Below are 56,772 nucleotides of genomic sequence, written 5' to 3'. Positions count from 1 at the left end.
TTACCGTCTCCTCCGGCGGATAAACGTGGGTGGCAACTACACCTGGTCGGAGCTGCGCGGCAACGCGGATAGCGAATCGTCGAACAGCGCCACGGATGCGATCGCCGCGATCGATCATTTTCCCGAGTATCTCGATCGCTCATGGAACAACCCGGTCAGGCCGATGGAGAGCGACGTCGAGCACCGCGCCAGCATCTGGGTCACCTATGATCTGCCGACCCCGATCGGAAACTTCAACTTGTCGCTGCTGGAGCGGTATCACAGCGGGTATCCGTACTTCGCAGCCGGCACGATTGATCTCCGTGGGATCGAGAACCCCGGGTACATCGATCCGCCCACTTCAGGGACCTACTTCTTCGAGGGTGGGCGCGAATACCGGACCGACGACGTGACCAGGACCGACATCGCCGTCAACTATGGACTCCCGATCGGACGGTTCGAGATCTTCCTGCAGGGAGATGTGTTGAATGTCTTCGACGAAGATGCCATCAACGACCCGGACGGCCTTCGGACCACCGTCTTCACGAGCCGGAACTCCGCGTGCCGTCAGGCGGACGGATCTCGCTGCGCCCGATTCAATCCGATGACCGAAAAGCCGGTCGAAGGAGTGCACTACGTCAAGCACCCGAACTTCGGTCTCGCGGATGACGACAGCGCCTACCAGCTTCCGCTGACCTACAGGTTCTCCGTAGGATTCCGGTTCTGAAGTTTTCGTCCGCTGTGAAGATTCGAAAAGCCCCGGCGACTCGCCGGGGCTTTTTTTGCGACGAAAATGGGGGTCAGGTCGATTCCTCGCGTATTTTCGGGCTCACAAGCTTTCTACGACTCACGGAAAGATGTCACGAAATTTCCTTTCCGAGGGAGAAAAGCGAGCAGTCGGCAACGCGATCGCGTCCCGAGGCTCGCGAGCGTATCGATCCTGCGCCGAGCTCCAGTCTTTAGCCGCGTAAAGCTGTCTTTCCAGCTCCGAGGGCGAAGACCTGATACGCAGTTTCTAACTCACAGGATGACAGGTTCTTTGATCCCCCCGGGTCAGTTCCACAATCCCTCCCTCATATCCTCACATCCTCATATCCTCATATCCTCCTCACAGCGCCGACTGCAACGCTTCCCACGACTTCAGCTCGTGCCCGAGGAAGTGCCGACGCAGGTCGACGATGAACATCCGGGCGTCGAACAGATCGAGCGACGGGATCTCGTTCGCCGCAAACGCCTCGACCGACATCGAAGAGATCGACGACAGGACGTTCGCGACCGCGTTCGGCATCGTGGCCATCCGGACGCCGGCGCACTCAGGGCAGACGAATCCGGCATCCGGCTCGGAGAAACGAAGGGGAGGGACGAGTGGCCGGCCGCAGCCCGCGCACGACTTCAGCGAAGGAAAGAGGCCTCCGATCTTCGTGACCCAGAGCTCCGCCCACGCCACGACTCTGACCGGGTCGGCTCCATGAGCCATCACTTCACAGATGCTGTCGAGCATGCGGAAATACAGCTCACCGTTCTCCTGTGGCTGCGCGAAGGTCATGACCATTTCCGAGACGTAGGAGAGCGCGATGCTGGACCTGAGGTCGCGCTGAACGTCGAACATCGACCTGACCAGCTCCGCAGACTCGATCCGGACGATCTCGTCGTCGTCTCGCTCGCGATAATTCAGAACGATGCGGCTCAGCGGCTCCAGCGATGCTCCGAACCGCGTCTTCGCGCCTCGCACGCCATACGCCCAGCCACGCATCAGCCCCCTTTCTCTCGAGAGGAGAGCGACCAGCTTGTCGCGCTCCTTCTGGGGCCACGTCGTCAGAACGATCGCTTCGGTTTTATGCGATCTCATCCTTCTTCAGTCGCAAGCGTCGAACCTCGAGCTCTCAGAGCTCGACGAGACGACGCGCTTCCAGTTCGAGTGAGCTCATTTCTCCATCGTCGGTTTCGTGATCGTATCCGAGGGCGTGAATCATGCCGTGAAGAAGAAGGTAGCGGATCTCGGTGGCAAGGGAATGCTTCTCATCGGCGGCCTGGCGCCGCGCGCGAGGCAGGCTGATCGCGAGATCGCCCAGCGGACGGAGCGCACCATCGGGTGAGACCTCGTCGGACGGAAAAGTCAGGATGTCGGTCGAGCCCTCGCGGCCTCTCCAGCGATGATTGAGCTCGGCCATCACGGAATCTCCCAGGAGCGAGACGGTCACGTCGGTATGTCGGTCGTCCGGCGTGACACCGAGCTCGATGAGGGCCTTGTAGCAACGGTTGACGAACTTGCGGATCTCGCGGCGGGGAAATCCGGGAACCGAACGGCCCACGACGTCAACCCGCATTGTCCGGGGTGTTCCGTCTCGCTTCCCTCAGATCGTAGGCGTGGACGATTCGTCCGACGAGGGGATGCCTGACGACGTCCTTCGGCGTGAAATGGATGAACTCGATCCCGTCGACACCTTCGAGCGTGGCCCAGGCCTCGCGGAGTCCGCTTCTGCGACCATCAGGAAGATCGATCTGTGTGATGTCGCCGGTGACGACGACTTTGGAGCCGAAGCCCATTCGCGTCAGAAACATCTTCATCTGCTCGGTCGTGGTGTTCTGAGCTTCATCGAGAATGATGAATGCATCGCTGAGAGTCCGCCCGCGCATGAATGCGAGAGGAGCGACCTCGATGACGTTCTTCTCGATGAGCTTGCCGACCCTCTCGAACCCGAGGATGTCGTAGAGGGAGTCGTAGAGCGGACGGAGATACGGGTTGATCTTCTCGGCGAGATCGCCCGGAAGAAAGCCGAGTTTTTCCCCCGCCTCGACGGCGGGCCGGCAGAGGATGATCCGTCGGACCTTCTTCTCGCTGAGCTGAGCGGCGGCGACCGCGACGGCGAGGAAGGTCTTGCCCGTGCCTGCAGGACCGATCGAGAAGGTCATGTCCATCTTCTCGATCGCCTCGAGATACCTGCGCTGCATTACCGTTCTCGGCTTGACGATTCTCGAGACTTCGGGCGAAAGGGCGTCCCCCGCGAGAAATGCCACGACATCCGCCTCCGGGTCTTCGGACAGGACGCGGATCGCGGTCCGAATCGATGACGGGCGGATCGAAATTCCCCGTTGCTCGAGAATCTGAAGGTGATCGATCAGGCGCTCGACCACGGATACCTTCTCCGGCTCTCCGGCGACCTGGACCTCGCCGTTTCGCATGTTGATGCGAACGTCGAACGCGCGCTCGATCGCTCGAACGTTGTCGTCGTTGGTGCCGAACAGGACGGATGCGGTGGTGTCGTTGACGGTTGGGCTCATCGGCTCCTCGCGAGAGCCTGAATGAGCGCATCTCGGTCGCTTCGGTCAAATTGGGAAATCGACTCAAAATTCCGCGTTTGATCAATCATTCTTCGGGGTCCGTTCGTAAAATGAGATGGCGGTGTCTCCCCAGCTCGCCGATCGGCTGAGGCGGAGACCACCTCGCTCGCTCTCGAGAGCATTGCGGGATGGATGCTCGACGGCGACGATGGTCGAACCGTCGATTCCGCTGAATGCTCCCAGGCGCTCGAGAAGCCGGCCCCATCGATCGAAGTCCCAGGGGGGATCGGCATAGACGACGTCCCAGCCAGCGTGATCTCTGAGAAGGACTTTGTAGACGTCTTCCCTCAGGACCTCGATCGGGCTCTCCCATTCCGCCGCCGTCGCCTCCAGCTGGCGGGCAGCGGCACGGTCGCGTTCGACCGCCACGACGCGGGAAGCACCCCGCGACACCGCCTCGAACGACATCACGCCGGTTCCGGCGAAGAGATCGAGAAAAGATCCTCCGGAGGAGATCCGCTCGCCGACGATGTTGAAAAAGGCTTCTCGCGCACGGGCGGTTGTCGGCCTCGTTCCACTCCGCGCGGCCCTGAGCCTGCGCCCTCGCAGCTCGCCTCCCGTGATCCGAACCCCTTTCACTCAGCGACGGTCGAGTAACGACCGGCGAAAGCTTCGTCGAGTTGATCGAGCGTGAGAAATGCGCGGGTGAGCCGTCGCTCGTCTTCCAGCTCGATCATTCCGGAGTCCTGGTGGTATCTCAGAACGGTCCAGACGTTGAGGTCGTGATCCAGCAGCAAGTCACCGGCTGCCGGTGCATACTCCGCAAAGGGACTCGAGAGATCGCGATCCTGCCAGATGATCTGAACGAGCTCGCGAAGAAGGTCGCGCTGGCGCTCGAAGTCGGCGGGGAGCATGACGGAGGGATCGTAAGTCCGTTCAACCGCGGTCCCTTCCGCATCGTAGATGCGTATCGTCTCGCGAAGGTTGGACGCTGTACCGCGGCCGGGGATACGAGGCGCTTCCTTCAGGCGGCTGGTCGACAGGACCGTTTCGTACTCCGTGATCGCCTCGGCTGGAAACATCACCATCTTCCGCGACTGCAGATTGCCGCGAGTCAGCGAGAGCACGACCAGACCGTTACGGAACATGGCGAGATGCTGCACGCCGCCGGGAGAGCGGGAGATGTAGTCGAGATAGGGGGAGGGGAGCGATCCGCTTTCGGTTGCAGGCGAGCTCCTGACCCGCTCGGCCCCCACCAGCTCCGGAAGCATCTCCTCTTCGGTTTGCGATTGTCCGTGTGCGACGGACGCTGCAACCGCGGCGATCAGGCCAATGACTGCAAACCCACCCTTCACTGAGAACTAAGGTAGCGCACGGCCGCGTTTCTGGCAAACACTTCCGCCTCCTCGACCGTGATCTTTCCCGAGGCCACCGCCACACGGGTATCCAGAAGCGCCTTCCCGATGTGCGGCCCGGGCTGGTCACTGATCTCCGCGCCTGTGAACGGGAGAGTGACCGATCGAGCATGAGCCGCCTCGGCGAGCAGCCGCTCAGAGTCCTCCCCGAGCAGCGCCGCCGCGGTGAAAAGCTCTTCCGGAAGCTCGATCGCGAGCCTGAGACTCTGCTCTCTGCTCGCGTGGCGGAGGGAGTCGCGGACGGAGGGAGCCTCCCGGGCGATCCGCGAGAGGAGGTCCCGCCTGGCCGCTGGCAACGGAAGCCCTCCCAGGCCGTGGTAATCGCCGGCGCCTGCAAGGAGACCGGCCACGACCGCCTCGCGGGATTCGCGGCGGATCTCCAGGTCCATCGAGCGGGCGATCGCGCCGGCGATGGGCTGAGGCAGCTCGCCCGCGATTCCCCACGGTTCGCTCAACGCACCGATCGACGCCATCAGTTCGAGAGCACGGTCCGCCGCATTCTCCTGGAGGATCAGTTGAAACTCGGCCCAGAGCCGATGGCTGCTCACATCTGCCCGACCGCCGCGTCGTGTGACCTTTTTTGCGAGCTCGAGCGTCTCCGGCTCGATCTCGAAGCCCAGCCGCGCCGCAAAACGCGCCGCTCTGTCGATCCGGGTCGGATCGTCACGGAAACTCGCCGGATGAAGGATTCGGACCACCCGCGCCCGGACGTCCTCACGCCCTTCGCTGGGATCGATCACCGTACCGGTTCGGAGATTGGCGGCAATTGCGTTGATCGTGAAGTCCCGCCGCGCGAGATCCGCCTCGATTCCTGACTTCGACACGGCGGGAAGAGCTCCTGGCCGGGGATAGGTCTCGCTACGAGTGGTGGTGAGATCGACCGCCGTGTCTTCGAGGTGCACCGTGGCCGTCAGAAAGTTCGGATGGTGTGTGATCGCCCCGTGAAGCTCGTCGGCGAGCAGTTTCGCGATCTCGTCGACGCGTCCCGTGAAAGCGAGATCGAGGTCGAGCGGAGCATCGATGACGACCCCGTGAGCTCGCTCGAGAAACAGATCCCGGACGGTACCCCCGACGAGCCAGCCGTCGACCTCGAGCTTCCGGCTCGCTGCCTCAGCAGCGGTAACGATGGTCGCGGCTCGGAACGGAAGGGATGTGAGGATGTTCATGAGATCACGGCTTCCAGAGCATACGAAAGAAACTGGAATCGATGTTCGGGCCTGAAACGGTCCCTCGAGAGGATCGCTGCTTCGAGCCGCGATCGGACGAGCTCGGGCTTGAAAAGGGCGTTCAGGATCGCATGGACCATCTCGTTCGGATCTCCCGCAGGGACGAGCGTTCCGCTCCGTCCATTCTCGAGCCGCACGGCGTTGATCGGTGTCCGTGACGCGACGACCGGGAGTCCGAAAACCAGCGCGTCGGCAGTGCGACCATCGAAGTCGTCGGGCTCGACTGCGGGATCGATCCACACGCCAAGGGTGGCGAATTCTTCCGGAGTCGGGGAGGTCAGCGCGACCAGCTCGACATCGTCCCGAAAGCGCTGAATCCGATTCGCGAGGCCCGAGACCAGCTCATTGAGCGCCGGACGGGTTTTCCAGCCCACCCGAAGCGAATCACCAGCCGGCGGCCGCGATGACTCGAAGAACGCGGGCTCGACCGCCTCCGGGAGAACGAAGGTTTGCCCGGATCTTGCCCGCGGGAGCCCCTCAGTCAGGAGAAGCGCCTCGGGTGCCCCGCGGCCTCGGAGCCGACTCCACCATCCCGAAGGGCCCGGTTCCGGCGGTCGCGTCGTCATCCTCGGGACGTTTCCTGCCACCGCGCGCGAACCGTAGCCGATGATCACATCAAAGCCGGGGGAAATCGGCGCCGTCATTTCGCTATGCTCGGACACCGACCAGTCGGGAGATCCCTGGAGACCGTCGAGGCGAGCGAGCCGCGCATCGAAAGGCCAGCGAGCAGCGTCGGTGATCGCGAGAACTCTCACTTCGCGATCTTACCCCGCCCGATCGGCCCGGGGTTCCTTCAACATCCGGACGGGATGATCGGGTTAGAATGAGTGCAGGGATGAGTGTGCCGAGAAAGGTAGTCTTCGCGGAGGAGCTCGTTGACACGATCGATGAGATCGCCGGGGTCTGTGAGGGGTTTTCCTTCGTCGGAGAGGACGATGCTACCGGCAATGAACTGATCGGGATGATCGGGCCGGGTCGAACGCCCTCGTTCGTGTCGAGTCTTCGAGCTCTGCTCGTATTGGGCGAAGGAAGCTCGAGCGCCGGCAAGCTCGTGGTCACCGACAGCTCGTTCAGGGCCTCACCCTCGTCCTGGGTGGAAACTCTCTGGTGCCTCGGAGAGGCGAACACCCGGAACCGCGAGCTCAGCCTGAGGGCCGAGATGTTGAACGATGTCGAACGGCTGATGTCGATCGCCGATCTCGAGGACATCTTCCGCGAGGTGGGAACGATCTCGCTCGAGATTCTGGGACTCGACCGGGGCCGACTGCTCATCTATGACGCCAGTGAGGAGCGGTACGTCCCGGTCTGGTCGAATGACGGCGGTGATGAGAGCGACGGATCGCTTCTTCCCGGCGTTCCGGTAGAGGCGCTCGAAGCAGCGCTCGAGGGGAAAGCGGACTGGTCGCTCTCGGAGGATCGTACGGTGCTGGTCGTTCCGCTTCGGAGCGACGAGGATCCGATCGGTGTCTTCGCGGTATGGACGGGGGGAGCTGACGTTTCTCCGGCCAGAGCAGACCGGGTGGCTCGATGGATCGGGATCGTTACTCTGATTCTGTCGAGTGCCTATCACATGACTCGAAGCAACGAGCTCGCTCTGAAGGACGATCTGACGCGGGCGTTCAACAGGCGATTTCTCGAGACGTATCTTTCGCAGGAGCTTCAGCGAGGTACCCGGTACGGCACGATCTTCAGCATCATCTTTCTCGATCTCGACAACCTCAAGGGAGTCAACGACCGGCACGGTCACATGAGTGGTTCGAGAACCCTGCAGGAGGTGGCGAAGCGGATTCTCTCGGCGGTCCGGGGAATCGACCGCGTCGTTCGATTCGGAGGGGACGAGTTCTGCATCATTCTGCCGCAGACCGACGAGGACGCCGCGCAGGCCGTGGCCGAGCGTGTGAGGAATGCGATCGCAGCAGAGCCGCTGAAAGTGGGTGACGGGATCGAAGTCTCGATGACCGCAAGTTTCGGTATCGCGTCGTTTCCACAGCACGGGAGAACAAAGGAGGAACTGCTCCGCCGCGCCGATGACGCGATGTATCGTGTCAAGGCGGCTTCGAAGAACGGAATCGGCGTCGCAGCCATGGAGTAATGAGCGAAGGCCTCGGGATTCAGGGAGCTCTGGACGAAACGACCGTCCCGGACCTGATGCGATCCCTCCTCACGAGCTCGGAGACAGCGATGATGTCGCTCGAGAGCGGCGAACGCCATGACACGATCTTTTTCGAGGATGGCGACATCGTCTACGCGGCCAGCTCCGACCCCGATCTGAGCCTTGCAGCCGTTCTTCTGCGAGGAGGAGAACTTTCGCTTCAGCAGTTTCGCAAAGCATCCGAAGAGATGTCGCCGAGCAAGTCGATGTCGGTCGTGCTGACCGAGCTCGAGTTCATGAACAGGGATGAGCTGATGTTCGCACAACAGCGCCGGACCACGATGATCGTCAAGGATGCAGTCGCCTTTCGCAACGGACGCTACTCGATCGACTTCGTCACCGAGATGCCGCCCGAGATCATCCGCAATCGCGCCGATACGCTGCGTCTCGTTCTCGACGCCGTCGAAGGCATTGAGATGTGGAGTCTGATCGATCGAGGCGTCCAGAGAATCAGAGGCCGGCTGACCCAGGCGGATCGCGCGGACATGAAGCTGTTCACCCTCGACGTAACTGAAAAGGAGAGCCACATCTACTCCATGCTCGTCGAGCCGCTGACCGTCGATGAGCTCTGCCAGCGCAGTTACATGTCGAATTTCGAGACCTGCCGCACGGTCTGGGCGCTCTTCACTGGAGGTCTGATCACCGAGAGTGCAGCCGGAGCTCTCAGCGAGAAACGGCGGCTCAACGAAGAAGAGTTCGAGCTTGAAGCCCTCGTCGAAAAATACAACTCGATCTATCAGGTGCTCTTTCAGATCGTATTTCGCGAGATCGGCGATTACACGTGGGATTTCGTCGACCGTGTGGTGCGCCACCTCGCACCGGACCGGATGCCGTTCGTCAGCGGGATCTCGATGACCAACGAGGCGAGGGTCGACTTCGATCAGCTGTACAACAACCTCGTCGCGTCGGGCCTCGAGAACCGTCGGGAAACCGCAAATGACGTCCTGAACCAGCTTCTCTACGGATGGATCGTCGAAACCAGACAGGAGTTCGGCTCCAGGCTCCAGGGCGAGATCGATCGCGTGGTGGCGCCGCTGCTGAAAACATGAAACGGTATGCCCTCACTCTCTTCTGCCTGATCGTCCTGCCGGCCTGTTCATCAGCCGTTCGGACTCCGGAAGACGCCGAGTGGTTGGAGCTGACCCAGACGTACTCGCGTATCGAAGCGACGCGGAACGCATTCCAGACCGACAGCGGATCCAGACGCGATCGCATCGCCTCGGCAGTCAGCCTGCAACGCCAGCTCGAACCGGTGTGGATCCCGTTCATGAGCGCGCTCGAGAATTATTACCGGACCACTGGAGACCCCCGTGCCGCGGCGATCTGGGTGAGAGAAAAGCTTCTTCTCGGCGATGGCTACGCGAACCTCCTCGCGCGGTACGATCGTGCCATCGAGGTCTACTTGAGCGGTCTCGAGCTCGATCCCGGCAATCCCGCGTTGATCGACAGAATCGAGCGGGCATGGGAAAGGGCCTTTGCGCAACCTTCGGCGTTCAACTCCGTTACGGCGGGCATGAGGGAGTCCGAGGTCGTCGAACGGCTCGGTTACCCGAGGGTCGACTGGATGCGCCAGGTGGTGAGAAGCGGAAAAATTTACCAGGTCTGGATCTATCCAAGGAGTGACGGGAGCGCGGCGGCGGTTTACTTCGAGGACGGAAGGGTGTATCACAAGAACTGGCAAGCGGCTCCGGCAGACGGGGGTGGAGGGAGATGACTGGGATGGCGGAAGAACCGATTCATGCTGATTCGTCGCATTACGAGATCTCGCTGACTGCAGGACAGGCGTTCATGGCGGTGCTGCTGCTGCTCGGGTCGATCGTCGCCTCGTTCGTATTCGGAGCGATTGTCGGAACCGCCCGGGGCGAAGAACGCGCGGCCGGTCGAACGGCTCAACCGCTCAGTTCGATCGAAGAGCTCGACCGTTCGCCCATCGAGCCTGGCGCCAAGGAAGACCACTCGGCGCCATCGTCCGCGGAACCAGCGACCAGAGTCGACGAGCCGTCCTCGATCGTGGAGGACGAATCTCCCCGCCCGACCGTCCGGACTCTGCCGACGTCATCACCCGCCGGCGCTTCACCGGACAGAGAGCTCTCGGCAAGCCCTCATGACGCCCAGATTCTCTCGACCACCGAATCGGCTCCCGCCGAGGCTCTCGCCGCGAGACTTATCGAAGCGGGTTTCTCATCGGCATATGTGGCCAGGGTGCCCCGGGACGATTCGACTCTCTACCGGGTGCGCGTGCGATTCGAAGATGAGAAATCCGCCCGCGACGCCGTCGAGCGCCTTTCGGCATTCGCGCCCGGTGAAGTCTGGGTTCTCCGGGCTGACTGACACGCAGCCGGGAGTCCGGCTCGAGGAGCTTCGACCGGTTAACCCGGTTTATTCATGAGATGTCGTCGCGAGGAGGTGGAAAGTGGTGTGGATACGAGGCGCGCGACGAGTTCGGCGACGCAGGCATACTTGCAGTATGTCGAGGAGCCGAATCGAGCGCAACGCTGTAGCCACGCTGCTTTCCGCCTCCGCAGTAGACGTCTCATGAATTAATCCGGGTAAGATCGGGCCATGGAAAAGAGTATTCAGGAAGAGTACGGGCCCGGTGTCATCTGCTTCGGCTGCGGCCCGTCGAACCCGAAGGGGCTCCGCATCCGAAGCTTTCCCGCGGGGGAAGGGCTCGTCGCGCAATGGACCCCGGAGGACCATCACCAGGCCTTTCCCGGCGTGATCAACGGAGGAATCATCGGAGCACTGCTCGATTGCCACAGCAACTGGACTGCTGCCTGGCACATCATGCAGAGGGACGGCGAATCGAAGCCTCCGGTGACCGTGACCGGGGATTTCCACGTGCGGTTGCGGCGACCGACGCCGATGAAGGAGCTGACGATCCGATCGAGCATTGCGGAGTCGGAGGAGGATCGAATCGTGGTCGATGCGTCGATCGAGGTCGACGGAACCACGACAGCAACCTGCCGCGGAACCTTCGTCCGCGTGCGCGAAGGCCACCCCGCGTGGCACCGATGGTAGGCATCCCGGACGATCGGTGCGAACGGAAAAGCGGCCGGACCGTCTTATGATTGACGGATGAAGTTGACGGCGAAGCGAGCGAGCAGGCAGATCGCGGAACCGATCGAGCAGATCGCTGCCGATCTGCAGAATCCCAGGCGAGGCTTGCGGGCTCAGGTCTGGCTGGTCTTCACTCTGCTCGGCTTCATCATGGCTCTGACCGGAGCCTGGTTGTCCGGAGAAGTGCTTCGCGACAGCTTCCGGAGCTACATCGGTGAGTCGCTGAACCGGCTTTCCGGTGAGATTGCCGACAGCCTCGACCAGGATCTTCACGCCAGGTATAGTGATTTGAAAATCATCGCCACGGTCCCGGAGCTCGTCGATGAAGAGACTCCTGCGGTCGCGGTTCGAGACGTGCTCGAGCGAGTCAAGAGCAGCTTTCCGATGTACGCCTGGATCGGACTGGTGAACCCGGACGGCGAGGTGCTCGCCGGAACCGAGGGGTTGAGCGAGGGCCGTGACGCGAGCAACCGGCCCTGGTTCAGGGAGGGGCGCGAGGAGGTGTATTTCGGCGACCTTCACGAGCCGGTTCTGCTGAAGGGATTCCTGCCCGAACGGACGAGTGGCGGTCGCCCGGCCAGATACGTCGACATTTCGCTTCCGGTGGAAGGCGGGCGCGTCCTCGCCGCTCTCATCCGGCTCGACTGGGCCGAGGATGTCGCGGAACGGATCGTCAGCGCTCGACACGATCGCGGTTCGGTAGAGATCATGATCATCGACCGGAACGCCTCGGTGGTGATCGGGGACGATTCGATGATCGACCTTGAAGTTCCGGAAACGATTCGGTCGCGCGTCCGCGAAGAGGGAGGTGGACACGCCCTGATCGATTGGGAGGATGGCCGCTTCCTCACGGCTTTTGCGTCCGCTGACGGGTTCATCGATTTTCCCGGGTTCGACTGGCTCGTATTGGTGCGGCAGCCGGAAGAGATCGCCTTCGCGCCCGTATCCGAGCATCGATTCAACGTTTTCGGCTGGGGGATCGCCCTGACGCTGCTGTTCGGCCTGGTCGGCTGGTTCGCCGCGAATTACGTCACCCGGCCGCTGCGGGACCTGAGCAGGGGCGCCCGGCTGGTCGAAGCGGGACTCCAGAAGAGCGTCCCGGTATTTCCCGATCGGCACGACGAGATCGGCCAGCTCTCAGTTGCGCTGCACCAGACCATCTCCCAGCTGGTGGAAAAAGACGAACGTCTTCTCCAGCTCAACGTCGAGCTCGAACGGCGAGTTCAGCTCCGGACTGCCGAGCTGCTCACCGCCAACGAGTCGCTCGAGGCATTCAACTCCATGGTCTCCCACGATCTGAGGGGCCCGCTGGCCGGAATGATCGGTTATCTCGGACTTCTGAAGATGGACCTCTGGGACGAAATCGGTGAGGATGGCCGGAAAATGCTCGCCGAGGTCATCGAAAGCGCCGACCGGATGAACGAGCTGATTACCGATCACCTCAAGCTGAGCCGCGCGTCGATCGGAGCCCTGGAGAAGTCGGAGGTGGACATCAGTAAGATGTCGGAGGAAATCCTCAGCCGCCTGCAAGCCCGAGAGCCGTCGCGGAGAGTCGAGTGGCACGTCGAGCCTGGAATCACGCTCTATTCCGATGAGTCCCTCATGGAGATCGCCATGGAGAATCTCCTCGGTAACGCGTGGAAATACTCGAGCCGCACCGATCAGGCGGAGATCGAGGTGGGCGTGATCGAGGAAGAGGGAGAGAAAGTCGTATTCGTCCGCGACAACGGGGCGGGCTTCGACATGAGCAAAGCTTCCGGTCTCTTCACGCCGTTCAAGCGGCTCCACTCCAAAACGGCTTTCCACGGTACGGGCGTTGGGCTCTCGACCGTCCGTCGCATCATGGAGCGGCACGGTGGGCGCATCTGGGCCGAAGCGGCGCCGGACAAAGGAGCGACCTTCTATTTCGCAATTCGCGAGAGGGAGGAAGGAGAGCAGAGGCGCGCCTGAGCGAAGAGGCCGCCCGATCATCGGTTGCATCGAGCTAGAGGACGATCCGCGGCTCGTCGGTTCTCACGCTCCGCGGCTCAGCATGACGGGTTGCCGTCGGCGCCCCCACTTCCCGGGAGGTCCGTCGAACACACCGTCGCAGGGGGTACCGCAGGAGAGGCACCTGCCCGTCGGATCGAGGTTCCAGGCAGACAGCTCGTACCAGTCGCGACCGATCAGCATCTCTCCGCAGCTCCTGCAGTAGGTGCTTCCGCCCGCCGGGTCGTGCACGTTTCCGGTGTATACGTACTCGAGCCCATTCGCGAGAGCGATCTCCCGCGCTCGTGTCAGCGTGGCGGGGGGTGTCGGCGGCTTGTCCTTCATTCTGTAGTCGGGATGGAACGCGGTGAAGTGGAGCGGCACCGTCGTCCCGAGATTGTCGGAAATCCACTTCGACATCTCCTCGATTTCGCGAGGACTGTCGTTCTCGCCTGGAATCAGCAGAGTCGTGATCTCGAACCATACATCGGTTTCATGACGCAGATAGACGAGGGTGTCGAGAACGTGAGAGAGGCTCGCGGAGCAGATTTCCTTGTAGAACCGTTCGGTGAAGGCCTTCAGATCGACGTTCGCGGCGTCGATGTATTTGTAGAGCTCCCGGCGCGGCTCGTCGCAGATGTACCCGGCGGTGACGGCCACTGCCCGGATCCCCTCCTCGCGGCAGGCGAGCGCGGTGTCGATTGCGTACTCCATGAAGATCACCGGATCGTTGTACGTGAATGCGATGCTGCTGCATCCGAGGCGCTTCGCCGCTTTTGCGAGGTCCTCCGGGGTGGCGGAGTCCATCAACCTGTCCATCTCCCGCGACTTGCTCATGTCCCAGTTCTGACAGAAGCTGCAGGCGAGATTGCAGCCGGCCGTTCCGAACGAGAGAATCGATGTCCCGGGGAGGAAGTGATTCAACGGCTTCTTCTCGATCGGATCGATGCAGAACCCGCTCGACCGTCCGTACGAGGTGAGGACGACCTGATCCTCTTCGCGCATCCGGACGAAACACATTCCCCGCTGCCCTTCGCGCAGCTTGCACGCTCGAGGGCAGACGTCGCACTGGATCCGTTCGTCTTCCAGCACGTGCCAGTACTTCGTCCTCACGACCGAGGGTTGCGCAGGATCGAGAGGTTGTGCAGTCCGGTGCATTGTCTGGTGATAACAACATCGCGTCCCGTGTGATTGCGCACATCTGACGACGCGGTGCAACTCACATGTTGCTGGGTGCTTGATAAACTCTCGGGCGCGCCCGGACAGGATGACCGGGCCGTCAGACCGACCGTAGGAGGTGAGCGAATGAACCAGCCCACTTTGGACGCGGAGATCGCGGGGGCGCGAGCATACGAAGCCCTGCACGTACCCGCCCTCTTCAGGCAATGGTGTCCTCGAGTGCTCGATGCTGCCGGCGTCGAAAGCGGTGATCGAGTCCTCGACGTGGCGTGCGGTACCGGCGTCCTGGCCAGAGAGGCGGCGGATCGCGTCGGCGACGCCGGATCTGTCGCGGGAATCGACCCGGGGCGCGGAATGCTCGCGATCGCGAAGGAGGCGGCACCGCACATCGAGTGGGAGGAGGGGGCAGCCGAGTCCCTTCCTTATAGTGACCGCTCGTTCGATGCGGTGGTGAGTCAGTTCGGCCTCATGTTCTTCTCCGATCGTTCACAGGCTTTGCGCGAGATGCGTCGCGTGCTGAAACCGGACGGGAGATTGGCTGTGGCCGTCTGGGACAGCCTGGAGAATTCCGAGGCCTATCCGGAGGAGGTGGAGTTGCTCCAACGTCTTGCGGGCAAGGCGGCAGCTGACGCATTGCGGGCTCCATTCGTGCTCGGCGACAAGGCCGATCTGTTCGCCATGTTCGAGAGCTCGGGACTGGAGTCGGTTGACGTTGCGACTCACACCGGGACGGCGCGCTTTCCGGGGATTCGAACGATGGTCGAAGCCGATCTTCGAGGGTGGCTCCCCGTGATGGGAGTCGTGCTGGAAGAAGAGCTCATCGAAAGGATCCTCGACGAGGCGGAGGATGTCCTCGCGGAGTACGTCACCCCCGACGGAGAGGTAGTGTTCGACTCGCCCGCGCACATCGTTACGGGCATGGCTGGCGCCGCCTGAGGAAAACATAGTAGAAAAACGGACGTAAACGATCAGAGGAGGTTCTATGACACGAAAACGACCGCTCGATCTGGTGCCCGCGTTGCTTATCGGCGCGGCATCATTGCATCGACCATCATTGCAGTGCTGACCGCCGACGCCGGGTGGCTGGTCATGGCGGCCCCGCTGCTCCTCGCGCTCGCGGTTGTGGGTGCCGACATGGTGTCGGGCCCGGGAAAAAGAGAGGCGTTGGTCCCGTCGCGGGGCGCGTTGCTACTGGCGATCACCTTCGTGTTGGCCGGTTTCATTGTGGCTCTGCGGGATCCGGCTCTGGTCAAAGTCCTCATTCCGGTGATCGGTGCCGGCAGCTGGGTGACGATTCTGCTGCGCTCCGAAGACGGACGCAGGACGTGCCGGTGGATCTGACGTCAGAGCATCAGGAGTTGGTGGAAGGGCCGGAGACCCCCTTACTGACCCGACCGGTTGAACGGCGGCCCGGCCCAGGGTCCTGAAGGGAGTCAATCCTCCTGCGGCATCGCACCGCGCACGGCCGATATCACGTCCTCGTCGCTCGGCCACGGTTTGCTCATCAGCTTCGCGAGCAGACCGCCCTTCCGGGACAACACCAGACGTCCATTCACGAACACCTCGAACTGGCCGATGCGGCCCTTCTGAAGCTCCACCGGATGACTCAGATCATCTTCGATTCTCGCAGCGAAACTCGCCGCTTTGGTCCTTGTAGTAGCTCATGTGTCGCAGTAAACGATCCTGATGGCCATGCAGGCGATTATAGCGGCGGTCGGCGGCCCAGCGGCCCAGTCAGCGAGCGGAGTCTCCGGAGGTTCTCCAGATCCGACTCGACCGGCACTGTCTTGGGTGTCTCGATCACCTTCGGTATTTCTCGGAACCTCGAATCATTGAGAATCTGACCAAACGGATCGAGGCCGATCTTCCCCTCGCCGATGTGCTCATGCCGGTCGACCCGGGAACCGAGCTCTCTCTTCGAATCGTTGAGATGAAATGCCTCCACCCGATCGAGTCCGATCTGCTCGGCCATCTCGTCGACGATTGCAGACCACCCGCCGGGAGTCGAGAAATCGTAACCGGCAGCGAATATGTGGCACGTGTCAACGCAGACCCCCACGCGCGACGGATCGTCCACCAGCCGGAGAATCCGGCCGATTTCCTCAAACGTGCAGCAGAGCGATGACCCCTGTCCGGCGGAGGTCTCGAGAAGAGTTTTCGTCCCGAGCTCCGGCAGCCGGCGGTGCACCTCGTCGAGAGCGCGCGCGATTCGGTCGATTCCTTTCGTGACCCCGGCCCCCATGTGCGCCCCGGGGTGGATGACGAGCGATTCGGCTCCGAGCTTCGCCGCGCGTCGCAGCTCGTCCTCGAGGCCGGCGATCGAGCGCTCCAGGATGCCCTCGTCGGTCGCCGCCAGGTTGATCAGATACGCGGCGTGAATCATCAGAGGCGCGCCGCTGGCCCGTCTTCTCTCGCGAAAAGTCGCGCACTCTTCCTCGCCAAGCGGCGACGCGGCCCAGCGATTGTTGTTCTTCGAGAAGAACGCGACGGCGGACGCGCCGATCTCGTCGGCCCGGTCGAAGACGTTGCAGACGCCGCCCCGCGCGGAGACATGCGCTCCGATCAGATCATGATCATTTTGACTGGTCCGGGACACGTCCTGATCGAACGAACCGAGACTTCGTTTATTTCTGATCCGGCAGCTCGATGCGCTCGAAACGGCTCTGGTTGCGGGAGGATCGACGCGCCGCATCCAGAACCAATTGCTGGACGAGGCCATCGTGGAACGTGGCGGCCGGCTCGAGCGCGGATCGGTCTCCGTCGTCGATCGCGCGCGCCAGCGCCTTTCCGAGCCAGTAGGTCCCGCTTCCGAAGCTCCCGCCGGGAGAATCGCCCGCTCCCTCGCCGACGCGCTCGACTTCCACCTGCTTCCAGTCCTCTCCGGTGCGCGCGAAGAAGAGCTCGTCCTGGATCAGCCGCAGCGCTCCTTCCAGACCGTGAATCGTGATCGTCGTCGGCTCATCGACGCCTGAGACGACCGACATCGTCAGAGCCGCCGTGACGCCCCTCTCGATGCTGAGCGTCAACGAAGCGAAATCGTCGGAGGTCACCTCTTTTCGCTGCCCCTTTCCGTCCGGGCGCGATTCGATGAACGTCTTCAGCGTTGCGCTCACCCCGTTCACCTCACCGACGAGATGGCGGCACGCATCGATGAGATGAGAACCGATCGCCCCGAGCACTCCGCCCCCCTTGCTCTCATCGGACCACCAGTTCCACCGGCGTTCAGGGTCGTTGCGCGACGGACTGCTGTACGTACAGTCGATCCAGTGAATCTCCCCGAGATCCGGGACCATTTCAAGCGCTCGACGCGTGGAGGGAAGAAAGCGAAGCTCATGATCGATCAGAGAGATCCGATCGGGATGTCTGCGGCTGACCTCCAGAAGCTGGCGAGCCTCATCGCCGTTCAACGCCGTCGGCTTCTCGCTCACCACGTGAAGCCCCGCTTCGAGAGCCGCGGAGGCCATTTCGAGGTGCTGGAATGGAGGCGTGACGATCGTCACGACATCGATGTCGGATTCGAGAAGCTCGCGCCAGTCTTCATGGACTTCCGGAATGCCGGCCTCTTCGGCCTCGGAGCGAGTCTTCTCCGGCGAGCGTCCGTAAAGGGCACGAACATCGAGGCCCGCTTCCCTGAAGCGCGGAACCTGGACACGCGTGCCCCATCCCGTCCCGATGATTCCGACTTTCGCCATCAGTTGATGACCCAGGCCCCATAGCCGACGACCTCGCTTCGCGGACCGGCCGTATCGCCGGAGTTTCTCAGATCGAGCTCATGGATGGTCAGCTCGTCTTCCTTTGCGGCCAGCAGCGCTCCCCGCAGCGGGTATCGACCGCATGCGTCCCGGTCCCGGATCGCCTCGAAGTCGAAGCTCCGGATCGCTTCGGCCGTTCTCGCGTCGGCGCGGCGCGCATCGTCGTAGGGGAGGTAATGGCTCAGGTCGGTCGAGATCAGCACCAGCGTTCCGTCGCGGTTCCATTCGGACCGGATGATCTCGGCGGTCTGCTCCGCCCGTGCGGTTCCGACGGCGACGGGGAGGAGCAGCGGAACGGACTCGAAGATCCGCTGCAGGAAGGGAAGCTGGACTTCGAGGCTGTGCTCCCGCTGGTGGGGGAGGTCCGATACGATCACGTGATCCAGTTCAGAGAGTCGGTCTCGTCCTTCTGCATCGAGCTCGACTGTCCCGAGAGGCGTCATGAAACCGTCCGATGCCGGAACTGCATGGCCGTCGAAGGGGACGAAGTGGCTCGGCCCGAGAAGAAGAACCCGATTGATTCTGCCGATGTGCGACTCGAGAAGCCGGTAGGCCTCTGCCGCCACCGATCCGGAGTAGACGTAGCCGGCATGCGGCACGATCAGCGCCCGAGGAAGTTTCTCCTCTCTCCGTGGGCGCGCTTCGCGAAGCATCCGGTCGACGTCTCGTCCCAGCACTTCTGGTTCGGCCGGATAAAAGCTTCCGGCGACTGCGGCCCTTCGAATCATCACTCGTTTCGCGATACAGGATCGATGCCGAAGCTGGAGGCAGGCAGGTCTGTTTTCCGGGCGGAGGTATCATCTCCGCAGGACACGGCTTCGACGATGAGCGACACACAGCAGGCGCGCGAATGGATGGTCGAGTCGCAGATCGCGGCCCGCGGAGTGAGAGATCCGGCGGTGCTCGAGGCAATGCGCGTCGTGCCGCGCGAAGAGTTCGTCCTGCCGGAGCTTCGAAAGTACGCTCACGACGACCGGCCGCTGCCGATCGCGGCGGGCCAGACCATCTCGCAGCCGTTCATCGTGGCGAGCATGGTCCAGTCCCTTCAGTTGAAGCCGGACGACCGAGTCCTCGAGATCGGCGTCGGCTCCGGCTACGCCGCCGCGGTCATCGCCGAGATCGTCGAGGAAGTCTTCGGCGTCGAACGTCATGAAGAGCTCGCGATCGAGGCGCGCGAGCGGCTCCGGAGACTCGGGTACGACAATGTGGAGATCCGCCATGGAGACGGGACGACGGGGTGGGAAGAGAAGGCTCCGTTCGATGCGATCATCGTGGCGGCTGCCGGACCGAAGGTTCCGGAAAGCCTCAGGGCTCAACTCACGCTCGGCGGGCGAATGGTCATACCGATCGGTTCGAGCCCCAATGAACAGAGCCTGGTGCGGATCACACGAACGCGGGATGGTTTCAGTGAGGAGCGGCTCGAGGCCGTCCGTTTCGTCCCTCTCGTCGGCAGGGAAGGATGGCCCGATCGCGGCTGAGACCGGGCTCTCAGCCCGCTCCGGTGGCTTTCAATGCGAACGGGACGATGACGAAAATCTGAATCGCATCGAAAACACCGTGGGCGATGATGCACGGCAGCAGCCGCCGCGTAAGATAAAAAGTCGCGCCGATCACGAGCGAGATCACTGTGATGCCGATCAGCAGCATCGGCTGGCCGTATCCGGCATGCGCGAGCGCGAAGATTGCCGTCGATACGATCAGCCCGAAGCGCTTCTGCAGCCATCCCCGGAAGAAAAACTCCTCGACAGTCATCGCGCTGAAGACGATCAGGAGCTTTTGCCAGATCGTCAGATTCGCCAGGTAGATGATCATCGGAGCGGGCTTCAGGTCCTCCGGAAGTAGACCCGCTTCCTGCGCGATGACGCCCGCAATCAGCGCAATCGTAATCGTCAGAAGCCATCCACCGACCCCCGCCGCAATGCCGATCCCGATCGATTGAGGAAGCTCGTCCGTATGAAGATTCAGGTACTGGCGAACGGGCTCGCGTCCTGCCAGTAGCCACCAGCCGAAAAGAAACGCCAGCAGGATCACGTGCATCGTGAAGACCGACCAGAACTGCATCGACTCGAGATTCGGTGTCGCGCCGGCCTCGGCTGCGCCGATCACCGAGGAGCTCACGAGGAACAGAAACAGCCCGAACCAGCCGTACGCCGTCCATCGCGCTCGCTCGGAAGGGAAGCGGTCCGAGCTGAGGATGCCGTAGCGCTGATCGAGCAGGATCAGAATCACGACGAAGATGACCGTCACGACGATCGACGTTGTGATGACGGATGTCAGCGCTCAGCTCTCCTGAATGGTCTCGGCATGCGTCACCTCGACCAGATTATCGTAAAACGTCGCGGCTCTTCCGATGTCGGTGAGCTTCTGCGACGTCGTTGCGTTTGCGTTCGCACTCCCCTCGGTCGACTCGAGCCACCAGATCGAGGGCGCGCTCACGACGCCCGGCCGGACCCTATCGGTGATCTCTGCTTCCGCCATGAAGGTTCCGCGGTCGTTCCTGACCGTCACCTTCATCCCATGTTCAATCCCTCGATCGGCGGCATCACGCGCGTTGATCTGCAGCGTCGGTCGCCCCGCGAGCTTCTTCAGCGGCTCCACATTCGCGAACGTGCTGTTGAGAAAGGTGTGAGCCGGAGGCGAGATGAGGGTCAGCGGATAACGCGCCGCAAGCTCGGGGGCGGACTCCTCCGACTCGTGAGGCGGAACCCAGGAGGGCAACGGATCGAGACCGAGCGCTTCGAGCATGCTCGATCGGATCTCGATCTTCCCCGAACGCGTGGGAACGACAGTTCCGGCAGGAAAGGGGAGATGCGGTGCCGGAAGGTTCAGCCTGAGGCTGCCGGACTCCTTCAGCTTCTCGAGCGTGATTCCTTCGAGCGTGGGATGTCCCGATCCGAGAGCCTGCCGCATCAGCTCTTCGTCGGAGTCCTGCAGCGCCGGGTGATCGAGATTCATCGTTGCGGCGAGACGCCGGAAGATCTCGGTGTTCGGTAGCGCCTCCCCGATCGGGGCGATCGACTGAGCGCTGTAATTGACGTAGAGGTGACCGTAGCTCTTGTGGAGATCGGTGTGCTCGAGTTGCGTCGTTGCCGGAAGCACAACGTCGGCGTACCTCGCGGTATCCGTCATGAAGTGCTCGAGCACGACCACGAAGAGGTCATCGCGCGCAAACCCCTTCCGTACGCTCGACTGATCGGGCGCGACGGCAACGGGGTTCGAGTTGTAGACGACGATCGCACGAATCGGTGGATCCGGGCGCCCGAGCAGATCATCTCCGATCGTCGACATGTTGATCGTTCGTGTGCCCGGAGGGATGAGGTCCGGTCGCTCGAGGGCGGTTTCGTCGAAGTGGAACGTCCCGCTCGACGAGAGCTGGAATCCTCCGCCGATATCGTTCCATGCGCCGGTGACCGCGGGAAGGATCGAGATCGCCCGGACGGCGTTGCCACCGCCTGCGTGTCGCTGCATCCCGTAGTTCAGCCGGATGAACGAAGGACGGGTCGTCGCATAGAGGTTCGCGAGCCGTTCGATCTCCCGCGAGTCGATCCGACAGATGCCCGCGACCCGCTCGGGGGAGTACTCGGCAATTGCACGCTCCCGCAGACTTTCCCATCCGAGTGTCGTTCGCTCGAGGTAATCGAAGTCTGCCAGTCCGTCTCGAAAAATCACGTGCATCATGGCGAGCGCCAGCGCTGCGTCGGTTCCCGGTCGAATCTGAATGTGCTCATCCGACGCGTCCGCGGTCCTTGTCCGGATGGGGTCGATCGTGATGACGCGGGCTCCCGCGTCCCGCGCTGCCCGGACCCAAGGCCACAGATGCGGATTGGACGTCAGCGTGTTCGTCCCCCAGAGGAGGATCAGTTTCGCCTGATCGATGGTTTCCGGATCGGTTCCCATCCGGGTGCCGTACGTCGCGTTCAGCGCCTCGGTTCCCGCCGTGGCGCAGATGGTTCGATCGAGGAGGGACGCGCCGATGATGTGGAAGAATCGCCGGTCCATCGACTGGCTCTGCAGTAGTCCCATCGTTCCTGCGTAGGAATAGGGGAGGATCGCCTGTGGGCCGTCATCGGAATGAATGATCCGGTCGAGGCGGTCGGCGACGAGCCCGAGCGCCTCGTCCCAGCTGACCTGGCGAAACTTTCCGTCGCCTTTGCCCCCCGTGCGAACCATCGGATGGTGAAGACGGTCGCGGTGGTAGGTACGCTCGGGATAGCGGTTGACCTTCGAGCAGAGAAAGCCCTGGGTCATCGGATGGTCGGGATCGCCCTTGACTCGGACGGCCCGCCCATTGACCACTTCGACCAGCATCGAGCAGGTATCGGGACAGTCATGGGGGCAGGCGGCCCGGACGACGGTTGTCTCCTCAGGCGCGGCGCTCATGGCGGATCAAGCCCTCTCCAGCACGATTGCCGAACCCTGTGCCCCGGCGGCGCAGACCGACACCAGCCCGTATCGCTTGTTCTGCAGCTTGAGCTCGTTCGCCACGGTCGTCACGATCCGGGCCCCGGTCGCCGCGAATGGGTGACCGATGGCGATCGAGCCGCCCGTCAGGTTGATCTTCTCCGGATCGACCTCTCCCACCGCCTCGTTTCTTCCGAGACGATTCACGGCAAATTCCTCGGAGACGAGCCACTGAATGTTCGAAAGTACCTGGGCAGCAAACGCCTCGTGCATCTCGATCACGTCCATGTGGTCGAGTTTCAGGCCGGCGCGATCGAGTGCCTGCGGGACCGCAAACGCGGGGCCCTGAAGCAGTTGCTCGAACGGATCGAGCGCTGCATACGCGTAGCTCCTCACGAATGCGAGCGGCTCCAGACCGAGCTCCTCCGCCTTCTTCTCCGACATCAGCAGAACCGCCGCGGCCCCGTCGGTGAGCGCAGACGAATTGCCGGCCGTGAGCGTTCCATACTTTTTGTCGAATACGGGCTTCAGCTCGGAGAGCTTCTCGAGTGTCGTGTCGGAGCGAATCAGATTGTCGCGCTCCACTACGGTCTTGTAGTCATCCGGAACGATCACGGTCATGACCTCGTCGGCGAACCGCCCGCTCTCGAAGGCGGCGGCCGCTCGGACATGGCTCTGAAGCGCAAAGCGGTCCTGGGCCTCCCGCGAGATCTTGTTCTCCTTCGCCATGACCTCGGCGGACTGGCCCATCGTCAGGCCCGTGGTCGATTCGGCGATCGCCGGGATGTCCGGCGCGAGGTGTTGCGGTCGCAGACGCGAGAAGGCCTTCAATTTTCCGAGAGGACTCTTCTGGCGGGACGCGGCGACGAGAGTCTCGGCGAACTTTTTCGAGAAGAGGATCGGAACAGTCGAGAGCGATTCGGAACCGCCGGCGATCACGATGTCGTTGTAGCCGCGGTGGATCGAATCGGCCGCACTCGTGACCGCCTGATTTCCCGATGCGCAGGCCTGTGAGACGGTGTGAGCCGGAATCCGGCGGGAGAGTCCCGTTCCCAGGACGATCTCCCTGGCGATGTTCGCTGCCTTGATCGAAGGGATCACGGTACCGAAGACCAGATGGTCGATCGTCTCGGGATCGATCTCGCTTCGCTGGACGAGCTCGGAGACCACGATCTTGCCGAGCTCGAGAGCATCGACGTTCGAATAGGCGGTCCCCGCTTTCGCGAAAGGTGTTCGCAGACCTCGTACGATGGCGACGCGGGACGTGGTTTCATTCATCGGTTCACCCCGGGCAGAATCTATCAGGGATTCGCGATCGAAGGTAACGAAACGAGCCAGGTCCGGGCATGGATGCCCCAGTTGAAAGGGCGACGACGCTTCCGAGGCCGGTCGACTTGCGCTGCGGTGAGGGATGCTCCGTCAGCTGCCGAGGACGATCACGGATGGATCAGTCGTAGGCTTTACTTCGATGCCGAATCGCTCCGATGTCGACCACGTTTCTGGTCATCGATCTCGTACAGGATGCGATATGTTCCGACACGGACTCGTCATCCATACTGATGGCCTTTGAGCTTCGTCGAACCAGAGGGTCGCGGTTCGGTAGCAAGCGAACGAATTTTCTCGCGCACTCTGTCGATCGTGTGGGACGGAAGTGTTCTCCATCTCCTTGATTGCGCTGCGGCGAATCGTCAGCCGGTACTCAGCCACGGCTGAGCTTGCCCTCAGCGATGAGGCGCTTCTCGACCTCCTCGAACGGAAGACTCTCTTCACCCTTGCGCTGCTCGAGTATCAGAGCATCGAAAAAGTCTTCCCAGAACTCGCCGTAGCGATCGAGGTCGATCTGAACGGCGACCTTACGCCCCTCTTCGTCGGTGACGTAGCGAATCCCTTCCATGTCTGACTCCTCGAACAATGATCGCACAACGGGTGCTTCCGTGGGGTGCAGCGTCGACTCATTGTGGTTGTCGAGTCCTCGCGAAGGCGGCGCAGGGATGCGCCGCAGTTCGTAGGATCCGGCGGTTTCAAACGGGTCGAAAGGCGGCGGAGGGGTGCGCCGCACTCCATAGAGCACCCGATCTTTGTCCATTTTCACCCGCCGGACCAGCGCCGAGACGTCACCCGGGCGTCCGGATGAAGCGGGGCCATGCTCGTGAGTGAACCGGTCGTCCCGGAGTGGGAAATTGGTGTCAGAATGCCGAAGGTACAGAGGGTACAGAGGGGTACAGAGGGCCACACCTTCGTTTTTCGGTTCAGTCGCGCGAACCTGACGGCCGAGGCGATCCACGGGAGAGCCGAATTACGTGCAGGATCGTCGCTTGTTGCTCGTGAGAGCGGTCGAAAAGTGGCATCGCGACAGCCGGGCGACTAAATACGGCGTCGAGAATGCCCTGACTAGGCACACCTCGACCCTGGCGAGGCGATTCAGAACGGCTATCGGATGAGAACCTCGGGCGGCGGAAGGGGTGGTGCGTGCGCGCGGAGGGTCGTGATGCAGGAATCGATCAGGTGCGCGAGGCCCATCTGATGAGCTCGGCTGATCCGAGGTAGATCTGGCCTTTGAGATGACTCAGATCCATTCGTCGGATCCGTCTGAAGAGAGGGAGAAAGAATGATCCATCCCGATGGCCACCGGTTTACAATCGTCTTCATGACACAGTTCAAGATCATTGTCGAAAAGCATGATGACGGCTATGTCGCCTACCCTGTCGGACTCAAAGGCGTGGTTGTTGGCCAGGGGGATAGCTACGACGAAGCGCTCTCGGACGTGAAGTCAGCGATCCGATTCCACGTCGAGACGTTCGGCAAAGATGTCCTCGATACGGGTGACTCTCCGGTCCTCGAGGCGTTTGTCGCCGAAGCCGAACTCGCCATCTGATGGCGAAGTTTCCGGTCGATGCTCCGAAGACAAAAATTCTTCGAGCACTGAGAGAGCTCGGCTTCGAGGTCGTTCGCGAGGGTGCCCACATCTCCATGGAGCGTGAGAATGCCGACGGTAGCAAGACCCCGCTGACTCTTCCAAATCATCCGAAGATGAAGGCGTCAACGCTGCGGACAATCTGCACGCAGGCGGGCATCACGCGCGACGACTTTCTTCGTGCTTACGCGAACGCCTGAGCCCCGACAAACGCCCGCGCCGTCATGTCGCGCGCAGTCGACCGGTTGCCCAGGGAAGCGCATAGAGGTCTACCATCGGATTTTGAGTGGCGGCGGAAGGTGATGACGCGTCCTCTATGGAGTGCGTCGCCCTCCCGAGCCGCCTTTACCACCGTTCCCCTCTGATCCGAAAGCGGCGCAGGGATGCGCCGCAGTTCATAGGATCCGAGGGTTTCAAACGGGTCGAAAAGCGGCGCAGGGGTGCGCTGCACCCCATAGAGCACCCGATCTTTGTCCTTTTCCACCCGGCGGACGAGCGTCCCGAAGTTGAAAATTGGTGTCAGAATGCCGAAGTGCCGAGGGAAGCCGGGTAGCTCGCCTTGATGGAGGATGTTGATTTGAACAGACCGCTGGTCATGATGATCGTTCTTTTCGCGCTCGCTTCGACGGGCTCGGGCGATCAGCTCCCGCAAGCTCGAATGCTGACGACGAACGACGAGATGGATTTCCATCCGGTCTGGTCCCCCAAATCGCGACTGGTCGCGTATGACGCGATCGTCGAAGGCGAGAAGTGGATACGAACGGTGGAATTCGACGGCTCGGCCGACGAAAAAATGACTCGTGGCGATCATCCCCAATGGGACCCCGATGGCAGCCGGATCTTCTTCGAAGCCGATCGCACCCCCGACAAAGAGGGAACCGACCTCTACGTGATCGAAGTCGACTCGAGGCGCGAGTATCGAATCACGAACGAACGGGGAGACGATGGCGGCGCCGTCCCCTCGCCGGACGGGAAGTGGATCGCATACCTGGCGCAGAGAAACGACGTAAGGGGGCTTCGCATCCTCAATCTCAGGACGGGCGTGACCCGGATCGCTCACGGGATCCGGTCGAGTCATTCCGCGCCTTCGTGGACCGCCGACTCCACGGCAATCGCCTTCATCGCGAGCCCCGCCGAGAGCTCCGACATCTTCATGTGGAACATCGCCGAATCTCAGGTCGTCCCACTTCTCTCGAGCTCCGCCGACGAGTCTTCTCCTCATTGGCTTCCTTCCGGGGAGCTGCTGTTCCTCCATTCCAACGGAGCGCTGAAGTCGCTGCGAGTGATCAACTTTTCGACTGGCCGTGTAAGGCTGCTCGCGGAAACGACGGAATCGATCGACTGGATTGCGCCTTCCCCGGACGGATCCCGCGTCGCCTTCACCGTAGGGAGCGATGACGAGAACCGCATTCGGATCGTCCAGGTCGCCGGTGGTGAGATGATCGAAGTCGTCGATCCGCCCGGGCGGAACGTTGCGCCGAGCTGGTCGCGAGACGGTTCTCATCTCGCATTTGCGTCGAATCGCGATGGTGACTTCGAGATCTACGTCCTGGGGGTTCCAACTTCCTGAATCGCCGTATTTGTTTCGGAACGGTGTCACCGGCGTTGTTGGCAGATGGTTTGGATAAGGAAAGAGTGTGAGTGTCGAGCCCCAGTCCGGAACACCCCGGGATCGCCGTCGAAGAAAGCGGATCCTGACGAAGAAGAACGTTCTCGTCACGCTGGCGGTGATTTTCGTCGCATTCATCGGAGCGTCGATCTATTTTGAGATCAACCCACCCGATGAAGGACTCTTCGAGCGACGAAAAGTCGAGAAGGTTCCGGAGATCGAGCCCCAGCCGATTCGGCCGGTGACCGAATCGGTTCCGAAGGAGGAGGGAGCCGACCCGATGCTCCTCGATGCCGCCCGGCGTGAGCAGTACCTCGGTACGGGCATGTACGATCCGCTGAATCCCGATACACCGGTCACGATGACGACTACCGATGACTCGACGTTCTCGGTGGAAGACGAAGATCTTCCGCTTCTCGAACGGAACAGCGACCGGCGTACCTCACGGATCTCGATCACCGGTACTCCCGATGGAGTTCGGATCGAGAAGAAGCCCGATCAGTAAAATCGGCCTCCTGGCCGTTGTTCTCCCGGCGCAGGTCATGCAGAGACGCCGGGGGGGTGGGTAGGGCGCAAGTCCCCACTAAATAGCTTTTTGGAGAGTGAGATGGCAGAAGGCGTTCCCGCCGGAGAGGCGGAGACTCGCGACCCCGGCAATTCGAGGAAGGGCGCGAGGAAGAAATCTTCCAAAAAAGGCTCCCGCAGCAAAACCGTCAGAAAGCCGGCTCGCAGCACGAGGAAAAAGCCGGCGGCGCGAAAAAAGAAGGCTCCTTCAAAAAAGAGCAGCCCTGACAAAACTTCGAAGAAGAGCGCCGGTAAAAGTGCGAAGAAGAAGAGCTCGGTCAAGTCGGCGAGGCGCTATTCGGTTCCGAAAGCGACCGGCGAGGGTCGACAGCCGGAAAATCTCGATCAGCTTCAGCTTCTCGAGGTGCTGACGGCATTTCGCGATGGCGATTTCTCGGTCCGCATGCCTGCCGACAAGGTCGGGGTACCGGGGAAAATCTGTGACGTTCTAAACGACGTCATCGCGGTTGCGGAGCGCTCGACCGACACTCTCGAGACGCTGAGTCTTGCGGCCGACAGCTCGGCGCTGCTGAGACAGCAGATTCGAATCGAGGGTGCCGTCGGCCGCTGGTCGTCGGTTGCCGACTCGACGTCGCGGATCGTCAGGGATCTGATCGCACCGATGGTCGAGGTTTCCAAGGTCATGGACTCGGTCGCTCGCGGAGACCTCTCCCGGGAGATGGCGACCGAGATCGAAGGGCGCGTTCTCAAAGGAGAGTTTCTCCGCACCGCAATGACCGTCAATTCGATGGTCGGACAGCTTCGCGAGTTCGCTTCGGAAGTGACTCGAGTCGCGAGGGAAGTCGGCACCGAAGGCCGGCTTGGCGGCCAGGCGGAGGTACCGAACGTAGACGGCATCTGGAAGGATCTCACCGACAACGTGAACCTGATGGCCTCGAATCTGACCGATCAGGTCAGAGACATTGCCAAGGTCACCACGGCGGTCGCCAACGGCGAGCTCGACAAGACCGTCACGGTGGAAGTCAAAGGAGAGCTTCTCGAGCTCAAGAACACGATCAACCGGATGGTCGGACAGCTCGGTTCGTTCGCCGACGAGGTGACGCGGGTCGCGCGCGAGGTCGGCACCGAGGGGAAGCTCGGAGGGCAGGCGAAAGTCAAGGGTGTGGCCGGAACCTGGAAGGATCTGACCGAGAACGTCAACTCGATGGCGACGAACCTGACCGATCAGGTGCGCAACATCGCCGAGGTGACCACGGCGGTCGCTCAGGGAAACCTCTCGAAGAAGATCACGGTCGAGGTCCAGGGCGAGATCGCGGAGCTGAAGAACACGATCAACGGTATGGTCGACCGCCTCAGCTCGTTTGCGGCCGAGGTCACGCGTGTATCCCGCGAAGTCGGAACCGAAGGGAAGCTCGGTGGTCAGGCAAAAGTCGAGGGCGTGGCCGGAACCTGGAAGGATCTGACCGAGAGCGTCAACACCATGGCGACGAACCTGACCGATCAGGTCCGCAACATCGCCGACGTTACTACCGCCGTCGCACGCGGCGACCTGTCGAAAAAGATCACAGTGGAAGTTCGCGGTGAGATCGCAGCTCTTAAAAAGACGATCAACACGATGGTGGATCAGCTCAGCTCGTTCGCGGACGAGGTGACTCGCGTGGCGCGAGAGGTCGGAACCGAAGGCCGGCTCGGCGGTCAGGCGAAGGTCAAAGGTGTCGCCGGGACGTGGAAAGATCTGACCGAGGGCGTGAACTCGATGGCGTCGAACCTCACGTCGCAGGTGCGGAACATCGCGGAGGTGACGACGGCAGTCGCGAAGGGGGATCTGTCGAAAAAGATCACGGTCGAGGTCCGGGGAGAGATCAACGATCTGAAGAAAACGATCAACACGATGGTCGACCAGCTCAGCTCGTTTGCGGCCGAGGTGACCAGAGTCGCGAAAGAAGTGGGAACTCAGGGAAAACTCGGCGGCCAGGCGCAGGTGCCGGGGGTAGCAGGTACGTGGAAAGGTCTGACCGAGAGCGTCAACTCGATGGCCGACAACCTCACGTCGCAGGTTCGGAACATTGCGGAGGTGACGACAGCAGTCGCGAAGGGCGACCTGTCGAAGAAGATCACCGTCGACGTCGACGGCGAGCTTCTCGAGCTGAAACAGACAATCAACACGATGGTGGATCAGCTCAGCTCGTTTGCCGATCAGGTGACGCGGGTCGCCCGGGAGGTCGGTACCGAAGGAAAGCTGGGCGGTCAGGCGAAGGTCAAAGGCGTCGCGGGTACCTGGAAGGATCTGACCGAGAACGTCAATTCGATGGCGGAGAATCTGACCTCGCAGGTCCGCAACATTGCCGACGTCACGACCGCGGTCGCACGCGGCGATCTGTCGAAGAAGATCTCGGTCGATGCACGGGGCGAGATTGCCGAGCTGAAGCAGACGATCAACACGATGGTGGATCAGCTCAGCTCGTTCGCGGACGAGGTGACGCGCGTCGCGCGCGAAGTCGGCACGGAGGGGAAACTCGGTGGGCAGGCGCAGGTCAAGGGCGTTGCCGGAACCTGGAAGGATCTGACCGAGAACGTCAATTCGATGGCGTCGAACCTGACCAACCAGGTGCGCAACATCGCCGATGTCACGACGGCGGTCGCGCGCGGGGATCTGTCGAAGAAGATCACGGTCGAGGTCAGCGGCGAGATTGCCGAGCTGAAGCAGACGATCAACACGATGGTGGATCAGCTCAGCTCGTTCGCGGATCAGGTCACGCGTGTTGCGCGTGAAGTGGGAACCGAAGGCAAACTCGGTGGCCAGGCCCAGGTCAAGGGTGTCGCGGGAACCTGGAGAGATCTGACCGAGAGCGTCAACTCGATGGGCTCGAATCTGACGAATCAGGTTCGCAACATTGCCGAGGTCACGACGGCGGTCGCGCGTGGGGACCTTTCCAAGAAGATCACGGTCGATGCGCGAGGCGAGATCGCGGAGCTGAAGCAAACGATCAACACGATGGTGGATCAGCTCAGCTCGTTCGCTGCCGAGGTGACGCGCGTCGCGCGCGAGGTAGGCACGGAGGGCAAACTCGGGGGACAGGCGCAGGTCAAAGGAGTTGCAGGAACCTGGCGGGACCTCACGGACAACGTGAACTCGATGGCGTCGAACCTGACCAACCAGGTGCGCAACATTGCCAAGGTGACCACCGCGGTCGCGAATGGCGATCTGTCGAAAAAGATCAGCGTCGAGGTTCGCGGGGAGATTGCCGAGCTGAAAGAGACGATCAACACGATGGTGGATCAACTGAACTCGTTCGCGGCGGAAGTTACCCGAGTGGCGCGGGAGGTCGGAACGGAAGGCAAGCTCGGAGGGCAGGCGCGGGTCGAAGGTGTGGCCGGTACGTGGAAGGATCTCACTCAGAACGTGAACTCGATGGCGTCGAACCTGACCAATCAGGTTCGCGGCATCGCCGGGGTGGTCACGGCCGTCGCCCAGGGAGATCTCAGCAGGAAGCTGACGCTCGAGTCGAGCGGCGAGATCGGCGAGCTCACCAACACCATCAACTCGATGACCGACACCCTGGCGACGTTCTCACAGCAGGTCACCACCGTCGCACGTGAAGTCGGTGTCGAGGGGAAGCTCGGAGGCCAGGCCAAGGTGCCCGGAGCTTCCGGAACGTGGCGGAGTCTGGTCGACAACGTCAACATGCTGGCGGACAACCTCACGATTCAGGTCCGGGCGATCGCCGAGGTTGCGCGAGCCGTCACCAAGGGCGATCTCACGCGCTCGATCGACGTCGAGGCTGAAGGAGAAGTCGCCGCGCTCAAGGACGACGTCAACGAAATGATCGTCAATCTCCGCGAGACGACCAGAGAAAACGAGGAGCAGGACTGGCTCAAGTCGAATGTCGCCCGATTCACGCGGATGATGCAGGGCCAGAAGAACCTGATCACGCTCGCGAAAACGATTCTCAGCGAGCTTGTGCCGGTGGTCAAGGCGCAGCACGGTGTCTTCTATCTGATGCAGGAGACGCGAGGGGAAGATCCGCACCTGGAGCTCGCGGCTTCATACGCGTTCAAGGAAAGGAAGAATCTCTCGCGGCATTACGATCTCGGCGAGGGCCTGGTGGGGCAGGCGGCGGTCGAGAAGCAGCGAATCCTGATCACACAGGTGCCGCACGACTATGTCCGAATCAGTTCGGCGCTGGGCGAGGCCATCCCGCTGAATCTCGTTCTTCTTCCGATCGTTTTCGAAGGAACCGTCATGGGGGTGATCGAGCTCGCTTCGTTCGAACGATTCAGCGAGAACGATCTCGCGTTTCTCGATCAGCTCGCGGATGGTGTCGGTGTCGTGCTCAACGCCATCGCGGCGAACATGCGAACCGAGGAGCTGCTCGCACAGTCGCAGTCGCTCGCCGAAGAGCTGCAGGTCCAGCAGGAGGAGCTGACCGAGACCAACCAGCGGCTCGAGGAACAGGCGAAGTCCCTGCAGGCATCGGAGGAGCTTCTCAAGACTCAGCAGGAAGAGCTTCAGCAGACGAACGAGGAGCTCGAAGAGAAGGCCCATCTGCTGCAGCAGCAGAACGAGGAAGTCGAACGGAAAAACCGGGAGGTCGAGGAAGGGCGACGGCAGCTCGAGGAAAAGGCACGCCAGCTCGCACTCACCTCGAAGTACAAGTCGGAGTTTCTCGCGAACATGTCCCACGAGCTGAGAACTCCACTGAACAGCCTGCTGATCCTCGCCCGGCTGCTCAAAGAGAACAAGGACGGCAATCTGACCGAAAAGCAGATGGAATTCGCGAGCACGATTCATTCGTCCGGAATCGACCTGCTCGCGCTGATCAACGACATTCTCGACCTTTCCAAGATCGAGTCCGGGATGATGCAGGTCGAGGTGGTTCAGGTCGATCTCGCCGAGCTTTCCGAATATGTCCGTCGGACTTTCGGTCAGCTTGCAGAAGAGAAGAATCTGAGCCTCGCGGTTCAGGTAGAGAAGTCGGCCCCCGACCGGTTGCTGACCGACAGGACCCGGCTGCAGCAGGTGCTCAAGAACCTTCTGTCGAACGCGTTCAAGTTCACGGACAAGGGAGAGGTTCAGCTCATCATCGAGGGCGTGGACGACGATACCCGTCGCCACCTCAATTCGCGCACGCTCATCGAAGCTTCCAAAGTCGTGGCGTTCCACGTCGTCGACTCCGGAATCGGAATTCCGGACGACAAGCAGCGCCTGATTTTCGAAGCTTTTCAGCAGGCGGACGCGAGTACCACGCGGAAGTTCGGGGGTACCGGACTCGGTCTTTCGATCAGTCGTGAGATCGCATCCCTGCTCGGTGGCGAGCTTCGAGTCGAGAGTACGCCCGGAAAGGGAAGCCGATTCACGCTCTTCATGCCGGTCGACTACGCCGGCGACCAGCAGGCCGACATCCGAGGGAGTGAAGACCGACCCACCAGAATTCTGCCGGCTCCCGCTGCCCAGACGCGGCCGGTCCGTACGATCGAAGATGATCGCGAAGGGTTGGACGAGCGAACCCGATCGCTGCTCATCGTCGAGGACGACGCGAAGTTCGCCGCCATCGTCCGGGATCTCGCGCGCGAGAGAGGTTTCAAAACGATCGTGACGCAGATCGGGGGCGACGCCGTGAACCTGGCGAAGCGCTTCAAGCCGGATGCAATCACCCTCGATCTCTCGCTTCCGGACGTCGACGGCTGGACGGTTCTCGATCGGCTCAAACACGATGCCGAGACCCGTCACATTCCGGTTCACATCATCTCGAGCCAGGACCTGACCGATCCGCGCGGAGTGAAATTCGGAGCGTTCGCGAGATTGCAGAAGCCGGTCACCAGCGAGGCTCTGGACGACGCATTCGCGAAGATCAACGAATTCATCGATCGGTCCACTCGGAGGCTGCTGATCATCGAAGATGACGAGACCCAGCGCGATTCGATCGTCGAGCTGATCAACGACAAGGATGTGGAAATCGAAGCCGTCGGTTCCGGTGAGGAAGCGCTGCAAAAACTCGACGAAGGGCCGATCGACTGCATCGTTCTCGACCTCGGCTTGCCCGACATGAGCGGAATGGACTTCGTCAACCGTATGAAGGAGGCGGGCCACGACGTTCCGATCATCGTCTACACCGGCCGTGACCTTTCGAAGAAAGAGGAGTCCGAGCTCAAGAGAATCGCCGACGCGATCATCGTCAAGGACGTCCGCTCCCCCGACAGGCTTCTCGACGAGACGGCGCTCTTTCTCCATCGGGTCGAAGCAAACCTTCCCGAGGAAAAGAGAAAGGTTCTCGAGAAGCTGCATCAGAGAGATCCCGTGCTGACCGGGCGAAAGGCTCTGATCGTCGATGACGACATTCGGAACATCTTTGCCATCACGAGTCTGCTCGAGCAGCAGGAGATGGAGGTCGTCTACGCGGAGAACGGTAAGGAGGGCATCCGGAAACTCGAAGAAGACGAGGACATCGACATTGTCCTGATGGACGTAATGATGCCGGAGATGGACGGTCTCGAGGCGACACAGAGGATTCGGGAGAATCCGAAGCTGAAGAACCTGCCGATCATCGCGCTGACCGCAAAGGCGATGAAGGGAGATCGCGAGCGATGCCTCCAGGCGGGCGCTTCCGACTACATCACGAAGCCGATCGAAGGCCAGCAGCTCATCTCGCTGTTGAGAGTCTGGTTGTACAAGTGAGACCCGAGCCGTGAATCCTGACGTGACCGAACCGAAGGAGAGCGAGGAAGCCCCGATCCCGGCGAGGCGGAAGGAGGACCAGCCCGAGGAGCTGGAGCAGATCGAGCTGGATCTGCTTCTGAACGGCATCTATCGCAAGTACGGTTACGATTTCCGCGATTACGCGAGGGCCTCGCTGAAACGACGTGTGCTCAAGCGCGTAAAGCTTGAAGGCCTCGACGGAATCTCGGAGCTGCTCGGGAAAGTGCTTCGCGATGACGAGTGCATGGCGCGACTTCTCGGCGACCTCACGATTCACGTCACGTCGATGTTTCGCGACCCGTCCTTCTTTACAGCTGTCAGAGCCAGCATCATTCCCATTCTTCGAACCTACCCTTACGTCCGAATCTGGGATGCCGGCTGCTCCTCGGGAGAGGAGGCCTACTCGCTGGCAATCATGCTGGAGGAGGAGGGGCTGTACGATCGCGCCCAGATCTATGCAACCGACATCAGCGAGGAGGTGCTTGCCCGGGCCAAGGAGGGGATCTTCCCCTTGTCGACGATGCGGGAAAACACGCAGAACTATCTCGCCGCAGGAGGCACCGGCTCCTTTTCCGATTACTACCGCGCACGGTACGAGAATGCGCTGTTCCGACCCGATCTCCGCCGCCACATAGTCTTTGCTCAGCACAACCTCGTGACCGACTCGAAGTTCAACGAGTTCAATCTCATCCTCTGCCGCAACGTGATGATCTATTTCAATCAGCGGTTGCAGAGCCGGGTTCTGAAGCTCTTTCACGAGAGTCTCGAGCAGTTCGGCATTCTGGGTATCGGCAAAAAGGAGACGATGAGGTTCGATCCGATCGCGAAACACTTCGAGATTCTCGATGAGAATGAGCGGCTCTACAGGAGAATGTCTTGAGCGACCGGCTGATCGTGATCGGCGCGTCACTCGGGGGACTCGAAGCCATGCGGATCGTCCTGCGACCGCTGCCGCGGAACTATCCGCACCCGATCGTTGCAATTCAGCACAGGCACCGAACATCCCGAGGTGCCACCCTCTCTGCCGCTCTCGAGCGGACGCTTTCGCTGAACGTCGTGGACGCGGAGGACAAACAGGAGCTGAGGGGAGGATGGGTCGTTCTCGCGCCGGCCGACTACCACCTTCTGGTCGAGCGGGGACGGGTGGCGCTCTCCCTCGATGAGCCAGTCCAGTACTCCCGCCCGTCGATCGACGTGACTTTCGAGTCTGCCGCATCGAGCTACGGGGATGAGGCCGTCGGAGTGCTGCTCACCGGCTCGAATGCCGATGGCGCTCGCGGCTGCGGAGCGATTGCGCGCCGGGGTGGCATCGTCATCGTGCAGGACCCCGAGGAGGCGGAGGCGCCCACGATGCCGCGCGCTGCGCTCATGGAAGTGCCCGAAGCGCGAGTCATGACGCTCCGGAAGATCGGAGAGCTCCTCGCCGGAGAGCTCAGGGAGAGCGGAAGGTGAGCGACAAGGCCAGAGTCCTGATCGTCGATGACGAGGAGAAGAATCTCGTCGCCCTGGAAGCCGTGCTCGAAGGTGAGGCGGACGAGATCGTGCGCGCCCACTCCGGAAACGAAGCTCTGAAGCGCCTCCTCGAAAACGATTTCGCCGTGATCCTTCTGGACGTCCAGATGCCCGAGATGGATGGATTCGAGACGGCGCGGCTCATCCGCCAGCGAGAGCGAAGCCGGACGACTCCGATCATTTTCGTGACCGCCGTCAGCCGAACCGAAGAGAACGTCTTCCGCGGTTACTCCCTCGGCGCGGTCGATTACCTTTTCAAGCCCGTAGTTGCCGAGATCCTGAAAAGCAAGGTCTCGATCTTCGTCGAGCTGTTCCGAAGTCGTAATGAGATTGCGAGGCAGGCGCATGACCTCTGGAAGCTGAATCAGAGAATGGAACGGGTGGTCAACGGTGCCGCCGACGGAATCGTCAGCACCGATTCCGAAGGCAGGATCACGCTCGCGAATCCCGCGGCCGCCGAGATGCTCGGACGCTCGGTGAACGAGCTCGTGGGAGCCGGCGTCGAGGAGGTCTTCGACGCCTGTCGCCGTGACGGCGAAGGGCTGGACCACGATTGCGGACTCACCGAGGCCATTCTGACGAGTCAGTTTCTCACCGGCGACGATTTTGTCTTCGTTCGCCCGGACGGGACCGAGATCCCCATCGAGCTGACGGCCTCCCCTTTGCCGGGTCCCGAACAAAAGCGTGAGGGAGGATGTGTCGTTCTCTTTCGGGACGTTACGGAACGACGGGCGATGGAGATGGCGGAAGAACATGCCCGGCGATTCCGCGAAGCCGAGAACGCCAATCGCGCCAAGGATGAGTTTCTCGCGGTGCTCTCGCACGAGTTGCGTACACCGATGACCGCGATCCTCGGATGGAGCAAGATGCTCAAGACCGAAGAGCTGGATGAGGAGAACTTCCAGTTCGCCATCGATTCGATCTCGCGCAGCGCCTCACTTCAGGCCCAGCTCATCGAGGACATCCTCGACGTCTCGCGAATCGTGACCGGAAAGCTTTTCGTCGACGAGGTCGACTTCGATCTCGCCGAGATCGTCGCCCAGGCGGTCGAGACCGTACGCCACCGTGCCGACGAGAAGGAGATCTTGATCACTCTCGATCTTCCGGAAGTCAAGCCGAAGATCAAAGGTGATCCGGCGAGAATGCAGCAGGTCATCTGGAACCTGCTTTCCAACTCGATCAAGTTCACGCCGCGCGGAGGCAGCATCCGTGCATCGGTCAGCGCCCCCGCCACCGGCGAAGTCGTCGTTCGAATCGAGGACACCGGGCAAGGCATCGATAAGGAGCTCCTTCCGTTCATCTTCGATCGCTTCCGGCAGGCGGAAGCGTCGTCGACGCGGGCTCATGGAGGGCTCGGTCTCGGACTCGGAATCGTGCGGTATCTGGTCGAAGCCCACGGTGGCTCGGTCGCTGCCGAGAGCGAGGGACCAGGCAAGGGGTCAACCTTCAGCGTGACTTTACCGATCGCCGATGAGTCTGACGCGCGGTCCCGAAGCGAGGGCTCCGATGACGACAGCGGAGTGACGCCGCTGCACGGTCATCGGATTCTCGTCGTCGACGATGACGCTTCGATTCGAAGACTCCTCGCCACGATTCTGAGACAATCAGGAGCCGAGGTCGAGATTGCGGAAACGGTCCCGGAAGCAATGGAGAAACTGAAGCAGATCAAACCCGAGCTGGTCGTGTGCGATATCGCGATGCCCGAACAGGATGGATTCGACCTGCTTCGGAACATCCGCAAGGCGGATGGAGAAATCCCCGTGATCGCGCTCACCGCATTTGCCTCGGTCGATGACCGGGAACGCATCCATGAAGCTGGATTTGCCGGGCATCTTCACAAACCGATCAATTCGACCGCTCTGGTCGCTTCCGTCGGCCGCGCCCTGAAGGTTCGAGCATGAGAAACGGCTTGGGAACCGTGTTCCTGGCGGAACGGAGCCGGTCGTGCGGCTGTCGCGCAGGTTGAACTGGAAGGCTTCGACCAACGACTACACCGCGGTCGTCGATCGAATCAGAACCTCCGGAGAACCCTTCCTCGATCTGACGATCTCGAATCCGAGCCGCGCCGGTTTCACGCCACGAGCCGACATCAACGACGCCCTCTCGGCCGTCGACCTCAGCGTCTGGACACCGTCACCGCTCGGTCTGGTTCGCGCCCGCGAAGCAGTGGCCGCTCACTTCACGCAAAACGACGTCGAGTGTGACGCCGAGGATGTGGTCATCACAGCGTCGACGAGCGACGCGTACATGCTCCTCTTCAAGGTGCTCGGTGATCCGGAAGACAATCTCGTCACTCATGCTCCATCCTATCCGTTGCTGGATCACCTGGCCGCGCTCGAATCGCTCGAGCTGCGCCATGCCCGATCGTTCCATTCGAAAGGCCGCTGGCGGACGAACGCAGAAGAGATCACGAGCCTTGTGGATGAACGGACCGCCGCGATCGTACTCGTATCGCCGAACAATCCGACGGGTGAAGTATTCGGCCGTGAGACGATCATGGCGATCGCCCGGGAGCTCGAACAGAAGGGGTGCGAGGTCCCGATCATCGTCGATCAGGTGTTCGCCGATTATCCGCTCGAAGAAGACGCTCGTCATCTGATGCCGGAGGAGATCCCGAACGTTCCCGTGGTGGTGCTGGGAGGTTTGTCCAAGACGGCGGCTCTGCCTCAGTTGAAGCTCGGATGGATGCGACTCCTCGGAACTTCGCGAGACCGGGAAGCTCTTCGCTCGGCGCTCGAGATCGTCTCGGATGCATACCTCAGCGTTGCGGATCCAGTTCAGCTCGCCCTCCCGTCGATCTTTGCGAGCACCAGCGACGTACGGGTCGAGATTCGCAGGAGATGCCGGAGGAATCTCGAGGCACTTCGCGGGCGGTTCGAAGGAGTCGAGTCGATCGAAGTCCCCCTCGTTGGGGGTGGATGGACCGCGCCGGTGCGCTTGCCACTTCTCGACGATGGCGATCCTGCGATCCGGCTCGCCCGGAGTCACCGCGTCATCGTCCAGCCAGGATGGCTCTATGATTTCCCGGCTTCGGGATGGATCGTTCTGTCGCTGGTGACGCCCCCGGCGCTCTTCGACGAGGCGATCGCCCGAATCGGATGAGCAGGAGCGGAAGAAGTGGACATCGCGCGAGCCCTGGTGCTTCTTTCGAATGGTCGACGCCCTGTCGCCCGTATGGAGCGGGCTCGACATTAGTTGGCTTCCGATTTCTGTCCCCCGGCTGAAGCCGGGGGCTAGGTTCTTTCGCCCGCTGGCGCGGCTCGTCGAAGATGGAGAGAGTCTCGCGAGATTCAACGTCATGCGAATGGTCGACTCCCTGTCGCCCGCTGGCGCGGGCTTTAAAGATTCCGATCCATCTACTGTTGAGTTTCGAGCCCAGCGGGCGACAGAATTCAGGCGATGGTCAGAGCGTCTCAGGCTCGCACACATCGGACGCAGCCCACGAAGCCGCCGAAGGCGGCGACAGGTCTTAGCCCCCGGCTTCAGCCGGGGGACAGAAGCGGCGCCACCAAAATGGTCGAGCCCGCGGGCGACAGAATGAAGGCGCGGACTACATTCCCGATTCGGTCGGGAGCCCCGCGGCCCGCCAGGCATCGAAGCCACCGAGCAGAGCGGCGGCGTTGTCCAGGCCGGCCTGTTTCATCATGAGCACCGCACCGGCGCTCGATTGTTCATGCGTTCACGTACAGTACGTGACGATCATCCGGTCGCGCGGCAGCTCGTTCATTCTCACGGACATCTCCGTGAGCGGAATGCTGATCGAGCCCGGAATGTGCGCTGCAATGAAAGATTGCGGAGATCGGACATCGACGACGAGCGCCTGGCCCTGATTCATCAGGTCCGTCAATTCTTCGATACTGACACGCTCGACATCGTCGATCGTCATCTCCGCGGACTCAGGGTTCGGCACCGCCGGACTGGACGATGGCAGCGGACGTTCAGCCGTTCCCCGGACCTCGGGCTCCGGTGGGTCGTCGTTGCAGGCGACTGCGGCGACGAGTGCCGCCCCGAGAAGGAGTCTCGTCACCATCCGCATGACACCCCCTCGTTCTGTTCGTCGAGCCAGCTCAGCAGCGGCCGGAAGTAGTCGACGATTGCCGTCGCATCGATGTCCCGCTGGCCGGTCAAAGCCTCGAGTGCGTCCGGCCAGGGCCGGCTGGAGCCCATTGCGAGCATTTCATCGAGCCGCCGTCCGACTTCCTTGTTCCCGTAGATCGTGCATTTGTTCAGCGGTCCCTCGTGCCCCGCGATCTCGCACATCGATCGGTGGAACTGAAACTGGAGTATGCGTGCGAGGAAGTATCGGGTGTAGGGAGTGTTGCCCGGAATGTGGTACTTCGCGCCCGGGTCGAAAGCGTTGGCAGGTCGCGGACCGGGCGGCTCGATCCCCTGATACTTCGTCCGGAGATCCCACCATCCCTCGTTGTACTCCTCGGGTTGAATCTCGCCGGCAAAGACCTTCCAGCGCCACTGGTCGACAAGAAGGCCGAAGGGGAGGAAGGCGATCTTGTCGAGAGCGTCCCTGAGCAGCAGAGCGATCTCGTCCGACTCCGGCTCCTCCTCGAGCAGCCCGATCTGTACCAGGTACGAAGGGGTTACCGAGAGAGCGATCGCGTCTCCAACCGCCTCGTGGAATCCGTCGTTCGCACTGTCGCGATAGAGGATGCCTTTTTCGTTGTAAGCGCGCTGGTAGAAGTTGTGCCCGAGCTCATGGTGGATCGTCTGGAAGTCTTCGGCGTTGACGTCGATGCACATCTTGATTCGAAGATCCTCGATGTTGTCGACATCCCAGGCGCTCGCGTGGCAGACGACCTCCCGGTCCTCCGGTTTCACGAACAGTGACCGTTCCCAGAACGACTGCGGCAGCGGATCGAATCCGAGAGACGTGAAGAACCGCTCGCCGATGCGAACCATCTCGATCTCGTCGATTCCCTTCTCTTTCAGGAGTGCGGTCAGGTCGTAGCCGGGATCGGCGTCACCCGGGGCGACGACCGGAAAGATGTTCGCCCACTCCTGAGCCCACATGTTCCCGAGCAGATCGGCGCGGATCGGTTCATCGAGCGGAACGATCGTGTCGCCGTACTGCGCATTGAGGCGGTTGCGGACGTAGCAGTGAAGGGAATCGTAGAGGGGCTTCACCTGACCCCACAGCCGGTCGAGCTCTGCCGCAAACTCATCGGGATCCATGTCGTACTTCGATCGCCACATCGCTCCGGTGTCCTGGAAGCCGAGCTCCCGGGCGCCCTCGTTGGAGAGCTCCACGAAGCGTTCGTACAGCGGCTTCATGGGAGGCGAGATCGTCCGCCACCCCTCCCAGACCTGCTCGAGGCGGGCTGGATCGCGATTTTCCGCCATGATGTCGCTCATCTGCTCCAGATCGAGGCACTCCTCGCCGGGTGGGCAGAACTTCCCCTTTCCGTACAACGCTTCCATCTCGGAGGCGATCTCGGCGAGCTCGGCGGTTTTCTCCGGATCGCTCGGAGCGGGCATCGTCAGCGCGAGCTTGAGCATGTCGAGCCTGCGTCGCTCGTCGGGCGAGAGCACGAGGTCATCGAATTCCGCCGCCTTCCCGGCGAGCTCGACCACCGCGGCGATGACTTCTCCCTGGGCTCGAGCGGCCAGGTACTGGGTGTCGTCGGTGATGAAGTTCGATTGCACCCAGGCCGCGCGGGCTCCGTATTCGTAGAGGTCGGTGAGCCTTTCCTCGGCGTCCGCAAGGAACGCGCGAGCGTCTGCAGCAGTTGGGGCTGCCTCCACGACGGTCATCGGAGCGTCGGTCCGGGGAGCCGGGCTCGTGGTGGCGCAGCCCACCGCGAGACCGGCCGAAATCAGTGTCAACAAGAGTCTGGTTCGCATAAACCTGCCTTTCGCGCGAAGTATAACGATTGTTCCTGGCCAGCGTGGTGACCGACCGGCCACGGTTGGCCGAGGGCCTTCAAGGGGCGTTCCCAATCGAGTCGACGGCGCGGAATCCGAGCCCCCGCGATCCGCGCGAAAATCACAAGATCCGGCATCCCCGTTGCACTACAAATAACTTCTACAGCAGCAACAAAGACCAAGGAGGATTCAAATGGCAGAACGCGACATGAAACGCGACATGAATCGTGACCCGATCAGTGGAGAGCCGGGATCGCATCCGGTCGGAACCGGAGTCGGCGGTGTCGGAGGCGCTGCGGCCGGAGCAGCCGTCGGAGCCGCATTCGGACCGATCGGCGCCCTCATCGGCGGTGCTGTAGGTGCAGTCGCGGGTGGCGCGGCCGGCCACGCGGCTGGCGAAGCGATCGATCCGACCTTAGAGGCAGAGTACTGGGAGTCGGAGTACCGAACCCGCGAGTACACGCCCGATGATGCCGACTGGAACGACTACCATCCCGCCTACAAATACGGCTGGGAGGCTCGGACGAAGCATCGGGACCGCGACTGGACCGATCGCTTCGAGAACGAGCTGAAGGAGAACTGGAAGGGTGCGAAGTCGAGCTCCCGTCTCGAATGGGATCAGGCCAGGCACGCCGTCAGAGATGCCTGGGACCGGACCGATCGGACGTACCGCACCTACGATACGACCGACTCATACTGGAACGACAAGTACCAGACCGCGGATTACTACGACAACGGCCTGGACTTCGAGCGCGACTACAAGCCGGCCTACCGGTACGGCACTCAGGCGCGGTATCAGTACACCGGCCGCAGCTGGGACTCCGATCTCGAGAATGAGCTCGGCCGCGACTGGGAGCGTCGCCGGGGTGATTCAAGGATGAGCTGGGATAAGGCAAAGAATGCGGTTCGCGACGGCTGGCATCACGTCGAGCGCGCGATTCCGGGAGATTTCGACCGCGACGGTCGCTGAGACCAGTCGAGGTCGTTACGAGCAGTCCTCACCAGGGCGCACCTTCGGGTGCGCCCTTCTAGGTTGGAGGTTGGAGGTTGGAAGACTCCGTCAGACAAAGCGAAGCGCCGAGTCTGCGAGGACGACCCGCGCTGATTTCGACGTCCGGCATGAGGTTTGACGGACGCGTCGTCTGACTCCAGCGGTCGAGTTATTTCCGGATCCACCAGGCGTCGGCATCGGGCTCCGTTGACGCCTCCGCGGGTTCCGCCAGGTCCTCGAGCATCGCCGTGACTCGCGGCGTGCACGTCCCGCCGCAGAGCCCGGTGGTCGCCGTGGTCTTCCGCGCGATCTCTTCGATGCTGCACGCGCCCGACTCGATGGCGAGAGCGATCGTGCCGTACTTGATGTTGTTGCATCGGCAGATGGTCATCAGGCGCCTGACGCCGGGATGGATCTCGTCGTACATACCGCCCGATCCAACACTCCTCCCCTCCGGGCATTCCCCAGGCCCCTCGATCCGTTTCAGTATGATGAGACCCGATTCGGAGGCGCGCGATGAAACAGAAGGAAGACGATCTCATCTACGACTGGAACGTATCCGGCGAAAAGCCCGCACGGCCACACGACCGCCCGATCCAGTTCGACGACGAGACTCTTCGCGACGGGCTCCAGTCCCCATCGGTCCGCGACCCTTCGATCGACGAGAAGATCCGGATACTGCACCTCATGGATGCTCTCGGGATCGACACCGCGGATATCGGCCTGCCGGGCGCCGGGCCTCACGTTCAGAAAACCGTTCTCCGGCTCGCCGAGGAGATTCGCGATTCAAAGCTGAACATTGCCGCCAACTGTGCGGCAAGAACCCACGAAAACGACATCCGCCCGGTCGCCGAGATCTCGCAGAAGGTCGGGATACCGATCGAGGTATGCACATTCATCGGATCGTCCCCGATCCGGCAGTTCGCCGAGGACTGGGACGTCGACTGGCTGGTCGAGCAGACCGAGAAGGCGGTGAAGTTCGCGGTGAGCGAGAACCTGCCGGTCATGATGGTCACCGAGGACACGATCCGGGCCAGACCGGAAGACGTCGAAAAGCTCTATCGGACGGCGATCGATGCGGGCGCGTCGCGGGTCTGCGTCTGCGACACCGTCGGTCATGCGACGCCGTGGGGCGCCCGCAACCTCGTCCGCTTCGTCCGCGAGCTGGTCGACGGAATCGACCCGGAAGTCGGCGTCGACTGGCACGGACACAGCGACCGGGGACTCGGCGTCATCAACACGATCGCTGCGATTGAGGCCGGTGCCGATCGAGCTCACGGATGTGCGCTCGGCATCGGAGAACGCGTCGGGAACACGCAGCTCGATCTCCTGATGGTGAATCTCAGTCTCATGGGATGGATCGACAATGACCTCCGCGCGCTCCCGGATTACGTCCGGACGGTTTCCGATGCGACCGGCATCCCGCTGACCGACCAGTACCCGGTCTTCGGGAGGGATGCCTTCCGGACGGGCACAGGAGTTCACGCCGCTGCGATCATCAAGGCCCGCAAAAAGGGGAGCGACTGGCTGGCCGATAGGGTCTACTCCGGCGTACCGGCCGAACAGTTCGGTCTGAAGCAGATCATCGAGGTGGGTCCGATGTGCGGACTCTCCAACGTGATCTACTGGATGGACGAGCACGGTTACGAGCAGGACGAGGCGCTTGCAAAGCAGATCTTCGCTCGGGCGAAGAGCTCAGCCCGGGTGTTGACCGACGAAGAACTTCACTCCACCGTTGCAGAATGGAAAGAAAACGCGGCCTCGGTGTGATTGAAGGGATGCGGTCAAGGGCCCGAGTGGCGGAACTGGTAGACGCAGCAGACTCAAAATCTGCCGCCCCTCGCGGGTGTGCCGGTTCGACTCCGGCCTCGGGCACCAACTCTGAATAGTTCCCCCTCAATGAACATCCACCTCTCCTCACGGCTCGACGACTCGGCCGAAGCGACGATCCTGAGTAGAGGCGCCAGCCTTTCCGACCTGCCGAGGGTCACCCTGATGATTCGCTGGGTCGTGGCGCTCTCGTCGATATTCATACTCGCAGCGCTCCTCTCCCGGCGGACGCCGGTCGACTGGGGTCCCGTCTTCTACTGCGGCGCGGCCCTTCTCCTGATCGAGATCGCGCTGACGCTGAGAACGGCACCCGCTTCCCAGTTCCACCTCGGTTTCACGTTTCTCATCATCTATTTTCAGCTTGCCGGGGGAGTTGCAGCGGCCGTCATGCACGGATCCGTCCGGATCATCGAGTGGATCGTCGCGATGGCACGAGGCACACGCCGGCAGACTCCGCTGAGCGCGCTCTTCGACGTCGGGCTCCACGTGCTGGCCACGCTCGGCGCCGCTTTCATCGTCCAGCTCGCCCTCGGGGTGCCGAGGATGTGGTTCTCGACCTCGCTCCGGCCTCTGCTCGGGATGGCGATCTTCACCGGGGCGTACCTCGTCTGCCACGCCGCCCTGGTCTCGATGGCCGTCTACTCCAGATTCGGGTTCAACGACGTTCGGACGCATCTCTGGCCGACGACGCTTCTCTGGCTCGGCATCAGCCTCGGCGTTGGTCTTCCTTTCGCGGTATTGACCTGGTTCCTCGCCCAGACGCTCGGAGAAGAACGGGCGATCATCGTGATCTTCATTCTGATTGCGATCGTCTCGGCTTTCGCGAGGCTCAACGCGGGGCTCCGGAACATCAATCAGACGCTTCGCACCATGAACCGGATCGGGAACGCGGTGAACTCGACGCTGAATCTCAGCGAGCTGGTCTCGGTCATCGCGAAGGAGAGCGTCGAGGTCCTCGAGTGGGATCGGTTCTTTTTCGCGGTGCGAAGCGATGAGGACGAGACGATGGAGATCACTTTCGTCGACCAGTCGGGGCAGGAAACGGCGCACCGAACCGTCCCGCTCGGCATCGGACTCACAGGAAGAGCGATCTCCACCGGGCAGCTGACGCATTACGAGATGGACAGCGAATCGCGATCGTACGATCAGGTGGGGGACTTCGAGGGCGGTGTCGGAAGATCCGTTCCGAGATCGATCCTGGTCGCACCGATGAAGTTCGGGGACCAGGTTCTCGGAGCTATCGGCGTCCAGAGCTACAAGCGGGGAACGTATGGATCGCGCCAGTTCGACGTCGTTTCGACGATCGCGACGCAGACGGCGATCGCGCTCCGGAACGCGCAGCTGTTCGAGAGCGAGGAGCGCGCAAATCGAGAGCGCGACGAGTTCGTCAGCCTCGTCACCCACGAGATCAAGAGCCCGCTGACCTCGATCGGCGGCTACACCGATCTGGCCGTGGAATCCATTAAGGAAGGTGCGCCCGAGGACGCCATCTCTTCACTTCAGGTCGTCAGGGATGAATCGGGAAAGGTTCTGCGACTCGTCGAAGACATGCTCGATGCCTCGAAGATGGATTCCGGAAGATTCTCCCTCGAGGCGGGCCAGTTCGATCTCGGCTCAGTCGTGAAGAAATCGGTCGAGCGCCTCGGTGCCAGAACCGAAGATCACGTCTTCGAGCTCAACGTTCAGGAACCGCTGCCGATGATCTGGGGCGACGAGATGCGGATGGAGCAGGTGATCGAGAACCTCCTTTCAAACGCCTGCAAGTACTCGCCGGAGGGGATGAAGGTCATTGTCACGCTGGCGCGGCGCGCCGATCACCTCGAGCTCCTCGTTTCGGATCAGGGAATCGGCATCAGCCCGGACAAAATCGACCGCGTGTTCGAACGGTTTTATCGGGTCCAGGAGAATGGCCAGGTTGCAAAGGGAACCGGCCTCGGTCTCTACATTACGCGCGAGATCGTCACGATGCACGGCGGCACGATCGAAGTCGAATCCGAGCCGGGCGTCGGAAGCACTTTCATCGTCCGACTCCCCCTGGCCGATCCGAAAGCCGACTGACTTCCGAGCTGACTCGGCTTCGAGCCACACCTTCGTTTTTTGGACGGGGGGGTTGACCCCCGACGAAGAACCTGAGCGGTATCACCCGGTGCGGCCCAGCCGGAGCGGCTGGAACAACGTATCTACGAATTGTGTATACATTTCCGGAGGAACCGAATCGTATGGCAGACATCGCCAAGGTGTTTCAGTCGGGAGGGAGTCAGGCGGTCCGACTTCCGAAACAGTACCGCTTCGACGAGGACGAGGTGCTGATCTACCGGGAGGGCAATCGCGTGGTCCTCGAGTCGCTCAAAGCGGAGTGGAGTCAACAGTTTCTCAGTCTCGCGGGCACGGCCGCCGATTTTCCATATCCGGATGAGCCTCCTTCTGTCGAGCCGGGTCCTGATCTCGGTCGGTAATGCGCTACCTTCTCGACACGAACGTCTGCGTCGATTACCTCAATGCGCGCTACCCGAAGGTGATTGAAAGGTTGCGGGAGGTGCTGCCGAGTGACGTCGCGGTGAGCGTCATCGCCGTCGCCGAGCTTCGGTATGGTGCTGAAAAGAGCAACCGCCCGCAGGAGAACCATAAGCGTCTGGACCTGCTTCTGGAAGACTTGGCCTCCCTCGAGTTCGATCTCGATTCCGCTTCTGAATATGGACAGGTTCGCTCGGAACTGGAGCGAGCGGGCACGCCCATCGGTCCCAACGACATGCTGATCGCAGCGCAGGCCCGCGCACACGATCTCATACTGGTGACAGACAATCGAGACGAGTTCGAGCGCATTGATCGGCTGAGAGTCGAAAGCTGGCGTACCTGAGACGCAGTAGCCTCGCTTGTGGCTCAACGAGACAGTCGCATCGAACCAGGCGACTGAAAGGAGCAGAGATGAAGCCGCGAATCAGCCTGATCACGCTCGGTGTCCGCGACCTGGAGACCGCCGTTCGCTTCTATGAAGACGGGCTCGGATTTCCACGAATGGAAAGCCCGCCGGAAGTGGCGTTCTTCACCCTCAATGGAACATGGCTCGGTCTCTATTCGCGCGAATCGCTCGCCGAGGACGCGACCGTGTCGCCCGAAGGCGAGGGGTTCGGGGGGTTCACTCTTTCGCACAACGTCGAAACGGAAGAGGAAGTCGAAGCCGTGCTTGCGGAAGCGATCGCGGCCGGCGCGTCGCTGGTCAAGCCGGCAGAGAGAGCATTCTGGGGCGGTTATTCGGGCTATTTCCGCGATCCCGATGGCCATCTCTGGGAGATTGCACACAATCCCGCCTTCTGGGTTGGCCCGAAGGACGGATAGAACACGCCTTGCGGGGGGCTGGAGCCCCCCGCGAGTCGGCTCTGGAGAGCCGACCCCCACTGGAGAGCCGACCCCCACGGAGTTGCCCGGGTATGTTCTCGGCGGACGGTGAGCGGAGCGAAAACCTGCTGAGGCGCCATCTGCTACCCTGTCACTACAAATGTCAGCCCAAAGCCTGGCTGGGAGGAACCGACGGCCCTCGGACGAATGATGGCGAGACGGCTCGAGGCAACCGATGGAATCAATGAAGAGCTGGTCGCGCGGATCAGGAACGTGATCGGCGGGAACGCCTCCGTGACCGAGAGGCGAATGTTCGGCGGACTTTCGTTTCTCCTGCACGGCAATGTCTTCTGCGGGGTCATCGGAAACGAGTTGATGGTCCGGGTCGGGATGGAACAATACGAGCCGACTCTCTCGCTCTCCCACGTGAGGGCGATCAAGCTCACCGGGAGACCACTCAGGGGGTATGTCCGCGTTTCGAGCTCCGCCATCGCGACCGCGGGCGATCTGGCGGGATGGGTCCGGCGCGGCCTCGGATACGCCGGCACGCTTCGGCGAGCAGAGCGCTGATTAGGGATTAGGGATCAGGGATCAGGGATCAGGTTGAAAGGCAGGGTTCAGGGGATCAGGGCGAAAGCTCGGACGCGTCCGACGTGTCAGACCTGTCAGGGCGAATCGGACCTCTGGTTCTCTCGCGGCTCCGCGGCCCCACTCGTGCCCTGCCTTTCCTAATCTAACCCCTGATCCCTGATCCCTGATCCCTAATCCCTCGATAAAGTCCCAGCTCGGACATCGGAACGACGACGAATTCGCGCTCGGAGAAACGGGGATGCGGAATGACGAGGTTCCTTTCGAAGATTCTGGCCGCGCCGTACTGGATGATGTCGACGTCGATCCTGCGAGGCTCGTTGCGGACGATCCGCCGCCGCCCGCGCGTCTTCTCGTGACTGTGAATCAGCTCGAGCAGTTGGTGGGGCCCGAGGGTGGTAAAACCAGCGACCACCATGTTCAGGAACGGGCCGGCACCTTCGGGGGAGTCGACCGGCGCGGTCTCGTGAATCGGGGAACGCCGCACGATATCGACGTGACGCCGCAGCGCGCGGATGGCGAGCTCGAGCTCGTAGCGCCGGTCGCCGACGTTACTGCCGAGCGCGAGAACCACGCGAACGGGACGGGAGCGCTCAGTCGAGGTCGCTTTTGCTGATTGCATCGGTGAGCTCGTTGCGGTCCGTGCGTTCCCGAGGAAAGTGCCGGCTAAGCTGTTCGCCGATCTCGTCGATCGCATTCACGAGTCCGCGCGTGAAGTCGCCAGTCTTGAAATGCTCCTCCAGATGGGCGGCGACTGACTGCCAGAATTCGTCGCCGACGCGTTCATGGATGCCCCGATCTCCGAGCACGACGAACTGCTGCTGTTCGGCGCAGATGAAGATCAGGACTCCTGTGCGGTCCCGCGTTTTCGTCATGCCGATCCGTTCGAAGGTGCGCTCCCCGAAAGCGCGGAGGTCGCGGCCTCTGGCAGATCGTTCGATGTGAACGCGGACTTCCCCCGAGCAGGCCTTCTCGGCTCGACCGATCGCGTCGATGACCGCCTGTTCGTCGATCCGGTCGATGAGCTCTCGATGTTTCATCGTTTCACCAGCTTCCCGTTGCTCCGCCGCCGCCGAACCCGCCTCCACCGCCTGAAAAGCCTCCGAAGCCGCCCCCTCCTCCCGAGAATCCGCCCCCGCCCCACGTCACGCCGCTCGACGGAAAGATGATCGGTGTGAAGCAGCCGCCCCGGCGGCGATGCGGCCGGATGAAGGCGAAGAAGAAAAAGAAAATGAGAACGAAGAAGATGAGGTCGGTGAATTTCAGACCGCCGCGCGGTTCCTCCATCGAGCCGACCGGCTCCTCGTTGGTCTCGATCTGCCGCATCAGCCGGTTGGTTCCGGCCACGAGTCCCTCGTACCATCGATTCTCCCGGAAATGCGGTCCCATCGTTTCCCGGATGACCCGCCCGGAGAAGGCGTCGGTGATCGACCCTTCGAGGCCGTATCCCACCTCGATCCGGGCGGTTCGATCCTCCGGGAAGAGGAAGAGGACCAGACCGTTGTCGTATTTGTCCTGGCCAACGCCCCACTCGTGGGCAGCGCGGACGGTGAACTCCTCGACGGGGTAACCGTCGAGTGTCGGGATGATGTAGACGATCAGCTGGGCGCCGGAGCGCTCCTCGAAAGCCCGGAGTGTCGCGTTGAGGGCGGACCTCTGCTCGGCAGTGAGAAGTCCCGACTGGTCGGTGACCCACTGCGTCGGCGCAGGGGGAACGGGCCGCCTGGCCTGCCCGAGCAGCGGAATCGCCACGAGCAGAACGAGCAGGAAGGCGACGCCTTTTCGGCAGGGAGTCATCGTCTGGAGAAAAACCGCGGACTGAAGGGACGGGCGGGAGCGGGCTTCAGCGGCCCGCCCCTCCGGGTGCCGTCAGTTCGATCCACTGAAGTCGAATTCGACTTCCGGCGGTACGTCCGATCCTTCGGTGGACTCGAAATACTGCTTCTGGTCGAAGCCGAACAGGCCGGCGAAAATCTTCGCGGGAAACCGTCGGGAAGCCGTATTGAAGGCGCGGGCCTGTTCGTTGTAGCGCATTCTCTCGACGGCGATCCTGTTCTCCGTTCCCTCGAGCTGAACCTGAAGATCGAGGAAGTTCTGGTTGGCTCGAAGCTCGGGATAGCGCTCGACGACGACGAGCAGCCGTGAAAGCGCGGAACCGAGCGCCGCCTGTGCCTGACTGAACTGCTCGAAAGCCTGAGGATTCTCGGTCGGATCGCCGGCCCCGGCAGTCGCCTGCCCGACCCTCGAGCGTGCCTCGATGACGTTCTGCAGCGTCTCTCTCTCGAAGTCGGCAGCACCCTGAACCGTTCGGATGAGATTCGGGATGAGATCCGCCCGTCTCTGGTACTGGCTTTCCACCTGAGCCCAGGCCTCGTTGACGTTCTCGTCGAGTGTGACCAGGCGGTTGTAGGTCGTGAACGCCACCATCGCCAGAACGAGGATGACGATCAGCACAACGGCCGCGCAGCCGATGAAGCCGAATCTCTTCATTTCACTACCTCAGAATTCTTCGTCGTCAGCGTCGGTGGCGTCACCATCGGCTTCGTCATCGTCGGCATCGTCATCATCATCATTATCGTCGATATCGTCGTCATCGGAAACTTCGTCGTCGGAGTCGTCGTCCGCTTCCTCTTCGAGCTCCTCGTGATCGTCGAGCTCCACTTCCTTCTTGTTCTTCTTCTTCTTTTTCTTCGCCTTCTTCGGTTTCGGTTTAGCGGGCGCCCTGGTGGCTCTCGCGCGCTTCGGTTTCACGGCGGTGTCGGCTTCACGCGGGTCGGCGCCGCACTTCGGACAGGCAGGTTCCGGTTTGTTGAAGTCGTAGAACTTCGTCTGGCAGCTGTAGCAGGTATGCTTGTTTCCGAGCTCTGGCATGGTTGGTCCTCTCGAGTCGATTCGGCGCGGACGTTAGCACTCGCGCGGGGAGGCGTCAATCGGGCCCTGCGGGTTGCGGCTCCCGTGCCTGACGCGCGGGCGAAACCATGAACTTTCTCGGACATTTCTATACAGCTGCCTCGGATCGGTCGCTCATGGTCGGGAGCTTTCTCGGAGATTTTCTCAAGGGACCGGTCGAGGATCACCGAGCGATTTACCAGCCGGGACTTCGCCTCCATCGTGCCGTCGATGCGATCGGTGACCGGACGGAATCGTTCCGGGAGAACTGCCGGCGGCTCCGACCTTCGTGCGACCGGTATGCGACGGTGGTTGCCGATATCGTGGGCGATCATCTCCTTGCATCCGGGTGGGACGAGTTCTCCGAGCTTCCACTCGAGACGTTCGTGACCGGGTGCCACGCGGCCATCGCGTCCGGTCTCGACGAATTTCCGTCGGTTGCCCGCTCGGTGGCGATTCGCATGATCGAGGAAGGCTGGCTCGAATCCTACGCCAGGCTCGACGGGCTCGCGCTCTCGCTCGAACGTTTTCGAAGACGGATCCGTCCACCTCTCGACGTCGATCGGATCGTCCGGACCGTCGAGCAGGAGCGTCTCGCGATGATGAGCTCGTTCCGGGGCTTCCTCCTCGCCGTCGAGACGCATCCGAGGATCGCCGGGCTGAGGTCTCAGCGGCCGATTGGGTGATACTCTCCAGCCATGGCGCGTGATCCGCGAACGGTGACGATTCCGAGAGCCGTCACGTTGTTGATGCTGCTTCTGACGACTGGCGCGATTCTTCTCGTCACGCTCCAGATTGCCGGCAAAACCTATCGGAAGGTCGACCCACGACCATTTCACGATGTCATGGTTCTGACCGAGAAGCTCCAGGAGGGGGACCTTCCCTTTTCCGTTCTCGTTGCTCTGGCGATGCCGGTTCTGCTGAACGTACTTCTCTTCGTTCCCTGGGGTTTTTTCCTCTTCATCCTGCTCGACAACGGGGATCGGTACGCGATCGAGTCTTTCGTCTACATCGCGCTTCTCGCAACCGCCTTCAGCGGTGCCATCGAGGCGATCCAGTATTTCCAGCCAACTCGGGTGACCGACGTCAATGATGTGATCTGGAACGTAGTAGGCGCGATTCTTGGAGCGCTCGCCGGGCAGATACGCCGCAGAGTTCGTTTCAACTTCGTCTGAAGAAAAAAAGGAGATCCGAGTAAATTGATTTTGATCGTCGAGGATGACCCTCAGGTTTCCCGGCTCATTGAGCTGGTGCTGAAGAGAATGGGTCGGAAATCGAAGACGGTGTCCGGAGGTGACGCCGCCCTGAAGCAGGCGCACGCCGAGCATCCGTCACTCGTGATCGCCGACCTCGGAGTGAAGGGGTTGCCGGGTGACGCCCTCTGCTCGCGCCTCAAATCGGACGAGCAGACGCGCGGGATTCCGGTGATCATCCTGTCGGGAGATCGCGACATCCGGGAGAAAGCAGACAGTTGCGGCGCGGACGCCTACCTCGGCAAACCTTTTGAATTCGAGGAGCTGACCAAACTGGTCGAAAAATATGCTGACGACGACAAAGCCGATTGAATCTCCTGAAGAACCGAGTCCGAGGAATCGGCTGACGGCGGTTCTCGGCGCCGAGGGATTCAGCCGAAAGCCGGACGATGACGAATGGGCTGCGCTCGGCGACGAGGTGTGGCACCGTCGCGAACGGGTCCTGTTTGCCGAGGGCGAAACCGTCTTCATCTTTCTCCACACCGAGGCAGTTTCGGAAAAGGTCATCGATCAGGCGATGGGAGGAGTCGGAAACCTGTTCATCGCCCGAGCCAGAGACCGCAAAGCGGGAATGATCTTCCAGACGACGACGGTGTACGTCGTGATCGTCGGTGAGTCGGGAGCGCCTCACCGCAGCGAGCTGAACGGTTTCGTGACCGAGGCGAAAGGCGCCGTGATCGTACCGGTCGTCATGATGCCGGAGATCAATACGGTGGTCTATCCCGACGTCGAGCTCGAGAGAAAGCTCGGCGCAGTGAGAGTTCGAGTCGAATATCTTCGCTATCTCCTCGGCGAGAGAGGTGATCGAGTCGACGTTCACAAGGGGACGATCGCCACATTCTGGGTCTCGGTTGCCTTCGTCGGCCTCCTGTTCATCGCCGGCGTTCTGACGATGATTCTGTGACCTCCGCCCGCGCTGGGCGTCGTATAAACTGAGGGTCATGACGGCAGAAGCGAATCCCGGGGGGAAGAAGGGGAGGGGAAGGCGGATCCGCTCTTTCTATCTGACGCGTCTCGCGCTGCTGGCCGTCTTCATCGCACTCGGCATTCCGGCGGGATATCTCTTCGCCCGGATGATCGAGAGGCCGCTGGTCGAGAAACTCTACGATTATCGTCCCGACATCATTACCCGGATCGTTGATCGGAACGGCGAGCGCGTCGCCGAGTACTCGCTTCAGAAGCGGATCGTCATCGAATCCTCCGAGATGTCGCCTCATCTGAAGAACGCCATTGTCGCGATCGAGGACAAGCGCTTTTACGAACATGGCGGAATCGATCCGATCGCGGTGCTGCGGGCGGTCAAGACCGACCTCATCCTGCGGGAAAAGGCACAGGGAGCCTCCACGATCACCCAGCAGCTCGCCAAGCAGATCTTCCTCACACCTGAGAAGAGCTGGACGCGAAAGTTCAACGAAGCCTTTCTCGCGGTCGAGATGGAGAAGACATTCACCAAGGACCAGATCCTCGAGATGTACGCGAACCAGATCTTCCTCGGCGAAGGTGCCTATGGTGTCGAGGCTGCTTCGCGTGTCTACTTCGGAAAGAACGCCAGCGATCTCGACATCGCGGAGGCTGCGCTGATCGCGGCGCTGATTCAGAGACCATCCGACTACTCTCCGATCTCCAACGGCGATCGCGTCATTTCGCGGCGCAACTACATTCTGGACAGGATGGCCGAACAGGGATACATCAGCGAGCAGGAGCGGAAGCAGGCCCGTGCGAAGCCGATCATTCTCCGCGACTGGGAGGAGGATGCGCCCGGAGCGGGTGGCTATTTCACCGAGGAGGTCCGCCAGTACCTTCAGGAGAATTACGGCACCGCGGGGCTCTATCGCGGAGGACTCGTCGTCGAGACGACGCTCGATCTGGCGCTGCAGGAAGAAACGGAGCGAGCGCTACGGAAGAATCTGAGAAGGCTCGATCGAATCAGAGGATTCCGCAAACCGGAGCGAAACATCATCGACGAGGGCGGCGATCCGGCGACGTGGTCCGATCCCCGCTGGCGGGAAGAGCTCGAGGCGGGTGAAGCCTACCCGGCCGTGGTCCTTCAATCCGAGACCGGTGCGATCGAGGCGCGGCTCGCCGGCGAAACGATCACCCTCGATGCCGACTCGACCCGTTGGACCCGCAGAGATGTTGCGCGGGAGCTGCGCGAAGGCGACGTGATCTGGGTTCGCTTCGAAGAGGGAGAAGAGGAACCGAGAAAGTGGTATCTCGATCAGTATCCGGCGCTCCAGGGGGCGGTCGTCGTCCTCGACGTTCCAACGGGTGAGGTGCGGGCGCTGGTGGGCGGCTACGACTTCAGGAACTCGAAGTTCAACCGGGCGGTACAGTCCGCGCGGCAGGTCGGCTCGGCGTTCAAGCCCTTCGTCTACGGAGCGGCGTTCGAGAAAGGATACACGCCTGCCGACACGGTTTTCGACGCCGCCACCGAGTTCGAGCTCGACGGCAATCGAGTCTATCGACCGAGAAATTACACAGGCACCTACGAGGGGGTGATCACGATTCAGCGCGCGCTGGAGCTGTCGATCAACATCCCGGCAGTCAAAGTGATGTTGCTGATCGGAATCGGCGAAGTGATCGACTTTGCGAGACGAGCGGGGATCTCGGCGGATCTGCCGGAGGTTCCATCGCTGGCGCTCGGACCCGCCGGGATTCCTCCGATCGAGATGGCGGCGGCGTTCAACAGCTTTGCCAACGGCGGGGTGCACGCCGAGCCGAGGATGCTCCGGCGCGTGAAGAGCGCCGAGGGGCAGATACTCGAAGAGACGTATCCGGACCTCCAGGAGGCTACGACCGAGCAGGTGGCCTACGTCCTGACCCACGCGATGCAGGCCGTCGTGCGGCGAGGCACCGGGTTTCCGGCACACACACTCCCGGGAGTCTATGCCGGAAAGACCGGGACGACGAACGGTTACACCGACTCGTGGTTCGTCGGCTATTCACCGGAGTACACGGTTGCGGTCTGGGTCGGATACGACGATCCGAGGAAATCGCTCGGCCGCGGATCGACGGGTGGTGATGTGGCTCTTCCGATCTGGATCGAGGTCTTCAAAGCGATCGACGAACTGGGGCTGAGGGGGGAGCCGAAGGAAGCGTTCGAGGTTCCGCCCGGCGTGGTCTCGGTCTCGTTCGATCTCAAGACGGGAAGGCGCGCAGAAGGGCCGTGTGGTCGGGTGGTGCAGGGCGTCTTCATCACCGGTACCGAGCCGGAAAAGAACTGCTGGGGTGAGATCTACGGGACGATTCCCGAAGGTCTCCCCGTCGAACCGGAGCTGGCCCTGGAAGCTGGCGCGGAGTCTCCGCCGCCTGACGAGCTCCCGCCGGCGGAAGCCCCGCCGAGTAACTAGATGTTGAGGTTGGAAGTTTGAGGTTGGAGGTTGGAGGTTTCGTTCCAGGGATCGGGGTCGGGTCTGGACGGGCTGGTGCCGAAACCCGGGTAGAGACGATGGCGGGGAAAAGTCCGCTCTTGTCATCCTGAGCAATTGACCGGCGCGTTGCGTCGGTGAAGGGGGAATGAAAACCGGAGCCCGCAAAACCCCGCACTCCATACTCAAACCGACGTCGTCCCGAGCGGGCGGTCGGGTGGGCAAGCGAGGAGCCTGCCCTGAGGGGTGATGGGTGGGGGAAACCGAAGGGACCTTGCAGGGTGGGACATCAGGCCAAGCGAAGCGCTGCAAAAGGTCGAAGTCCACGCAATTTCGTGGTCGTTTCATTAGGAGACCGGCGAAGCACGGGCGAAGGATTCGGGGGCGGCTCGTGAATGATTCTTCCGTCCCGCCATGACGATGATTCGCGGCTCCCCGCTTCGTCCTGAAGCAAGTTCAGTCGAGGAGGCGTCCTGCGATCTCGGTCAGCTTCTCTCTGGTGAGTGGTTTCTTCAGCCACGCGTCGGCACCGGACGCAGGGAACATCTCTTCGAGCGACTTTTCCGGAAGATCGGAGATCAGGACGATGGGAACGTGCTTCTTGCTCGGCTGAGATTTGAGTACTTCGCTCAGGCGATTTCCCTTGATGCTCGGGAGATTGACATCGATGAGGATCAGATCAGGGACGTTGGTCGCGAGGACATGGTTGAACTCGATCCAGCTTCCGGCGGTCAGCACCGAGGAGCCTTCTTTCTCGAGCAGCGCCCGCGCCAGCTTGAGTACGAGGGGATTGTCGTCGAGGACCAGGATCGTCAGGTCCGATAGTTTCGCCATTGAAGTTAATCTCCGTGTCTGAGCGAGTTATCCAGTTCGACGAAGGATAACATGATAGATTCGGATTTATTACCGCAGGGAGGGTCAATTTGGAGGACAATCGATACGACGGCACGCCGAAATCGGGAGCAGGAT

General features: G+C 61.7%; 57 protein-coding genes and 1 tRNA gene (1 of these 58 cut by a window edge). 32 read left to right on the top strand and 26 right to left on the bottom strand.

The annotated features are described in order from the left end of the window. Positions 1-706, top strand: the 3' portion of a protein-coding gene (locus KY459_06055) for a TonB-dependent receptor (GenBank protein ID MBW3564269.1). Its footprint begins 2,255 nt before the window's first position; only the last 706 of its 2,961 coding nucleotides appear in the window; its start codon lies beyond the left edge, outside the window; its stop codon occupies positions 704-706. Positions 707-1,087: 381 nt separating this feature from the next. On the opposite strand, the gene recO is transcribed toward KY459_06055, so the two are convergent. From recO to KY459_06020, 7 genes are all read right to left on the bottom strand, one after another. Then, entirely contained in the window at positions 1,088-1,828 is a 741-nt protein-coding gene (gene recO, locus KY459_06050) for a DNA repair protein RecO (GenBank protein ID MBW3564268.1), read from the bottom strand. 34 nt (positions 1,829-1,862) lie between these two features. Next, positions 1,863-2,306 carry an rRNA maturation RNase YbeY gene (gene ybeY, locus KY459_06045; protein ID MBW3564267.1) on the bottom strand — a complete coding sequence of 148 codons (444 nt, stop codon included), beginning with the start codon at positions 2,304-2,306 and terminating at the stop codon, positions 1,863-1,865. Next, complete coding sequence (locus KY459_06040) at positions 2,296-3,261, bottom strand: PhoH family protein (GenBank protein MBW3564266.1); 966 nt, start codon at positions 3,259-3,261, stop codon at positions 2,296-2,298. The genes ybeY and KY459_06040 overlap by 11 nt, the downstream gene beginning before the upstream one ends. An 81-nt stretch (positions 3,262-3,342) precedes the next feature. Further along, positions 3,343-3,900 (bottom strand): 16S rRNA (guanine(966)-N(2))-methyltransferase RsmD, encoded by a 558-nt coding sequence (rsmD, locus tag KY459_06035; GenBank protein ID MBW3564265.1) that lies wholly within the window; start codon positions 3,898-3,900, stop codon positions 3,343-3,345. After that, entirely contained in the window at positions 3,897-4,616 is a 720-nt protein-coding gene (locus KY459_06030; protein MBW3564264.1) for a hypothetical protein, read from the bottom strand. The genes rsmD and KY459_06030 overlap by 4 nt, the downstream gene beginning before the upstream one ends. After that, positions 4,613-5,842, bottom strand: coding sequence for a hypothetical protein (locus KY459_06025; protein ID MBW3564263.1), 1,230 nt, complete (start codon positions 5,840-5,842; stop codon positions 4,613-4,615). Before KY459_06025 ends, KY459_06030 begins: the two co-directional genes overlap by 4 nt. Next, complete coding sequence (locus KY459_06020) at positions 5,839-6,657, bottom strand: glycosyltransferase (GenBank protein MBW3564262.1); 819 nt, start codon at positions 6,655-6,657, stop codon at positions 5,839-5,841. The genes KY459_06025 and KY459_06020 overlap by 4 nt, the downstream gene beginning before the upstream one ends. Positions 6,658-6,737: 80 nt before the next feature. Between KY459_06020 and KY459_06015 the strand changes: the two genes are divergently transcribed. The 6 genes from KY459_06015 (at position 6,738) to KY459_05990 (ending at position 13,064) form a co-directional block, all read left to right on the top strand. After that, the gene (locus KY459_06015) at positions 6,738-7,994 is read left to right on the top strand and encodes a sensor domain-containing diguanylate cyclase (protein ID MBW3564261.1); all 1,257 of its coding nucleotides are present in this window, start codon (positions 6,738-6,740) and stop codon (positions 7,992-7,994) included. Continuing rightward, on the top strand, positions 7,994-9,103 hold the full coding sequence (locus KY459_06010; protein MBW3564260.1) for a DUF4388 domain-containing protein: 1,110 nt from the start codon (positions 7,994-7,996) through the stop codon (positions 9,101-9,103). Before KY459_06015 ends, KY459_06010 begins: the two co-directional genes overlap by 1 nt. Then, complete coding sequence (locus KY459_06005) at positions 9,100-9,768, top strand: hypothetical protein (GenBank protein ID MBW3564259.1); 669 nt, start codon at positions 9,100-9,102, stop codon at positions 9,766-9,768. Before KY459_06010 ends, KY459_06005 begins: the two co-directional genes overlap by 4 nt. A gap of 5 nt (positions 9,769-9,773) precedes the next feature. After that, positions 9,774-10,385 carry an SPOR domain-containing protein gene (locus KY459_06000; GenBank protein ID MBW3564258.1) on the top strand — a complete coding sequence of 204 codons (612 nt, stop codon included), beginning with the start codon at positions 9,774-9,776 and terminating at the stop codon, positions 10,383-10,385. Positions 10,386-10,616: 231 nt separating this feature from the next. Then, on the top strand, positions 10,617-11,075 hold the full coding sequence (locus KY459_05995) for a PaaI family thioesterase (protein ID MBW3564257.1): 459 nt from the start codon (positions 10,617-10,619) through the stop codon (positions 11,073-11,075). A gap of 57 nt (positions 11,076-11,132) precedes the next feature. Then, positions 11,133-13,064, top strand: coding sequence for a HAMP domain-containing protein (locus KY459_05990; protein ID MBW3564256.1), 1,932 nt, complete (start codon positions 11,133-11,135; stop codon positions 13,062-13,064). Between the two features lie 63 nt (positions 13,065-13,127). Here KY459_05990 and amrS read toward each other — a convergent pair whose 3' ends face one another. Next, positions 13,128-14,240, bottom strand: coding sequence for an AmmeMemoRadiSam system radical SAM enzyme (gene amrS / locus KY459_05985; GenBank protein MBW3564255.1), 1,113 nt, complete (start codon positions 14,238-14,240; stop codon positions 13,128-13,130). 147 nt (positions 14,241-14,387) lie between these two features. On the opposite strand from amrS, the gene KY459_05980 reads away from it, so the two are divergent. Then, the gene (locus tag KY459_05980; GenBank protein MBW3564254.1) at positions 14,388-15,197 is read left to right on the top strand and encodes a methyltransferase domain-containing protein; all 810 of its coding nucleotides are present in this window, start codon (positions 14,388-14,390) and stop codon (positions 15,195-15,197) included. Between the two features lie 123 nt (positions 15,198-15,320). Further along, positions 15,321-15,602, top strand: a complete 282-nt coding sequence (locus KY459_05975; GenBank protein MBW3564253.1) for a hypothetical protein — start codon at positions 15,321-15,323, stop codon at positions 15,600-15,602. Between the two features lie 92 nt (positions 15,603-15,694). On the opposite strand, the gene KY459_05970 is transcribed toward KY459_05975, so the two are convergent. The 4 genes from KY459_05970 to amrB form a co-directional block, all read right to left on the bottom strand. Then, positions 15,695-15,859 carry an Rdx family protein gene (locus KY459_05970; GenBank protein ID MBW3564252.1) on the bottom strand — a complete coding sequence of 55 codons (165 nt, stop codon included), beginning with the start codon at positions 15,857-15,859 and terminating at the stop codon, positions 15,695-15,697. A gap of 104 nt (positions 15,860-15,963) precedes the next feature. Then, on the bottom strand, positions 15,964-16,953 hold the full coding sequence (locus tag KY459_05965) for a deoxyribonuclease IV (protein ID MBW3564251.1): 990 nt from the start codon (positions 16,951-16,953) through the stop codon (positions 15,964-15,966). Continuing rightward, a complete protein-coding gene (locus tag KY459_05960) occupies positions 16,886-17,953 on the bottom strand; it encodes a Gfo/Idh/MocA family oxidoreductase (GenBank protein ID MBW3564250.1) in 1,068 nt (355 codons plus the stop codon). The genes KY459_05965 and KY459_05960 overlap by 68 nt, the downstream gene beginning before the upstream one ends. Then, the gene (gene amrB / locus KY459_05955) at positions 17,953-18,741 is read right to left on the bottom strand and encodes an AmmeMemoRadiSam system protein B (protein MBW3564249.1); all 789 of its coding nucleotides are present in this window, start codon (positions 18,739-18,741) and stop codon (positions 17,953-17,955) included. The genes KY459_05960 and amrB overlap by 1 nt, the downstream gene beginning before the upstream one ends. 96 nt (positions 18,742-18,837) lie before the next feature. Between amrB and KY459_05950 the strand changes: the two genes are divergently transcribed. Beyond that, entirely contained in the window at positions 18,838-19,491 is a 654-nt protein-coding gene (locus KY459_05950) for a protein-L-isoaspartate(D-aspartate) O-methyltransferase (protein ID MBW3564248.1), read from the top strand. Positions 19,492-19,501: 10 nt separating this feature from the next. Here KY459_05950 and KY459_05945 read toward each other — a convergent pair whose 3' ends face one another. From KY459_05945 to KY459_05930, 4 genes are all read right to left on the bottom strand, one after another. Beyond that, positions 19,502-20,260 carry a CPBP family intramembrane metalloprotease gene (locus KY459_05945; protein MBW3564247.1) on the bottom strand — a complete coding sequence of 253 codons (759 nt, stop codon included), beginning with the start codon at positions 20,258-20,260 and terminating at the stop codon, positions 19,502-19,504. Between the two features lie 33 nt (positions 20,261-20,293). Next, positions 20,294-22,393 carry a molybdopterin oxidoreductase family protein gene (locus KY459_05940; GenBank protein ID MBW3564246.1) on the bottom strand — a complete coding sequence of 700 codons (2,100 nt, stop codon included), beginning with the start codon at positions 22,391-22,393 and terminating at the stop codon, positions 20,294-20,296. A gap of 6 nt (positions 22,394-22,399) precedes the next feature. After that, a complete protein-coding gene (gene fadI / locus KY459_05935) occupies positions 22,400-23,692 on the bottom strand; it encodes an acetyl-CoA C-acyltransferase FadI (GenBank protein MBW3564245.1) in 1,293 nt (430 codons plus the stop codon). 421 nt (positions 23,693-24,113) lie between these two features. Continuing rightward, positions 24,114-24,308 (bottom strand): hypothetical protein, encoded by a 195-nt coding sequence (locus tag KY459_05930; GenBank protein MBW3564244.1) that lies wholly within the window; start codon positions 24,306-24,308, stop codon positions 24,114-24,116. A 753-nt stretch (positions 24,309-25,061) separates the two neighbouring features. On the opposite strand from KY459_05930, the gene KY459_05925 reads away from it, so the two are divergent. Continuing rightward, on the top strand, positions 25,062-25,289 hold the full coding sequence (locus tag KY459_05925) for a type II toxin-antitoxin system HicB family antitoxin (protein MBW3564243.1): 228 nt from the start codon (positions 25,062-25,064) through the stop codon (positions 25,287-25,289). Further along, positions 25,286-25,528 carry a type II toxin-antitoxin system HicA family toxin gene (locus KY459_05920; protein MBW3564242.1) on the top strand — a complete coding sequence of 81 codons (243 nt, stop codon included), beginning with the start codon at positions 25,286-25,288 and terminating at the stop codon, positions 25,526-25,528. The genes KY459_05925 and KY459_05920 overlap by 4 nt, the downstream gene beginning before the upstream one ends. Here KY459_05920 and KY459_05915 read toward each other — a convergent pair. Next, positions 25,513-26,019 carry a hypothetical protein gene (locus KY459_05915; protein ID MBW3564241.1) on the bottom strand — a complete coding sequence of 169 codons (507 nt, stop codon included), beginning with the start codon at positions 26,017-26,019 and terminating at the stop codon, positions 25,513-25,515. The genes KY459_05920 and KY459_05915 overlap by 16 nt on opposite strands. Between KY459_05915 and KY459_05910 the strand changes: the two genes are divergently transcribed. The 7 genes from KY459_05910 (at position 26,008) to KY459_05880 (ending at position 38,773) form a co-directional block, all read left to right on the top strand. After that, positions 26,008-26,898: a hypothetical protein gene (locus tag KY459_05910; GenBank protein MBW3564240.1), complete on the top strand. Its 891-nt coding sequence runs from the start codon at positions 26,008-26,010 to the stop codon at positions 26,896-26,898. The two genes, KY459_05915 and KY459_05910, sit on opposite strands and share 12 nt — an antisense overlap. A gap of 67 nt (positions 26,899-26,965) precedes the next feature. Then, on the top strand, positions 26,966-27,442 hold the full coding sequence (locus KY459_05905; protein MBW3564239.1) for a hypothetical protein: 477 nt from the start codon (positions 26,966-26,968) through the stop codon (positions 27,440-27,442). Positions 27,443-27,904: 462 nt separating this feature from the next. Continuing rightward, positions 27,905-34,138: a HAMP domain-containing protein gene (locus tag KY459_05900; protein MBW3564238.1), complete on the top strand. Its 6,234-nt coding sequence runs from the start codon at positions 27,905-27,907 to the stop codon at positions 34,136-34,138. 55 nt (positions 34,139-34,193) lie between these two features. Further along, positions 34,194-35,039 carry a protein-glutamate O-methyltransferase CheR gene (locus tag KY459_05895; protein ID MBW3564237.1) on the top strand — a complete coding sequence of 282 codons (846 nt, stop codon included), beginning with the start codon at positions 34,194-34,196 and terminating at the stop codon, positions 35,037-35,039. Next, complete coding sequence (locus KY459_05890) at positions 35,036-35,611, top strand: chemotaxis protein CheB (GenBank protein ID MBW3564236.1); 576 nt, start codon at positions 35,036-35,038, stop codon at positions 35,609-35,611. Before KY459_05895 ends, KY459_05890 begins: the two co-directional genes overlap by 4 nt. Then, on the top strand, positions 35,608-37,572 hold the full coding sequence (locus tag KY459_05885) for a response regulator (protein MBW3564235.1): 1,965 nt from the start codon (positions 35,608-35,610) through the stop codon (positions 37,570-37,572). Before KY459_05890 ends, KY459_05885 begins: the two co-directional genes overlap by 4 nt. Positions 37,573-37,615: 43 nt before the next feature. Beyond that, positions 37,616-38,773: a pyridoxal phosphate-dependent aminotransferase gene (locus tag KY459_05880; GenBank protein MBW3564234.1), complete on the top strand. Its 1,158-nt coding sequence runs from the start codon at positions 37,616-37,618 to the stop codon at positions 38,771-38,773. A 577-nt stretch (positions 38,774-39,350) separates the two neighbouring features. Here KY459_05880 and KY459_05875 read toward each other — a convergent pair. After that, positions 39,351-39,701, bottom strand: coding sequence for a hypothetical protein (locus KY459_05875; GenBank protein ID MBW3564233.1), 351 nt, complete (start codon positions 39,699-39,701; stop codon positions 39,351-39,353). After that, positions 39,695-41,527, bottom strand: a complete 1,833-nt coding sequence (locus KY459_05870; GenBank protein MBW3564232.1) for a M2 family metallopeptidase — start codon at positions 41,525-41,527, stop codon at positions 39,695-39,697. Before KY459_05870 ends, KY459_05875 begins: the two co-directional genes overlap by 7 nt. A 214-nt stretch (positions 41,528-41,741) precedes the next feature. Here KY459_05870 and KY459_05865 point away from each other — a divergent pair, with 214 nt between their 5' ends. Continuing rightward, positions 41,742-42,518, top strand: a complete 777-nt coding sequence (locus KY459_05865; GenBank protein ID MBW3564231.1) for a hypothetical protein — start codon at positions 41,742-41,744, stop codon at positions 42,516-42,518. Positions 42,519-42,708: 190 nt separating this feature from the next. Here the strand turns inward: KY459_05865 and KY459_05860 are convergent, their stop codons facing one another. Then, complete coding sequence (locus KY459_05860) at positions 42,709-42,966, bottom strand: (2Fe-2S)-binding protein (GenBank protein ID MBW3564230.1); 258 nt, start codon at positions 42,964-42,966, stop codon at positions 42,709-42,711. Positions 42,967-43,055: 89 nt separating this feature from the next. Here KY459_05860 and KY459_05855 point away from each other — a divergent pair, with 89 nt between their 5' ends. The 7 genes from KY459_05855 to KY459_05825 all read left to right on the top strand — a co-directional run bounded on the left by KY459_05855 (position 43,056) and on the right by KY459_05825 (position 48,275). Next, positions 43,056-44,309, top strand: coding sequence for a LeuA family protein (locus KY459_05855; protein MBW3564229.1), 1,254 nt, complete (start codon positions 43,056-43,058; stop codon positions 44,307-44,309). A 20-nt stretch (positions 44,310-44,329) separates the two neighbouring features. Beyond that, positions 44,330-44,417: transfer RNA gene (locus KY459_05850), tRNA-Leu, on the top strand. Positions 44,418-44,438: 21 nt separating this feature from the next. After that, positions 44,439-46,427, top strand: coding sequence for a GAF domain-containing protein (locus KY459_05845; protein ID MBW3564228.1), 1,989 nt, complete (start codon positions 44,439-44,441; stop codon positions 46,425-46,427). 161 nt (positions 46,428-46,588) lie between these two features. Further along, positions 46,589-46,825, top strand: coding sequence for an antitoxin (locus KY459_05840; GenBank protein ID MBW3564227.1), 237 nt, complete (start codon positions 46,589-46,591; stop codon positions 46,823-46,825). Continuing rightward, the gene (locus tag KY459_05835) at positions 46,825-47,226 is read left to right on the top strand and encodes a type II toxin-antitoxin system VapC family toxin (GenBank protein ID MBW3564226.1); all 402 of its coding nucleotides are present in this window, start codon (positions 46,825-46,827) and stop codon (positions 47,224-47,226) included. The genes KY459_05840 and KY459_05835 overlap by 1 nt, the downstream gene beginning before the upstream one ends. A gap of 68 nt (positions 47,227-47,294) precedes the next feature. Then, positions 47,295-47,705 carry a VOC family protein gene (locus KY459_05830; GenBank protein MBW3564225.1) on the top strand — a complete coding sequence of 137 codons (411 nt, stop codon included), beginning with the start codon at positions 47,295-47,297 and terminating at the stop codon, positions 47,703-47,705. A gap of 210 nt (positions 47,706-47,915) precedes the next feature. Continuing rightward, positions 47,916-48,275: a TfoX/Sxy family protein gene (locus KY459_05825; protein ID MBW3564224.1), complete on the top strand. Its 360-nt coding sequence runs from the start codon at positions 47,916-47,918 to the stop codon at positions 48,273-48,275. Positions 48,276-48,438: 163 nt separating this feature from the next. Here the strand turns inward: KY459_05825 and folK are convergent, their stop codons facing one another. The 5 genes from folK to KY459_05800 all read right to left on the bottom strand — a co-directional run bounded on the left by folK (position 48,439) and on the right by KY459_05800 (position 51,164). After that, positions 48,439-48,915, bottom strand: a complete 477-nt coding sequence (gene folK / locus KY459_05820) for a 2-amino-4-hydroxy-6-hydroxymethyldihydropteridine diphosphokinase (GenBank protein ID MBW3564223.1) — start codon at positions 48,913-48,915, stop codon at positions 48,439-48,441. Next, positions 48,887-49,333, bottom strand: coding sequence for a TPM domain-containing protein (locus KY459_05815; protein MBW3564222.1), 447 nt, complete (start codon positions 49,331-49,333; stop codon positions 48,887-48,889). The genes folK and KY459_05815 overlap by 29 nt, the downstream gene beginning before the upstream one ends. Before the next feature lie 4 nt (positions 49,334-49,337). Continuing rightward, positions 49,338-50,090 (bottom strand): TPM domain-containing protein, encoded by a 753-nt coding sequence (locus KY459_05810; GenBank protein MBW3564221.1) that lies wholly within the window; start codon positions 50,088-50,090, stop codon positions 49,338-49,340. Between the two features lie 72 nt (positions 50,091-50,162). Beyond that, on the bottom strand, positions 50,163-50,783 hold the full coding sequence (locus tag KY459_05805) for a LemA family protein (GenBank protein ID MBW3564220.1): 621 nt from the start codon (positions 50,781-50,783) through the stop codon (positions 50,163-50,165). A gap of 9 nt (positions 50,784-50,792) precedes the next feature. Then, positions 50,793-51,164 (bottom strand): FYDLN acid domain-containing protein, encoded by a 372-nt coding sequence (locus KY459_05800; GenBank protein ID MBW3564219.1) that lies wholly within the window; start codon positions 51,162-51,164, stop codon positions 50,793-50,795. Positions 51,165-51,271: 107 nt separating this feature from the next. On the opposite strand from KY459_05800, the gene KY459_05795 reads away from it, so the two are divergent. From KY459_05795 to KY459_05775, 5 genes are read left to right on the top strand one after another with little or no spacing between them, the layout of a single operon-like run. After that, the gene (locus KY459_05795; GenBank protein MBW3564218.1) at positions 51,272-51,868 is read left to right on the top strand and encodes a DUF479 domain-containing protein; all 597 of its coding nucleotides are present in this window, start codon (positions 51,272-51,274) and stop codon (positions 51,866-51,868) included. A 12-nt stretch (positions 51,869-51,880) separates the two neighbouring features. Next, on the top strand, positions 51,881-52,357 hold the full coding sequence (locus KY459_05790; GenBank protein ID MBW3564217.1) for a VanZ family protein: 477 nt from the start codon (positions 51,881-51,883) through the stop codon (positions 52,355-52,357). Positions 52,358-52,381: 24 nt separating this feature from the next. Beyond that, entirely contained in the window at positions 52,382-52,747 is a 366-nt protein-coding gene (locus KY459_05785; protein ID MBW3564216.1) for a response regulator, read from the top strand. Then, complete coding sequence (locus KY459_05780; GenBank protein MBW3564215.1) at positions 52,722-53,339, top strand: hypothetical protein; 618 nt, start codon at positions 52,722-52,724, stop codon at positions 53,337-53,339. Before KY459_05785 ends, KY459_05780 begins: the two co-directional genes overlap by 26 nt. A 37-nt stretch (positions 53,340-53,376) precedes the next feature. Further along, entirely contained in the window at positions 53,377-55,785 is a 2,409-nt protein-coding gene (locus KY459_05775) for a PBP1A family penicillin-binding protein (protein MBW3564214.1), read from the top strand. Positions 55,786-56,259: 474 nt separating this feature from the next. Here the strand turns inward: KY459_05775 and KY459_05770 are convergent, their stop codons facing one another. After that, a complete protein-coding gene (locus tag KY459_05770; GenBank protein ID MBW3564213.1) occupies positions 56,260-56,637 on the bottom strand; it encodes a response regulator in 378 nt (125 codons plus the stop codon). Positions 56,638-56,772: the final 135 nt, after the last annotated feature.

This window comes from Acidobacteriota bacterium, assembly GCA_019347945.1.
Lineage (GTDB): Bacteria > Acidobacteriota > Thermoanaerobaculia > Gp7-AA8 > JAHWKK01 > JAHWKK01.
This window is presented reverse-complemented; position numbering and strand designations above follow the sequence as displayed.

What these genes read in the sequence shown, in the direction of transcription:
- recO (MBW3564268.1), bottom strand. Translation starts at nt 1,828, where the DNA reads ATGAGATCGCATAAAACCGAAGCGATCGTTCTGACGACGTGGCCCCAG.
- ybeY (MBW3564267.1), bottom strand. Translation starts at nt 2,306, where the DNA reads ATGCGGGTTGACGTCGTGGGCCGTTCGGTTCCCGGATTTCCCCGCCGC.
- KY459_06040 (MBW3564266.1), bottom strand. Translation starts at nt 3,261, where the DNA reads ATGAGCCCAACCGTCAACGACACCACCGCATCCGTCCTGTTCGGCACC.
- KY459_06025 (MBW3564263.1), bottom strand. Translation starts at nt 5,842, where the DNA reads ATGAACATCCTCACATCCCTTCCGTTCCGAGCCGCGACCATCGTTACC.
- KY459_06015 (MBW3564261.1), top strand. Translation starts at nt 6,738, where the DNA reads ATGAGTGTGCCGAGAAAGGTAGTCTTCGCGGAGGAGCTCGTTGACACG.
- KY459_06010 (MBW3564260.1), top strand. Translation starts at nt 7,994, where the DNA reads ATGAGCGAAGGCCTCGGGATTCAGGGAGCTCTGGACGAAACGACCGTC.
- KY459_06005 (MBW3564259.1), top strand. Translation starts at nt 9,100, where the DNA reads ATGAAACGGTATGCCCTCACTCTCTTCTGCCTGATCGTCCTGCCGGCC.
- KY459_06000 (MBW3564258.1), top strand. Translation starts at nt 9,774, where the DNA reads ATGGCGGAAGAACCGATTCATGCTGATTCGTCGCATTACGAGATCTCG.
- KY459_05995 (MBW3564257.1), top strand. Translation starts at nt 10,617, where the DNA reads ATGGAAAAGAGTATTCAGGAAGAGTACGGGCCCGGTGTCATCTGCTTC.
- KY459_05990 (MBW3564256.1), top strand. Translation starts at nt 11,133, where the DNA reads ATGAAGTTGACGGCGAAGCGAGCGAGCAGGCAGATCGCGGAACCGATC.
- amrS (MBW3564255.1), bottom strand. Translation starts at nt 14,240, where the DNA reads ATGCACCGGACTGCACAACCTCTCGATCCTGCGCAACCCTCGGTCGTG.
- KY459_05980 (MBW3564254.1), top strand. Translation starts at nt 14,388, where the DNA reads ATGAACCAGCCCACTTTGGACGCGGAGATCGCGGGGGCGCGAGCATAC.
- KY459_05965 (MBW3564251.1), bottom strand. Translation starts at nt 16,953, where the DNA reads ATGCGGCGCGTCGATCCTCCCGCAACCAGAGCCGTTTCGAGCGCATCG.
- KY459_05960 (MBW3564250.1), bottom strand. Translation starts at nt 17,953, where the DNA reads ATGGCGAAAGTCGGAATCATCGGGACGGGATGGGGCACGCGTGTCCAG.
- amrB (MBW3564249.1), bottom strand. Translation starts at nt 18,741, where the DNA reads ATGATTCGAAGGGCCGCAGTCGCCGGAAGCTTTTATCCGGCCGAACCA.
- KY459_05950 (MBW3564248.1), top strand. Translation starts at nt 18,838, where the DNA reads ATGAGCGACACACAGCAGGCGCGCGAATGGATGGTCGAGTCGCAGATC.
- KY459_05940 (MBW3564246.1), bottom strand. Translation starts at nt 22,393, where the DNA reads ATGAGCGCCGCGCCTGAGGAGACAACCGTCGTCCGGGCCGCCTGCCCC.
- fadI (MBW3564245.1), bottom strand. Translation starts at nt 23,692, where the DNA reads ATGAATGAAACCACGTCCCGCGTCGCCATCGTACGAGGTCTGCGAACA.
- KY459_05930 (MBW3564244.1), bottom strand. Translation starts at nt 24,308, where the DNA reads ATGGAAGGGATTCGCTACGTCACCGACGAAGAGGGGCGTAAGGTCGCC.
- KY459_05925 (MBW3564243.1), top strand. Translation starts at nt 25,062, where the DNA reads ATGACACAGTTCAAGATCATTGTCGAAAAGCATGATGACGGCTATGTC.
- KY459_05910 (MBW3564240.1), top strand. Translation starts at nt 26,008, where the DNA reads ATGGATTTCCATCCGGTCTGGTCCCCCAAATCGCGACTGGTCGCGTAT.
- KY459_05915 (MBW3564241.1), bottom strand. Translation starts at nt 26,019, where the DNA reads ATGGAAATCCATCTCGTCGTTCGTCGTCAGCATTCGAGCTTGCGGGAG.
- KY459_05900 (MBW3564238.1), top strand. Translation starts at nt 27,905, where the DNA reads ATGCCTGCCGACAAGGTCGGGGTACCGGGGAAAATCTGTGACGTTCTA.
- KY459_05875 (MBW3564233.1), bottom strand. Translation starts at nt 39,701, where the DNA reads ATGGTGACGAGACTCCTTCTCGGGGCGGCACTCGTCGCCGCAGTCGCC.
- KY459_05870 (MBW3564232.1), bottom strand. Translation starts at nt 41,527, where the DNA reads ATGCGAACCAGACTCTTGTTGACACTGATTTCGGCCGGTCTCGCGGTG.
- KY459_05865 (MBW3564231.1), top strand. Translation starts at nt 41,742, where the DNA reads ATGGCAGAACGCGACATGAAACGCGACATGAATCGTGACCCGATCAGT.
- KY459_05860 (MBW3564230.1), bottom strand. Translation starts at nt 42,966, where the DNA reads ATGTACGACGAGATCCATCCCGGCGTCAGGCGCCTGATGACCATCTGC.
- KY459_05855 (MBW3564229.1), top strand. Translation starts at nt 43,056, where the DNA reads ATGAAACAGAAGGAAGACGATCTCATCTACGACTGGAACGTATCCGGC.
- KY459_05845 (MBW3564228.1), top strand. Translation starts at nt 44,439, where the DNA reads ATGAACATCCACCTCTCCTCACGGCTCGACGACTCGGCCGAAGCGACG.
- KY459_05840 (MBW3564227.1), top strand. Translation starts at nt 46,589, where the DNA reads ATGGCAGACATCGCCAAGGTGTTTCAGTCGGGAGGGAGTCAGGCGGTC.
- KY459_05835 (MBW3564226.1), top strand. Translation starts at nt 46,825, where the DNA reads ATGCGCTACCTTCTCGACACGAACGTCTGCGTCGATTACCTCAATGCG.
- KY459_05830 (MBW3564225.1), top strand. Translation starts at nt 47,295, where the DNA reads ATGAAGCCGCGAATCAGCCTGATCACGCTCGGTGTCCGCGACCTGGAG.
- KY459_05825 (MBW3564224.1), top strand. Translation starts at nt 47,916, where the DNA reads ATGGCGAGACGGCTCGAGGCAACCGATGGAATCAATGAAGAGCTGGTC.
- folK (MBW3564223.1), bottom strand. Translation starts at nt 48,915, where the DNA reads ATGCAATCAGCAAAAGCGACCTCGACTGAGCGCTCCCGTCCCGTTCGC.
- KY459_05815 (MBW3564222.1), bottom strand. Translation starts at nt 49,333, where the DNA reads ATGAAACATCGAGAGCTCATCGACCGGATCGACGAACAGGCGGTCATC.
- KY459_05810 (MBW3564221.1), bottom strand. Translation starts at nt 50,090, where the DNA reads ATGACTCCCTGCCGAAAAGGCGTCGCCTTCCTGCTCGTTCTGCTCGTG.
- KY459_05805 (MBW3564220.1), bottom strand. Translation starts at nt 50,783, where the DNA reads ATGAAGAGATTCGGCTTCATCGGCTGCGCGGCCGTTGTGCTGATCGTC.
- KY459_05800 (MBW3564219.1), bottom strand. Translation starts at nt 51,164, where the DNA reads ATGCCAGAGCTCGGAAACAAGCATACCTGCTACAGCTGCCAGACGAAG.
- KY459_05795 (MBW3564218.1), top strand. Translation starts at nt 51,272, where the DNA reads ATGAACTTTCTCGGACATTTCTATACAGCTGCCTCGGATCGGTCGCTC.
- KY459_05790 (MBW3564217.1), top strand. Translation starts at nt 51,881, where the DNA reads ATGGCGCGTGATCCGCGAACGGTGACGATTCCGAGAGCCGTCACGTTG.
- KY459_05780 (MBW3564215.1), top strand. Translation starts at nt 52,722, where the DNA reads ATGCTGACGACGACAAAGCCGATTGAATCTCCTGAAGAACCGAGTCCG.
- KY459_05775 (MBW3564214.1), top strand. Translation starts at nt 53,377, where the DNA reads ATGACGGCAGAAGCGAATCCCGGGGGGAAGAAGGGGAGGGGAAGGCGG.
- KY459_05770 (MBW3564213.1), bottom strand. Translation starts at nt 56,637, where the DNA reads ATGGCGAAACTATCGGACCTGACGATCCTGGTCCTCGACGACAATCCC.